Genomic DNA, 57671 nt, shown 5'->3' with positions numbered 1-57671 from the left:
CTGGCGTTTGCCACGCCGGACGGCGAACGCCTGCACTCCTTCGACGCCGTGATTTTGGCGCTCGGTGGCGGCAGCTGGGCGCGCCTGGGATCGGACGGCGCCTGGTTGCCGCTGCTGCAAGGGGAGGGTGTGGCCGTGGAAGCGCTGGCACCGGCCAATTGCGGCTTCGACGTGGACTGGAGCGCGCATTTCAGCAGCCGCCATGCGGGCGAACCGCTGACGACCGTTGCCATCACGGCGCATGACATCGACGGCTTGCGGATCAAGCGCCAGGGCCAGTTCGTCATCACGGCGGGCGGCGTGGAAGGCAGCCTGATTTATGCCTTGTCGGCCGCGCTGCGCGAGCAGATCGCACGCGACGGCAGCGCCACCATCTGGCTTGACCTGGCGCCCGACCACAGCCATGAACGCGTGTTCGAGGAAGTGACGCGCCCCCGTGGCGCCCGTTCCATGTCCAGCCACCTGAATAGCCGGCTGGGCATCAAGGGCGTGAAATCGGGCTTGCTGCGCGAATGCCTGAGCGCCGCCGACTTTGCCGACGAAGCCAAACTGGCTGCAGCCATCAAGCTGCTGCCCGTCACCTTGCAGCGCCCGCGCCCCATCGATGAAGCCATCAGCAGCGCCGGCGGCGTGGTGTTCGACGGCGTCGACGGCAGCATGCTGCGCGCCATGCCGGGCGTCTTCGTGGCGGGGGAAATGCTGGACTGGGAAGCGCCGACGGGCGGCTACCTGCTGACGGCCTGCCTGGCGCAAGGCAAGGCGGCCGGCGAGCAGGCGGTGAGCTGGCTGGAAGAGAAGGTCAATGCCAGGTAATCTCGCCTGAGCCGCTCTTTTGGGTCTCGCGCTGGCGCGGGTTGCCGTGGACGTTAATGTCGCCGCTGCCGCGCAGGGTCAGGTTGGCCGCGTCGCGCACGAAGACGGTGCTCGTCCCCGAGCCTTGCAGGCTGACGCTGGCCTTGTCTGCGGCCAGGTGCTCGGCATCGATGTCGCCTGATCCGCTCAGGTCGGCACGCAGGAATTTCGTGTTGCCGCTGGCGGCGATGCGCCCGGAGCCCACCATTTCCAGCACCACGCTGTCGCTGTTGCCGGCGTTGATGTCGAGGTCGCCGCTGCCGTTGACGGTGGCTTGCACCTGCTTGTAGCGTCCCGTGAAGCTGACGTCGCCCGATCCCGTCAATTCCAGGATAAAACTGTCGCCGGAAAATCCCGTGATCTTGCTGTCGCCATTGCCGTGCACTTCCACGCGCACGAGGGCTGGCAGCACCAGTTCCACCTGCAGCGGCTGGCGATGGTGGAACAGCATGCCTTTCGGGCCGATATGCAGGGTCGTGCCATCCTGTGTCGTGTCGACGTTCGACAGCAAGCGCTGCTCGCCGCTGACCTTCAGCGATGGCGTGGCGCCGCGGCGCAGCACCAGGTCGATGGGGCCGGCCAGGTCGATGCTGTTGATACTGGCGGCAACCGGGCGCGTTTCGCTGCGCACGGCGCGGCCGGCGGCGCTGCTGGGGTTGCTGATTCCCTTGGCGCGCAGCGCCGCATACGACATGGCGATCAGGACCAGTGCCAGCAAGAGCATGGACAGGCCAACTTTGAGCAAGCGTTTCATGGCAGCCTTTCTAGTGACCTTTGAGCAGAGAGACATTCATGGCGACATAGCGCCTGATACCGATCAAGGTATAGCGCGTGACCACCAGACTGAGCAGGAAGATGGCGATGCCGCCGAGCAGCATGCCCACGCCGAAGACGGTTTGCGTGGTGCGCGCATCGCGGTCCATGTCGGTGGAGATGCGGATGCCGCCGCCGGCCAGCGCTTCGGCCCGCTCCATCACGCGCGAGGAAGCGCCCGGCGCCTCGGGCTCGGACTCGGCTTTGACGGGGCCGGGCAGGTGATCGACTTCGATGCCTGCGTCGCCGATGGTGATGCGCGTTTCGCGCCCTTCGCCGCCTTCGCCGCCGTCATGGATGAAGACGTGGCGCAGCGGGCCGTCGAGCACCAGTTCGTTGGCGCCGGACAAGCCGCTGGCCGTGATGGCGATGCCGGCCAGGTAAAAGCTCAGGCCGGCGGCATACAGGGCGGCCAGCAGGGCCGCGTACACGGCGGCAGGCACGACCATGAACAGGTTGAAAATGGCCAGGCCCACGAGCGAGACGAGCAGGCGCAGCAGGTTGACGGGGGTCTTCTTTTGCTCGAACGCCTGGCGGTGGGTGCTGCTGCGCAAGGTGAGGGCGATTTTTTTCGGGTCGCCCAGATCGTCGGCGATTTCGTGCTCGCTGCGGCCGGCCGCGGCGCCTTCGATGAAGGTCTGTTCGTAATAATCGAGGGTCTTGGCCACCAGATCCGGTGGCAAGCCTTCCAGCGCGCGCCGCAGTGCGTCGAGATAATCTTGCTTGTTCATCATATTCTTCCTGTCAGTCCGCTTTGCCGCTTCAGCCCATTGCCGGCAGCAGCATGCTTGCCTGGCTCAGCAGCAATGGCGCATGGGATGCCTGCTGTACGCTGACGACGATCAAGGTGGCCAGCGCCACGCAAGCGAGCAGGGCCACGGCTTTCAAGCTGTTTTTCAAGTGCAAGGTGGTGTGCATGGTATTTCCCGTGGCATGGACGTTGTCGATGATCAGACTGTACCCAAGCGCACGCGAGCGCACCAGCGCGGTGCGACAGAATGCAATTTCGCGGGGGCGAGCGACACCAGGGCAGGATGCACCGTCAAGGCTGTTTTGCCGCCTTGCCCGTGGTCACCATCCTCGCTGCCGCCACGCCGCTGCGCACGGCCGCCTCGATGGTGGCCGGATAATCTTGCGTCCGGTCATCATTTGCCGTGTAGTCGCCGGCCAGCAGCAAGCCCGGCACGCCGCTGGCGTTGCCGGGGCGGGCCAGGTCCGGCGTGCAGGCAAACGTGGCGCGCTTTTCCGTGATCAGCTGGGTACAGGCCGGTTGCGCCAGTTCCGGGCGCTGCAGCACCTGCGCCAGCTGCGCGGCGATCGCTTGCGCCAGCGGTCCATGACCTTGCTCGGCGGCAGCGCTTGACGCGCTGATGACGACGGCCAGCAAGCCCGCCTGGTTGCTGTCGAGCTGGCCCCGATCGAAGACGAACTGGCCCCAATGCTGCTGCTCCGGCGCATCGACGAGGGCGTAGAACGGCAAGTCCAGGCGCACCGAGGCGTCGTATTGCAGGTAGCAGGTGCTGATGGCTTCCGGCGTGAAAGCTTGCATGCGGCCAATAGCCTCGTCGAGGCGCGCATCGTGCAAGCCCTGCAGCAGGTTGATGGCCTGCACGGACGAGGTGGCGACGATGACGGCGTCGTAAGTGCCGGTCTCATCAAGCTGCCAGCAACCATCGGCCAGCGCTTGCAAGGTGTCGACCTTGGCGCCCGTGCGCACTGCGCCGCCATGCCGTTCCACATAGCGGGCGGCCGCGTCGGGCAACAGGCTACTCAAATCCGCTTTCGGGATCAGCATGTCGGATGCCCGTCGGCGCGATGCGCCCAGGCTGTCGCGCAGCACGTTGACGAAGACGCGGGCCGAGGCGCGCTCGGGCGGCGTATTCAACGCGGCCAGGCACAGCGGATACCACATCAGCCGGTTCAAGCGCTCCGTCTGGTCGAAGCGCTGCAGCAATTCGCTGACCGTGCAATCGTTATACAGCTGCCAGCCCATCCAGCGCATGGCCGTGGAAAAACGCATCAGGGCCAGCTTGTCGGCACGCAATAAACCTTTGGCGCGCAGCAGGGCCCACGCCAGGTGCAGCGGTGCGGGCAGGCGGGGCGCGATGAAATCCATGCCGCCCGAGTCCGCCGGATAGCGCATCTGCAGGGGCAGCGTGAGGATCAGTTCGCCAGGGTCTTGCCCCGCGAGCTTGATCAGGCGCAAGGTTTCCGTGTACGCGCCCAGCAGGATGTGCTGGCCGTTGTCGAATAGCGTATTTTCTCGCTCGACGCGGCGTGCGCGCCCGCCCAAGGTGCGCGCCGCCTCGAACACGGTCACCGAATGACCGGCGCGCGCCAGTTCCATGGCCGCCGCGCAGCCGGCCCAGCCGGCGCCGATGACGGCGTAGCGTTGCTTCACGGCCTGATCAGCCACGAACCCAGGTCTTCCAGGCCAGCCACAGTTTGCGGATCGGCGTGAGCGAGATGCGCTGTTTCAGCACGTGGTAGCCGTCGCGCTCGACTTCATTGAGCAAGGTGCGGTAGATGGCGGCCATGATCAGCCCCGGGCGCTGGGCGCGGCGGTCTTCCGCCGGCAGCAGGGCGAATGCCTCGTCGTAGGCCTTTTGCGCGCGCGCCACCTGGAAACGCATGAGGTTTTCAAAGTTTTCGCTATGGCGCGCATTCAGCAGGTCGGCCGCCGTGACATTGAATTGCTGCAATTCGCTGATCGGCAAATAGATGCGCCCCTTGCGCGCATCTTCGCCCACGTCGCGGATGATGTTGGTCAGCTGGAAAGCATGGCCGAGCTTTTCCGCGTACAGCAGAGTTTCCGGGCGGGTCGCACCGAAGATGCTGGCGGACAAGATGCCGACCACGCTGGCCACGTGCCAGCAATAGCGGCTCATGGCCTGGTAATCGAGGTAGCGGGTCTGGTTCAAGTCCATTTCCATGCCGTCGATGATGGCCTGCAAATGCTTTTCTTCCAGTTTATAGATGTCCAGGTGCGGCTGCAGCGCGCGCATCACCGGATGCGTGGGGTTGCCCTCGTACATGGCCTTGACTTCCTTGCGCCACCAGACCAGCTTGGTACGTGCCACGGCTTCGTCCGTGCATTCATCGACCGTGTCATCGACTTCGCGGCAGAACGCGTACAGGGCCGTGATGGCCTTGCGGCGCTCGGCCGGCAGGAACAGGAAGCTGTAGTAGAAGCTGGAGCCGCTCTGGGCGGCCTTTTGTTGGCAGTATTCGTCGGGAGACATAGTCAAAAGAGCAAGGGTTGCAGATCGAAGCCGCTATTCTATCGTCTTACAGAGTGGGCGACGGGGGAAAAGCCGTTTTTACTTGTGTCTCTTGATGCAAGCTTTTGCGCGACATGCGCAGGGCGCGCCAGAAAATGACCAGCCAGTCGCGTTTCTCCAGCTTGGGACGGCGCCGGAACACGTCGTAATTGACGGCTTCGATGCACTCGAGAATGCGCAAGCCCCCTTGCACCACCAGGCGCAGTTCCCAGCCGATGCGCCCGCGCAAACGCAGGGCCAGCGGCGCGCCGGACAGCATCAGTGCGCGCGCGCGGGCCACTTCGAAGCGCATCAGGGCGCTCCACTTGCCGTGCGCCTCGGGCCGCTCGAAGGCGGCGGCGGAGACGGCAAAGCGGCTCAAGTCTTCCATCGGCAGGTAGATGCGCTCTTTTTGCTGGTCGATGGCGACGTCTTGCAAGAAATTAATTAGTTGCAAAGCTGAACATATGGCATCGGAATCGCGTACATTCTGTTCATCGGCCGCGCCATACAGGTGCAGCATCAGCAGCCCCACGGGGTTGGCGGAGCGGGCGCAGTAATCGAGCACGTCGTCGTAGCTGGCGTAGCGCGTCGTTTCCACATCCTGCTTGAAAGCCGACAACAGGTCGTAAAACGGCTTCAGCGGCAGCTGGTGTTTGGCAATGACAGCGGCCAGGCGTTCGAACATGGCGGCGTTCTCGCCGGCATGGCCTTCCTGGCGGTCGATGCGGCCCAGGGCTTCTTCGTAGGCGTGCAGGGCCGCGAGGCGTTCGGCCGGCGTGGCGTCGCCTTCATCGGCCAGGTCGTCCGCGCTGCGGGCGAAGGCATAGATGGCTTCGACGGCGGGCACCAGGCGGCGCGGCAGTAAAAATGATGCAACAGGAAAATTTTCGTAATGGTCTACAGGCATGAACACACTTCTCTAGTCTTGCGTTTGTCCGGCACCCCAAACGCTCGAGTGTGGCCGGACGTTGTACGTCTCAAGATTAATGACGCAAAAGTCACTAAAAACTTTTATGCACGATTATAATTAATAACCAGAAAGTCAGTAGGCGAAGAGTACTCCCCGTCACGACCAAGCTGATATTGTCACAAATTTAAGGATATCGCGTGCGAAAAAGTTTGGCTTGGCCCAAAGGACGAGCAAAAAGTTTCTCCGCATAAAAATATTACAGCCCGCATAGTAAAGGAAAATACCTTGTTTGCCCTGAAAACCCTGCGCCGCGAGACCGGCGCATCCGCACTTCCTGCCCTGCGGCTGACTGCCGCCGCGGCCCTCGCGCTGACTCTGGCGGCCTGTTCCAAGCCTGCCGTCAAAGTGGAAGACGTGCGCCCCGTGCGTGCCATCGTGTTGTCTAGCAGTAATGTTGACGTCAGTGCGGAGCTGTCGGGCGAGGTCGTGCCCCGCGTCGTGTCGCAGCTGGGTTTCCGCGTGGGCGGCAAGATCGTTGCGCGCAAGGTCGACGTGGGCGCCACCGTCAAGAAGGGGCAAGTACTGATGCAGCTCGATCCCGTCGACTTGCAGCTGTCGCAGGCGCAGGCCAAGGCTTCGCTGGTCAGCGCAGAAACGAGCCGCGACCTGGCGCGCGCGGAATTGAAACGTTACCAGGATTTGCGCGAGAAAAATTTCGTCAGCCAGGCCGTGCTTGATGGCAAGGATGCCACCTACAAGGCGGCGCAGGCGAACGTGGAAGCGGCCCAGGCCCTGTACCGTGGCCAGGCCAACCAGTCCGGCTATGCCAGCCTGCTGGCCGACGTCGATGGCGTCGTCACGCGGATCGAGGCTGAAGTGGGGCAGGTGGTGGCGCCCGGCGCGCCTGTCGTGCAAGTGGCCAGGAGCGGCGAGAAGGAAGTCGTGATCGGTATTCCGGAAGACAAGGTCGAGACTTTGCGCGGCGTCAAGGATGTAGTCGTGCGCCTGTGGGCCGATCCGAAGCAGGCGCTGCCGGGCAAGATCCGCGAAGTGTCGCCCGTGGCCGATGCCGCCACGCGCACCTATATCGCCAAGGTCAGCATCCCGGACGCGCCGCAAGTGCGCCTGGGCATGACGGCCGTGGTGCAGTTCGCCTCGCAGACGGCCACGCCGCAGATCAAGGTGCCGTTGACGGCCCTGTTCAATGAAAAGTCGCAAAGTTCCGTGTGGGTGGTGGAAAACGGCGCCGTGAAGCTCGTGCCGGTGACGGTGGGCGGCGTGGCGGGCAATGAGTTGCTGCTGGCTTCGGGCGTGAAAGCGGGCCAGACGGTGGTCACGGCCGGCGTCAACCTGCTCAAGCCGGGCCAGAAAGTGACCATCCTCGGCGCCGACGTGGCCAGCAAGCCGGCTGCCGCCGCTGCCGCCGTCACCGTGGGTGCGGCCAAATGAAGGGCGGCTTCAATCTGTCGCGCTGGGCGCTCGAACACATCCCGCTGACGCGCTACCTGATGGCCGTGCTGCTGATTGGCGGCATGCTCAGCTATGCCAGCCTGGGCCAGGATGAAGATCCGCCGTTTACCTTCCGCGCCATGGTCTTGCAAGCGTACTGGCCCGGCGCCACGGCCTTGCAGATGGCCGAGCAGGTGACGGACAAGCTGGAAAAGAAACTGCAGGAAACGCCGTACATCGACGAGATCACCAGTTATTCGAAGCCGGGCGAAACCTTGATCCTGCTGGAATTGCGCGAATCGGCGCCGCCCAAGGAAACGGCCGCCGCCTGGTACCAGGTGCGCAAGAAGATCGGCGACATCCAGGGCACCTTGCCGTCCGGCGTCGTGGGCCCGTTCTTCAATGACGAGTTCGGCGACACGTACGGCTCCATCTTCGCCCTGTCCGGCGACGGTTTTACCTACGCGGAAATGAAGGATTACGCGGACAAGGTGCGCCAGGAGCTGCTGGCCGTGGGGCAGGTATCGAAGGTGGAACTGTTCGGCGTGCAAGATGAAAAGATCAATATCATCTTTTCGCACAAGAAATTTGCCCAGCTGGGCATCCCTTTCGACGCCATCGTGCAGCAATTGTCCGCGCAAAACAGCATCAACGCCACGGGCGTGCTGGTGACGCCGACCGATAATCTGCAAGTGCGCGTGACGGGTGCCATGGTGACCGTCAAGGATCTGGAAAACCTGGAACTGCGCGCCAACGGCACCACCTTCCGCCTCGGCGACTTTGCCACGGTGAAACGCGAATTCGTCGATCCGCCGAAGGACAAGATGCGTTTTAACGGCAAGGAAGTGATCGGCCTGGGCGTGTCGATGGAAAAGGGCGGCAACATCATCGACATGGGCAAGGCCTTGCAGGCAACGGTTAAGCGCATGAAGAGTGAATTGCCGGTCGGCATAGAATTGCAGCGCGTGTCGAACCAGCCGGAAGCCGTGTCCGCCTCCGTGGGCGAATTCGTGCATACCCTGATCGAAGCCATTCTGATCGTGCTGGCCGTCAGCTTTGTCGCGCTGGGCTTGCATACGAAGCCGCTGCGCATCGACGTCCGGCCGGGCCTGGTGGTGGCGCTGACCATCCCGCTCGTACTGGCCGTCACCTTCCTGTTCATGCGCCTGCTCGACATCGACTTGCACAAGATTTCCCTGGGCGCCCTGATCATCGCGCTGGGCTTGCTGGTCGACGACGCCATCATCGCCGTCGAGATGATGGTGCGCAAGATGGAAGAGGGCATGTCGCGTTTCGACGCGGCCACGTTCGCCTACACGTCGACGGCCATGCCCATGCTGACGGGCACGCTGATCACGGTGGCGGGCTTCTTGCCCATCGGCCTGGCCAAGTCGGCCGCCGGCGAATACACGTTCTCCCTGTTCTCCGTCAATGCGCTGGCCCTGATCATTTCGTGGGTGGTGGCCGTGGTGTTTACGCCGTACATCGGCTACATCTTGCTGAAAGTCAAACCGCACGCGCATAACGACCATGAATTGTTCGATACGCCGAACTTCCGCCGCTTCCGCCGCGCCGTCACCTGGTGCGTGGAATGGCGCAAGACGACGATTGCCGCCACCCTGACCATCTTTGCGCTGGGGATTTACGGCTTTAACTTTATCGAAAAGCAATTCTTCCCCGATTCCAGCCGTCCCGAACTGATGGTGGAACTGTGGTCGCCCGAAGGCACGACGTTTGTCGCGAATGAAAAGCAGGTGAAGAAATTCGAAGCGTTTGTGGGCAAGCTCGACGGCGTGGAAAGCGTGACCAGCTATGTGGGCACGGGCAGTCCCCGTTTCTATTTGCCGCTGGACCAGATTTTCCCGCAGACCAATGTGTCGCAAGTGGTGGTCTTGCCGAAGAACCTGGCGGACCGCGAACGCTTGCGTCAGCAAATCGTCGACGTCTTCAAGAAGGATTTCCCGGAAGTGCGGGGCCGGGTCAAGCTGTTGCCGAATGGGCCGCCGGTGCCGTATCCCGTGCAATTTCGCGTCCTGGGGCCGGAAGTGGCGGGTGTGCGGGCCATCGCCGACCAGGTCAAGGACATCATGCGCGCCAATCCGAACACCTTGGGCGTGAACGACAACTGGAATGAATCGGTGAAAGTGCTGCGCCTGGACCTGGACCAGGACAAGATGCGCGCGCTGGGCGTCACCTCGAAAACGGTGATGCAGGCGGCCAATACGATTCTGTCGGGCACGGTTATCGGCCAGTTCCGCGAGGACAACAAGCTGATCGACATCCAGGTGCGCCAGCCTCTGGAAGAGCGGGCGACGATTTCCGTGTTGAATGACACGAATATCCCGACGGCAACGGGCAAGTCCGTGCCCATTTCGCAGTTGGCCCGCGCGCATTTCGTGTGGGAACCGGGTGTCGTCTGGCGCGACAAGCGCGCATGGGCCATCACCGTCCAGTCCGACGTGATCGATGGCATCCAGGGCGCGACCGTGTCGACGCAGCTGGCGCCGCAGCTGGACGCCTTGCGCGCCAAGTTGCCGTCCGGCTACCGCATCGTGGTGAAAGGCGTGGCGGCCGACAGCGGCGAGGCGGAAGCGTCGATCTCGGCCAACCTGCCGCTGGCCATCTTCATCATCTTCACCTTGCTGATGCTGCAGCTGCACAGTTTCTCGCGTGCCTTGCTGGTCTTCCTGACGGGGCCGCTGGGTGTGGCGGGCGCCGCCTTTGCCTTGCTGGCGCTGGGCCGGCCACTTGGTTTCGTGGCCAACCTGGGCATCATCGCGCTGTTCGGCATGATCATCCGCAATTCGGTGATTCTCGTCGACCAGATCGAGCAAGACATCAAGGATGGCTCCGCCCCGTGGGACGCCATCATCGACTCGGCCGTGCGCCGCTGCCGCCCCATCGTGCTGACGGCCGCCGCTGCGGCGCTGGCCATGATCCCGCTCTCGCGCTCCGTGTTCTGGGGGCCGATGGCGGTGGCCATCATGGGCGGCCTGATCCTGGCGACGGCGTTGACCTTGCTGTTCCTGCCGGCCCTGTATGCGGCCTGGTTCCGGGTCAAGAGGCCGGTGGAGGCAGCCAAGGTCGAAGGTTAAATAGTCACCCCAGGCCACAGGCATAAAAAAGGCGGCATTCCTCTGGGAAATCCAGTAGAATGCCGCCTTTGCTTTACCGAGCGTTTGCTCCGGGCTTGCTCTATAAGTCCACGGTAGCCAGATCGCTCCCGAGTTGTTAAAATCAGGAGCAGGCTGCAACAAGTAGCACAAAGTAGTACCAAATGCGGATGTGGTGGAATTGGTAGACACGCTGGTCTTAGAAGCCAGTGCTTCGGCTTGGGAGTTCGAGTCTCCCCATCCGCACCAATCCGGGTTGTTTCAGCCCGGACGTGCAGCGTCATCAAGATTTTCTCCAAAGCAGGCAATTAAGCGAGTGCGCCCAGTGCGCCCAGTTGCCGGCTCGACTGTTGCACCATCTGCGCAATCAGTGCCTGCGCCTGCGGGTAGCCGCTTCTTTCCATTAACTTGTCATCTTCAGCCAGCGGCCACAGCGCCTGCAAGACGCGTTGCCGTGCCTGTGGCCAGTTGTGCTCGTGCGCCTGCGTTGAGGGCGGCAATTGCTTGTCCAGCAGGTGCAGTGCCTCGCGCGTCAACGCCAGCTCTTGCTGCGCCTGCGCGGCCAGCGTGTCGCTGCGGGGCGGGGGCTGCTGCGCCAAATAAGTGTCGAGCTTGCGGCTCTGGCGCTCGTACAGATCGAGCAGCAAATGCACGGTGGCGCCGCCTGGCCGCCGTTGCGTGTCGAGGGCGTCGAGCACATCGAGCAGCCAGTGCGTCATCTGCCGCCCGGCCAGTCCCAGTTCCGGCCAGGTCGTGCTTTGCAACTGCTCGCCCAGGTAGCGGGCGCGGTCGATGGCGCGCCGGCTGCCGCTCATGTGCTGGCCGATGGGGCCGTATTGGGGCGACAGTGCCGCCTCCTGTTGCTCGGCCAGCAGGCACAGCAGGGCCAGATGCACGTAGACGTGGAAGGCGGCCAGGGTGCGGTGGGCATCCCAATAGTGATTGCCCTCATCATCGGGCGCATTCCATAGCGAGCAAACCTTGGCGCCATCCTCGCGCGCATAGTCGCGCGCCAGCAGGCTGTGGCCGTGGCGGAAGTCGTACAGTTTCTGGTGCAGCGACTCGTGCAGCAAGTGCTCGGCCAGCCACCAGGGATTGCCGATCAGTTCCTGGTTCAGGAACACGCTGCCATTGACGCGAAATTGCGAACTGGACGCCTTGCCGCGCCACGTGCCCAGCTTGGGAAACAGGGCGACCAATTGCACGTGAGAAAGCGCGCTGGCCGTCAGACGGGGCAGCAAGGTTTCCAGCAAGCCTAGCCCGCGGCGCAGCAGGGCCCGTTCCTGTGGCGTGGGCGTGGCCAGTGGCGCGCCGTAGTTATCGTCCATCACGGCAAGGAAGGCGCGTGCATACGGCGTGCCTTCCTGCCAGGCATGCCATAGGTAGGTGTCGTTGTCCTGCGGTGGGGGCTCGCCGTAAAGACGCGCCATGTCGGGCAGGTGCGCCGTCAACGGGCCGCCGGGCAGGCCCGCGTCCAGGTGTGCGCTGGCCGCCTGAAACAATGCCGCGCATTGCGGCAGGGGCAAGCCGTACTCGTCACCGAGGTGCAACTGGCGCATGGCGTGCTGGACGGCGCAGCGCAGCACCGTGTCTCCCAGCAGCTGGCGCTGGCGCGCCGGTGGCGCCGCATCAAGCAGCCTGGCCAGCCGCGCGGCTTCGGGCAGGGTGCTGCCCAGCTTGTGCAGGCGCCGCCGGTAGGCGACGGCCAGCTGGTCGCGGATATAGCCGCTGTCGCCAAAGGCGCGGTGGGTCACCAGCGCCGTTTCCACGGCTGCCAGCACGTCCGCATCCGGTGGCGCGGCGCACGGGGTAAGCGCAGCCACTGCCGGGTCAGACGACGGTGGGGTGGTCGTGGTCGTGGTGGCCATCGCCGCGCATGCGCAATTCCATCTCATCGACTTCCGTCTGGATTTTTTGCAGGTCGTCATCGGATACGCCGTCGAGCAGGCGGCTGAGGACCATTTGCAGCTTGGCTTTGGCGTTGCTGGAACTGCCGGGTGTGCTATCACTCATGATGTTTTCTCCATTAAATTCACTTGGAGAGGGCTTGCGCGACTTAGGTTTGCCTGAAAAATGGCCAAATTGAGGTAAATCAAAGGTTTTTTGCCCGAAATCTTCGCTGTGAGCGCATTTCTTTGTTTCGGACGGGGCGCCAGTTCGCATATACTAATGCACGAAGCAGGCTGGAAAGCCTGTCTCTGGCGAAATAAAGAATGCCGGGGCAAGAGTAAAGACAGGGCACCCCCAGGCTGTGGCGACTCGTTCGCCGCCGCTGGTATCCTCTGTGGCCGGGCTGCAAAGCCAGCCACTTTCCCGAAGTCCTTTGTTATAATGCCACGCTTTACCGAATGATGGCCGGCCCTGCATTGACTTAGAAGCATGGCTGGACGCTCGGAGCCCTGTCGCAGTACTGGAAGCGGCGGATTGTTTGGTGCCTGGTGCGGGTTTTTCCTCAGCCGGGTAGACCAGGTCCATCGTCCTGTTTTCAGTACTTTTACAGATGAATATGCGAGCGAGTGAAGCTGGACCCATGTCTTGCCGCCAGTGATGGCGCAAGGGGTCGGGTCTTCTTTTCTCGCACCAACAGTGTTTATTTTTTGGACGATTTTTTACATGGCAACTGCAGTCGAAACCTTGGGCAAACTCGAACGTCGTATCACGATCTCCTTCCCGCTGACGGACGTCCGCACGGAAGTTGAGAAGCGCCTGAAAGTGCAAGCCCGTACGGCTAAGGCACCGGGCTTCCGTCCGGGCAAAGTGCCGTTGAAAATGGTCGCAGCACAATACGGCTACCAAATTGAATCCGAAGTGCTGAATGACAAAGTCGGCCGCGCATTCAACGACGCCGCCAACGAAAACAATCTGCGCGTGGCCGGTTTCCCGAACATCGTGCCGAAAGAAGAAGCAGCCGAAGGCCAGCTGGCTTTCGACGCAACGTTCGAAGTGTATCCGGAAGTCGCCATCGGCGACCTGACGGCCGTTGAAATCGAAACCGTGCAAGCCGACGTGTCGGAAGCCGAAATCGACAAGACCATCGACATCCTGCGCAAGCAGCGCGTGCACTTCCACACCAAGGGCGAAGCTGGCGAACACGGCGACGGCGGTGAGGCTATCGCTGCCAACGGCGACCGCGTGACCGTCGATTTCGTCGGCTCGATCGACGGCGTTGAATTCCCAGGCGGCAAAGCTGAAGGCTACGCTTTCGTGCTGGGCGAAGGCCGCATGCTGCCAGAATTCGAAGCAGCGACCCTGGGCCTGAAAGTGGGCGAAGCCAAGACGTTCCCATTGTCGTTCCCAGAGGACTACCATGGTAAAGACGTTGCCGGCAAAACCGCTTCGTTCACCATCACCTTGCAAAAGCTGGAATGGGCGCACTTGCCGGAAGTCGATGCGGAATTCGCCAAGTCCCTGGGCGTTGCCGATGGCGACTTGGCCAAAATGCGCGAAGACATCAAAGTCAACCTGCAGCGCGAAGTCGCTGGCCGCGTGAAAGCACGCAACAAGGAAGCCGTCATGGACGCGCTGATCAAAGTTGCTGAGCTGGAAGTGCCAAAAACGCTGATCGCTCAGGATTCCGAGCGCCTGGCCGAAATGACCCGTCAAGACATGGCGCAGCGCGGCATGAACGTCAAGGACGTGCCTTTCCCAGCAGAACTGTTCGCAGAAAAAGCCGAGCGTCGCGTACGCCTGGGCCTGATCCTGTCGCAACTGGTGGGCGACAACAACCTGCAGGCAACGCCTGAGCAAGTCAAGGCGCAAATCGAAGATTTCGCCCAAAGCTACGAAGATCCACGCGAAGTGCTGAAGTACTACTACAGCGACCGTCGTCGTCTGGGTGAGATCGAAGCCCTTGTATTGGAAGAAAACGTCGTCACTTACGTGTTGGGCCTGTCGAAAGTCACGACGAAAGCAGTTGCTTTCGACGAACTGATGGGAAGCAACGCACAAGCGTAAACCAGTTGGTATTGGGATGCAGGCTCTTGCCGAAAGGCGAGGGCGGTATCCCCTAACTGCTTCACAAGGAAATGAAATGACAGGTATGAACCGTAATCCGGCGCTGGACACAGAGATGCTCGGCCTGGTGCCGATGGTGGTGGAACAAAGCGGTCGCGGCGAGCGCTCGTATGATATTTACTCGCGCCTGCTGAAGGAACGCTTGATTTTCATGGTTGGCCCGGTCAATGACCAGATGGCCAACCTGGTTGTCGCCCAGCTGCTGTTCCTGGAAAGCGAAAATCCGGAAAAGGAAATCTCGCTCTACATCAACTCGCCAGGTGGTTCGGTCTCGGCCGGTATGGCCATCTACGACACCATGCAGTTCATCAAGCCGGACGTCTCGACCCTGTGCACGGGCATGGCTGCTTCGATGGGCGCTTTCCTGCTGGCCGCTGGCGCCAAGGGCAAGCGTTTCTCGCTGCCGAACTCGCGCATCATGATTCACCAGCCGTCCGGTGGTTCGCAAGGCATGGCGTCCGACATCGAGATCCAGGCGAAGGAAATCCTTTACCTGCGCACCCGTTTGAACGGCATCATGGCCGAGCGCACGGGCCAGTCGATCGAACAGATCGCCAAGGACACCGACCGCGACCGTTTCATGTCCGCCGACGAGGCCGTTGAGTATGGTTTGATCGACAAAGTGTTGACCAGCCGCGCTTGATGAGTCCCTACCGGTATTGCTAAGCATGTAAGTAAACGCCCGGGCGATCAAACGTTCGGGCGTTTCGCTTTTATTTCGGGTAGCATGGAGCTTGTGCACGTTGTTGACTTGCGCCATGGGTAATAGCCTTTGCGGGCAACTACCGCACTCCGGCTTGCGATTTTGCAATATTGTTAATGCAGTTCCAACCAAAATGCCTTATGTCAGACAAAAAATCCTCTAGCGGCGAAAAATTACTGTATTGCTCGTTCTGCGGCAAAAGCCAGCACGAGGTGAAGAAACTCATCGCCGGCCCGTCCGTATTCATTTGCGACGAGTGCATCGACTTGTGCAACGACATCATCCGTGATGAAACGTCGAGCATCGAGACGGTGACCGGTACCAAATCCGACCTGCCGACGCCGCAAGAAATCGCCGCCTTGCTCGATCAGTACGTGATCGGCCAGCAGACTGCCAAGCGCATCCTGTCGGTGGCGGTGTACAACCATTACAAGCGCCTCAAGCACCTGGGCAAGAAAGACGACATCGAACTGGCCAAGAGCAACATCTTGCTGGTCGGTCCTACCGGCTCGGGCAAGACCCTGCTGGCACAGACCCTGGCGCGCATGCTCAACGTGCCGTTCGTGATCGCCGACGCCACCACCCTGACCGAAGCCGGTTATGTGGGTGAAGACGTGGAAAACATTATCCAGAAGCTGCTGCAAAGCTGCAACTATGACGTCGAGAAAGCCCAGCGCGGCATCGTCTACATCGATGAGATCGACAAGATTTCGCGCAAGTCCGACAATCCGTCCATCACGCGCGACGTGTCGGGCGAGGGCGTGCAGCAAGCCTTGTTGAAATTGATCGAAGGCACGATGGCTTCCGTGCCGCCACAAGGCGGGCGCAAGCACCCGAACCAGGATTTCGTGCAGATCGACACGACCAACATCATGTTCATCTGCGGCGGTGCCTTTGACGGCCTGTCGAAAGTGATCGCCAACCGTTCCGAAAAGAGCGGTATCGGCTTCTCGGCCACGGTGCGCAGCAAGTCGCAAAGCACGGCCAGCGAACTGATGCTGCAAGCGGAGCCGGAAGACCTGGTCAAGTTCGGCCTGATCCCGGAACTGGTTGGCCGTCTGCCCGTCATCGCCACTCTGGCGGAATTGACGGAAGAGGCGCTGATCCAGATCCTCGTCGAGCCGAAGAATGCGCTGATCAAGCAGTATTCGAAGCTGCTCGAGATGGAAGGCGCGGAACTGGAGATTCGTCCGGCCGCCCTGCATGCGATCGCCAAGAAGGCGCTGGCGCGCAAGACCGGCGCCCGTGGTCTGCGTTCTATCCTGGAACATGCTTTGCTGGACGTGATGTACGAACTGCCGAGCGAACAAAACGTGGTGAAGGTCGTCATCGACGAAAATACCATCACCAGTGGCGCCAAACCTTTGTTGATTTATCAAGAGACTGCAAAGGCTTCCGGAGAAAATTGAATACTGCTGAGACAAATGCATAAAAAGGGTTTTGATTCCTTAATGCATGGCAGTACAATTTAAATCAATGAGTGCAGGCTTCAATCGTAAAGCCACTCGCGGCGCTTAGCTGCGCGTGGCTTTTTTACTGTGAAAACTGCATTTGTTACAGTCATGCGGGTGTGTTTTGCGAAATAGACTTTATGTTTGTTTCACAGAATTATTTATTCTCGCCGGTCTTGTGTTTTGGCAGCGAGCGCCAACATCGTAAACACGCTTTCTATAAGGTACGCCATGACAACTTCCAAATTAACTGAGCAAACTCAACTGCCGTTATTGCCGTTGCGGGATGTCGTCGTTTTCCCGCATATGGTGATACCGCTGTTCGTTGGCCGTCCAAAGTCGATCAAGGCGCTGGAAGCTGCGATGGAGCAGGGCAAGAGCATCATGCTTGCCGCTCAAAAAGCAGCCGCGAAGGACGAGCCATCGCCTTCGGACATCTATGAAATTGGCTGCGTCGCCAATATTCTGCAAATGCTGAAGCTGCCCGATGGCACCGTCAAGGTGCTGGTCGAAGGCGCGCAGCGTGCCCGTATCAACCACATCAGCGATGCGCCGACGCACTTCATCGCCGACCTGACGCCGCTCGAGTCCGAGCCGGGCGACGAGTCGGAAGTCGAAGCCATGCGCCGCGCGATCGTGCAGCAGTTCGACCAGTACGTCAAACTGAACAAAAAGATTCCACCAGAAATTCTCGCTTCGTTGTCCGGTATCGACGATGCCGGCCGCCTGGCCGACACGGTGGCCGCGCATCTGCCGCTGAAACTTGAGCAAAAACAAGTCATCCTGGAAATTTTCAGCGTGGCCAAGCGTCTCGAGCACCTGCTGGGCCAGCTCGAAGGCGAGCTCGATATCCTGCAGGTGGAAAAGCGCATCCGTGGCCGTGTGAAGCGCCAGATGGAAAAGTCGCAGCGCGAGTACTACCTGAACGAGCAAGTCAAGGCGATCCAGAAAGAACTGGGCGAGGGCGAAGATGGTGCCGACCTCGACGAGCTGGAGAAAAAAGTCGCTTCGGCAAAAATGCCGAAGGAAGCGCTCGACAAGGCCACCAACGAGCTGAAAAAACTCAAGCTGATGTCGCCGATGTCGGCCGAAGCCACCGTTGTGCGCAACTACATTGACACTTTGGTCAATTTGCCCTGGAAAAAGAAATCCAAGGTCAACAACGACCTGTCGAATGCGGAAAAAGTGCTCGAAGGCGACCACTACGGCCTCGACAAGGTCAAGGAACGCATCCTGGAGTACCTCGCGGTGCAACAGCGCGTCGACAAGCTCAAAGCGCCTATCCTGTGCTTCGTCGGTCCTCCGGGCGTGGGTAAAACCTCGCTGGGCCAGTCCATCGCCCGCGCGACGAACCGCAAGTTCGTGCGCATGGCCCTGGGCGGCGTGCGCGACGAAGCCGAGATCCGCGGCCACCGCCGCACCTACATCGGCTCGATGCCGGGCAAGATATTGCAATCGCTGTCGAAGGTCGGCGTGCGCAATCCCCTGTTCCTGCTCGATGAAGTCGACAAGATGGGCGCCGATTTCCGTGGCGATCCATCGTCGGCCCTGCTGGAAGTGCTGGACCCGGAGCAGAACCACACGTTCTCCGACCATTACATCGAAGTCGATTTCGACTTGTCCGATGTGATGTTCGTGGCCACGTCGAACTCGTACAACATTCCGCCAGCCTTGCTTGACCGCATGGAAGTGATCCGTCTGTCCGGTTACACGGAAGACGAAAAGACCAGCATCGCGCAGCGCTACTTGCTGCCGAAGCAGATCAAGAACAATGGCTTGAAGGAAGAGGAAATCTCGGTGGCCGAGTCGGCCCTGCGCGACATCATCCGCTACTACACGCGGGAAGCCGGTGTGCGTTCGCTCGAGCGTGAAGTGTCGAAGATTTGCCGCAAGGTGGTCAAGATGCTGCTGCTGAAGAAATCCGACAAGAAAGTCATCGTCAACTCGAAGAACCTGGACAAATTCCTCGGTGTGCGCCGCTATGATTTCGGTGTCGCAGAGAAAGAAAACCAGGTGGGCCAGGTGGTCGGTCTGGCATGGACGGAAGTGGGCGGCGATCTGCTGACCATCGAAGCCGTGTCGATGCCGGGCAAGGGCGGCGTGATCCGCACGGGCACCCTGGGCGACGTCATGAAAGAGTCGATCGAGGCAGCCCGCACGGTGGTGCGTAGCCGGGCACAGCGCCTGGGCATCAAGGCGGACGTGTTCGAGAAGAGCGACATCCACATCCACGTGCCGGAAGGCGCGACACCGAAAGATGGTCCTTCCGCTGGCGCGGCCATGACGGTGGCGATGGTGTCGGTCTTCACGGGCATCCCCGTGCGCGCCGACGTGGCGATGACGGGCGAGATCACCTTGCGCGGCGAAGTGTTGCCGATTGGCGGCCTGAAAGAAAAGCTGCTGGCGGCCCATCGCGGCGGCATCAAGACGGTCCTGATTCCAGAGCAGAACGTGAAAGACCTGGCCGACATTCCGGACAACGTCAAGAACAAGCTCGAGATCGTCCCGGTGCGCTGGATCGACAAAGTGCTGGAAATCGCCCTCGAACGCATGCCTGAAGCGTTGGCGGACGTCGCTGCGGTGGAGGCTGTCACGGCCGCCGCGGCCAAGCCTGACGCGGCCGGCGAGGTGGTAAAACACTAACGTTTTACCCCTGTTTTCCCCAAACAAGCGCTTTTAGAGCGCTTGTTTTATATTGAAACGTGAATTGCGCCCCCAAAGCGCTTGACACATATACAGTGTGGCTTGTTTAATACGCCTGCACATTTTTTTCGCCGGACAGCTGTGGTGCCAAAAGTGCCGCAACGATACGGTAAAACGTTTTATACCTTTGTAATTGGGGATGCTAGTGAACAAGACTGAATTGATCGACCACATTGCTGAAAAAGCTGACATTTCCAAAGCCGCCGCTGCGCGCGCACTCGACGCTGTTATCGGCGGCGTGACGGAAACTTTGAAAAACAACGACAGCGTGACGCTGGTTGGTTTTGGCACTTTCTCGGTCAGCGAACGCGCTGAGCGTACCGGCCGCAATCCGCGTACCAAAGAAGCGATCACGATCGAAGCTGCAAAAGTTCCAAAATTTAAAGCTGGTAAAGCTTTGAAGGATGCTGTAAACTAACGGACTTCGGTGAGGTGACAATCACCGGAAACATTTGGCGGCGCCTCCGGGTGCCGCGATTTCAGGGTTGAAGTTCTTCGAATCGCAACCCTGAATGCAAATGCAAGTAGTACTGTGTATTTTTCGGAGTGGTAGTTCAGTTGGTTAGAATGCCGGCCTGTCACGTCGGAGGTCGCGGGTTCGAGTCCCGTCCGCTCCGCCAAAAAAATACGCTCTTAAGGAGTGGTAGTTCAGTTGGTTAGAATACCGGCCTGTCACGTCGGGGGTCGCGGGTTCGAGTCCCGTCCGCTCCGCCAGAATATAGAAGCCCGCGCTGCTGAATAAGTAGCGCGGGTTTTTCTTTTTCAGCGCCAGATTATCTCGGTACGCCTGCTTTTAAAATCCCATCCTGCCATTTTGAATAAAAACGCCTGCGTTTAAATCCGCTTTAAGCTGCGCCGGGTTAAATGCTTGAGCTCGGCGCCTTGCCCGCCATGCGGTGCCAGGGCAGGGCGCAGGCCCTGATTTACTCTTGCTATAGCGCTATGGGCATTGTAGAATCAGGAGATAATGGCTTGGGCGTCAGAATCCTGCTTTAGTTCCAGCGCCAAGTTGTTGAATCTAAAGGGGAAGTGGACATCTGTCCCGTCCATTCCGCCGAAGAAATCAAGGCGAACGCATGTTCGCCTTTTTTTATAGTGATCCACTCATCCCGAATTGGCTGACCATGTTTGAATTTATTCGTACCCATCGACGCTTGATGCAGTTTCTCCTGATGCTGGTCATCGTCCCGTCTTTTGCACTGGTCGGTATCAGCGGCTACCAAAGCTTCGGCGATGGCGCGAACACCATCGCCAAGGTCGGCGACCAGGTCGTTACGCAGCAGCAATATGAAGAAGCGCAACGCCAGCAGATCGACCGCTACCGCCAGATGATGGGCGAGCAGTTCGACCAGAAAATGTTCGACACGCCGGAAGCGCGCCAGAGCATCCTCGACAACCTGATCGCCGAGCGCGCCGTGGCCGCCGAAGTGGGCCGCAGCCACCTGGTCATCAGCGATGCCGTGCTGCAAAAGGAAGTGCTGGAAATCCCAGGCTTGACTTTGCCGGATGGTAAATTCGACCTGGAACGCTACAAGGCCATGCTGGCCGCCCAAGGCATGACGCCGCAGATGTACGATGCGCGCCGCCGCAGCGACCTGGCCCTGCAGCAACTGGCCGGCGCCGTGCAAGGTACCGCCTTCGCGCCGAGCACCGTCTCCAAGCGCCTGTCCGACATTACCTCGGAAGAGCGTGAAGTGCAGGAACTGCTGCTGCCGATCGCCCAGTATGTGTCGGAAGTCAAAGTGACGGACGCCATGATCAAGGCTTTCTATGACAAGAACAGCAAGTTCTTCGAAATCCCGGAACAAGCGAAGGTCGAGTACGTCGTGCTGGATGACAGCGCCGCCAGCGAACAGGTCGACGTCACCGACGCCGACGTGACCGGCTACTATGCGAAGAACCAGAAAGCCTACACGACGGAAGAAGCGCGCCAGGCCAGCCACATCCTGGTAGCCGTCAAGAAAGATGCATCGGCCGCCGACAAGGCTGCCGCCAAGGCCAAGGCCGAAGCCATCCTGGCGGAAGTCCGCAAGGCGCCAGCCAGTTTTGCCGCTGTGGCGAAAGCCAAGTCGGAAGACCCGGCGTCCGCGGAACAAGGCGGCGACCTGGGCGTGATTGGCAAGGATGGTTTGCCAGCACCGCTGCTGAGCGCTGTCGCTAAACTCAAGCAAGGCGAAATCAGCGATGTCGTCGCTTCCGATTTCGGCTTCCACATCCTGACCGTCACCTCGCTCAAGCCACAGCACGTTCGTGCGCTGGACGAAGTGCGCGGCGAAATCACGGCCGACCTGCGCAAGCAATTTGCTGCCAAGAAATACTCGGAAATGGCCGAAACGTTCACCAACACGGTCTACGAGCAATCGGACAGCCTGAAGCCGGTGGCCGACAAGCTGAAGCTGAAAGTGGAAACCGTCGCCAACCTGTCGCGCACGCCATCGCCAGCACTGGGCAAGGCGCCGTTCAACAACGCCAAGTTCCTGACCGCCATCTTCTCGAACGACTCGCTGAAAGACAAGCGCAACACGGAAGCCGTCACTGTCGCACCGAACGTGCTGATCGCCGGCCGCGTGGTGGAATTCAAGCCTGCCTCGAAGCGTCCGCTGGCCGAAGTCGAAGCGATGATCCGTCAGCGCGTGACGATGGAAGAAGCGGAAAAGCTGGCCAAGAAAGCGGGCGAGACCAAGCTGGCCGCCTTGAAGGCTTCCGGTGACGCCACCGGTTTCGGCGCGGCGCAATGGGTATCGCGTAGCAAGCTCGACGGCATCAACCGTGCCGCCATCGCGCAAGTCATGAAAGCGGACACGAGCAAGTTGCCAGCCTATGTGGGCGTGGACCTGCCAGCCCTGGGCTACGGCATCTACCGCATCGCCAAGGTGCAGCAGCCGGCACAAGTGGACGCAGCGCGCCGCCAGCAAGAGAAAGACCAGATCAGCGGTATCCTGGCACAACAGGAAATGTTCGATTACGTCGAATATCTGAAAGCCAAGGCCAAGGTGAAGATCGTCAAGCCGGTGACCGCACCGGTAGCAGCAGCGCCGGAAGCTCCGTAATCAGTTTTAGCCCATAAAAATAGCCGCTCTTGAGCGGCTATTTTTTTGTCTGCGGAATGTGCTGCTTTACTTCGCGTTCAGCAACGGCGCCAGCCGCGGCCAGATATTCCTCAAAATCGTCGGATGCGCATTCGCATTCGGGTGCAGGCGGTCGGCCTGGAACAGCTGTGGCTGGTCGGCGATGCCTTCGAACATGAAGGGCACCAGTGGCGCCGTCCATTCCTTGGCCAGCTTGCCGTACACGCCGTAAAACTGCTCGCCGTAGGCGCGGCCATAGTTGGGTGGCATGCGCATGCCCACCAGCACCACCTGCGCGCCCGTTTTCCTGGCCGCTTCACCCATGGCGCGCAGATTCGCCTCGGCGGCCGCCACGGGCAAGCCGCGCAAGCCGTCGTTGGCGCCCAGTTCGATCAGCACGACGTCGGGCTGGTGTTTGGCCAGCAGGGCAGGCAGGCGCGCGCGTCCGCCGCTGGTGGTCTCGCCGCTGATGCTGGCGTTGACGATGCGCGTATCGTTTTTCTGTGCGGCCAGCCGCTGTTCCAGCAGCGCCACCCAGCCCGTGCCCCGTGCCAGCCCATATTCGGCAGACAAACTGTCGCCGAGCACCAGCAGCGTTTTTGGTGCAGAATAGGCGTTCGTCATGCCTGACACCAGCAGCAGGGCTGCCGCAGGAAGCAAGGACAGCGTACGCCGCCGCATGCGGCCGCTGCCCTCGACACTTATTTGTTCACGAAATTTTTTAAGATAGATCAGCATGCCCGAATTCCCTAAAGCGACTTCCACCAGTTTTCTCCCATCAGACGCAGCGGCCCAGCGGCCCGCCGCACCCAACAGCCAAAATGCCCAGCCGGCCATCGAAGTGGTCCAGCTGGCCAAGCGCGTACCCGATGCCGATGGTGAGCTGACCATTCTGCATCAAGTCGATTTTACCGTGCAAACGGCGGAGACGCTGGCCATCGTCGGCGCCTCCGGTTCCGGCAAGTCCACCTTGCTGGGTTTGCTGGCGGGACTGGATACACCGAGCGAAGGCAAGGTCATCCTCGACGGCACCGATATCTTCGCCCTCGACGAAGACGGCCGCGCCGGCTTTCGCAAGGAAAAGCTCGGTTTCGTGTTCCAGTCCTTTCAGCTGCTGGCCCATTTGACGGCGCTGGAAAACGTCATGCTGCCGCTGGAATTGCGCGGCGACCCGGACGCGAAGGAAAAGGCGCAAGCCATGCTGGGCAGGGTCAACCTGGGCAGCCGCCTGAAGCATTATCCGAAATACCTGTCCGGCGGCGAGCAGCAGCGCGTGGCCCTGGCCCGCGCCTTTGTAACGGAGCCGCCGCTGCTGTTTGCCGATGAACCGACGGGCAGCCTCGATGCCGCCACCGGCGAAGCCGTGATCCAGCTGATGTTCGAGCTGAACCGCGAACGCGGGTCGACCCTGGTGCTCGTCACCCACGACAGTTCGATCGCGGCCCGTTGCGGGCGGACGATTACGATTGCTGCTGGTCGATTGGTGTGATTGCTGATGGTGTTTGTCGGATTACGCGCTTGCGCGCCTCGGCGGCCCCGCTAATCCGACCTACCCGACCTCGGGGCCGTAGCTTGGATTAGCGCAGCGTAATCCAACACAAGCGTGCCCAATGCTTATGCCGACAAGGCATTGATCAACCGGCGTATCGCCGGTATCAACTCCCCCGCCGTCAGGCCAATGGGGCCGCTGCCTGCGGCCACCAGCGCATCGGCCGCCGCGCCATGCAGCCACACGGCGCCTATCGCCGCCTCCCATTCCGGCCAGCCTTGCGCCAGCAGGCTGCCGCACAGGCCGGACAATACGTCGCCCGTGCCGGCCGTCGCCAGCGCGGGGCCGCCCGTGTTGTTGACGACGACCTGGCCGTCGGGCGCGGCGATCACCGTGCCCGAACCTTTCAATACGACGATGACGCCCAGCTGCGTGGCCAGCTGGCGCGCCGCACCCAGGCGGTCGGCCTGCACCTCGGCCGCCGTCAGGTCGAGCAAACGCGCCGCTTCCAGCGGATGCGGCGTCAATATCGTCGCCCCCGCGCCTGTGCGCACGGCCAGCGCCGATTGCAGTTCCGGCTCGGCCGCCATCAGGTTCAGCGCGTCCGCGTCCAGCAGCAGCGGGCTGTCGCTGTCAATGGCACGCTGCAGCAGTTCCACCGTGCCGGCCTTGTCGCCGAGGCCGGGACCGGCCACCAGCGCGGCGAAGTGCAGGCCCGAGAAATCCACGTCCCTGGCGTGCCGGCACATCAACTCCGGCTGGCCGCTGTCGAAGGCGGGCGGTGCGTCGGGAAAGGCGACGTACACTCGTCCCGCGCCCGCATGCAGGGCCGTGCGGGCCGCCAGGATGGGTGCGCCGGCCATGCCTTGCGCGCCGCCGATGATGGCCACGCTGCCGTAGCTGCCCTTGTGCGTGTTCTGCCGGCGCGGCTGCAGCTGGCGCGCAAACAGGTGCAAGCCGCCCAGCTGGGCCCTGGCGGGCGGCAGCAGGGAAGGGGGGATGGCCAGCGCCGCCACTTCCACGTCCCCCGCATGGTCGCGGCCATTTGCCGTGTGCAGGCCCGGCTTGTCGCCGATGAAGGTGAGCGTATGCGTGGCGCGGATGGCGACGCCGTCGATGGCGCCCGTGTCCGCGTGCAGGCCGCTGGGCACGTCGAGGGCCAGCACGGGGCAATCGAGATTGTTGACCAGCTGCGCCATGTCGCGGTATTCGCCGTCCAGGGGGCGCGACGCGCCGATGCCGAACAGGCCATCGATGACGAGGTGCCATGGCGCCGCGCCCACGGCGGCCGACGCCATCGACGTTGCCGCATCCATGAAGCGCGCGGCGCTGTTGCGCGCGCGGCTCAGCGCCTGTTCGCGCTCGGGCGACGTGGCTTGCGCTTCGGGCGCCAGCCAGACGAGTACCTCGGTGCCGCTGCCGGCCAGGTGCGCGGCCGCTTCCAGCGCGTCGCCGCCGTTGTCGCCGGGGCCGGCCAGCACCAGGACGCGCCGGTGGCCCGCGTCTTCGCCATCGTCCTGGGCATGCAGCAGCTTCAGGGCGGCACTGGCGGCAGCCTGGCCCGCGCGCTGCATCAGCAGCCCTTGCGGCAGGTCGCGCATGGCCGCCTGTTCGATGGCGCGCAGTTCGGCGATGGAATACAAGGGGGCGGCAGAGTCGATCAGGTTCATGGAGCGTGTTCCGTTAGTCAGCATATCTTCAACATAAGGCCGAAGCGGGCGAAAGGCAAGCCGCGCACGCCTGCGGTGCGCCGTAATTGTGCGGCTACAATAGCCATCTCACATAAGTACGGGGGCAAGGCGATGGACTGGCAATTCTGGATCGACCGGGGCGGCACCTTTACGGACATCGTGGCGCGCCGCCCTGACGGCAGCCTGGCCACGCATAAACTGCTGTCGGAGAACCCGGGCCAGTACCGCGACGCGGCGCTGGCAGGCATGCGCCAGATGATGGACCTCGCACCTGGTGCGCCGCTGCCCGTCGAACTGGTGGGCGCCATCAAGATGGGCACGACGGTGGCGACCAATGCGCTGCTCGAACGCAAGGGCGAACCGACCGTGCTGGCCATCACGCGCGGTTTTCGCGACGCCTTGCGCATCGCCTACCAGAACCGCCCGCAGCTGTTCGCGCGCCAGATCATTCTGCCCGAACTGCTGTATGGCGACGTGATCGAGATCGATGAAAGAGTGGGTGCCCATGGCGACGTCGTGACCCCGCTCGACGAGACTGCCGCGCGCACGGCGCTGGAACAGGCTTATGGACGCGGCGTGCGCGCCATCGCGGTCGTGCTGATGCACGGCTACCGCCATCACGCGCACGAGGCGCGGGTGGCGCAGCTGGCGCGCGAGGCCGGTTTTACGCAGGTGTCCGTGTCGCACGAAGTGAGCCCCATGATGAAACTGGTGGCGCGCGGCGACACGACGGTGGTCGACGCCTATCTGTCGCCGATTTTGCGCCGCTACGTTGACCAGCTGGCGGCCGAACTGCCCGGCGTGCACCTGCAATTCATGCAGTCGAACGGTGGCTTGGCGGATGCGCGCGCCTTCCAGGGCAAGGACAGCATTCTGTCCGGCCCCGCCGGCGGCATCGTCGGCATGGTGCGCGCCAGCGCGCTGGCCGGTTTCGATAAAGTCATCGGCTTCGACATGGGTGGCACGTCCACCGACGTGTCGCATTACGCGGGCGAGTTCGAACGCGTGTTCGAGACGCAGATCGCCGGCGTGCGCATGCGCGCGCCCATGATGAGCATCCACACGGTGGCCGCGGGCGGTGGCTCCATCCTGCATTTCGACGGCGCCCGCTACAAGGTGGGGCCGGACAGCGCGGGTGCCAATCCCGGCCCCGCCAGCTACCGGCGCGGCGGCCCGCTGGCCGTCACCGACTGCAACGTCATGCTGGGCAAGCTGCAGCCCGCGTTCTTTCCCCGCGTCTTCGGCCCCGACGCCAATGAAGCGCTGGATGCGGCCACGGTGCGCGCCCAGTTCGAAGCGCTGGCGCGCACGGTGAACTCGACGCCGGAGCAGGTGGCCGAAGGCTATGTCGCCATCGCGGTCGGCAACATGGCCAACGCCATCAAGCAGATATCCGTGCAGCGCGGCCACGACGTCACCGAGTACACCCTGACCAGCTTTGGCGGCGCGGGCGGCCAGCATGCCTGCCTGGTGGCCGATGCGCTGGGCATGCGCACGGTGTTCATCCACAGCCTGGCGGGCGTGATGTCGGCCTACGGCATGGGCCTGGCCGACCAGAGCGCCATGCGCGAGCGCGCCATCGAAGCGGCCCTGGGCAAGGACCTGGCCGGCGATTTCGCGCAACTGGGCGAACAGGCGCGTGGCGACTTGCTGCGCCAGGGCGTGGAAGGGAAGCGCATCGCCCTGGTGTCGCGCGTGCACCTGCGCTACGAAGGCACGGATTCGGCCCTCGTCGTGCTGTTCGATACGGCCGCCAGCATGCAGGCGCAGTTCGAAACGGCGTACAAAAAACGCTTTTCCTTTCTGATGCCGGCGCGGGCCTTGATCGTCGAAGCGATCTCCGTGGAAGCCATCGGCGCATCCGATGCGCCGCAAGTGGCCACGCCGGCCCATGCGGCGCGCGCGGGTGGGCTGGCGCCCCTGCAGGCGGTGGACATGTACTGCGCCGGTGCTTGGCGGCCAAGCGGCCTGTATGCGGCGGACAGCTTGCGTCCAGGTGATACTATCGATGGCCCGGCCATCGTCAGCGATGCCAATGCCACCACGGTCATCGAACCGGGCTGGCGCGCGGAAGTGACGGCGCACGGCCATCTGGTCTTGCGCAGGGTCGTCGCCTTGCCTGAACGCCGCGCCATCGGGACCAATGCCGACCCCGTGATGCTGGAAATTTTCAATAACCTGTTCATGTCGATCGCCGAGCAGATGGGGCTGCGCCTGCAAAATACGGCCCATTCCGTCAACATCAAGGAGCGGCTCGATTTCAGCTGCGCCATCTTCGACGCGCAAGGCCATTTGATCGCCAACGCGCCGCACATGCCCGTGCACCTGGGTTCCATGGGCGAGAGCATCCGCACGGTCATGACGCGCAACGCGGGCGCCATGCGGCCGGGCGACGTCTACATGCTGAATGACCCGTACCACGGCGGCACGCATCTGCCCGACGTGACGGTGATCTCGCCCGTGTTCGACGAAGCGGGCGGTGCCATCCTGTTCTATGTGGGCTCGCGCGGCCACCATGCCGATATCGGCGGCACCACGCCAGGCTCCATGCCGCCCGACTCCACGCGCATCGAGGAAGAGGGCGTGTTGATCGACAATTTCAAGCTGGTCGACGGCGCCACGGGTTTGCTGCGCGAGGCGGAAACGCTGGCCCTGCTGGCGGGCGCCAGCTGGCCGGCCCGCAATCCCCGGCAAAACCTGGCCGACCTGCGCGCCCAGGTGGCGGCCAACCAGAAGGGGGCCGAAGAACTGCACAAGATGGTTGCGCATTTCGGTTTGCCGGTCGTGCAAGCCTACATGGGCCACGTGCAGGACAATGCCGAGGAAGCCGTGCGCAGGGTCATCACGACCTTGAAGGACGGCAGCTACGCGCTGGACCTCGACAATGGCGCACAGATCAAAGTGGCGATCAGGGTCGACGCAGCTGCACGCAGCGCCGTCATCGACTTTACGGGTACGTCTGGCCAGCTGGCGAACAATTTCAATGCGCCGTCCGCCGTCTGCATGGCGGCCGTGCTGTACGTGTTCCGCACCCTCGTCGACGACGATATACCGCTGAACGCGGGTTGCCTGAAGCCGCTCACGGTGATCATTCCGCCCGGCTCCATGCTCAACCCGCAGTACCCTGCCTCTGTTGTGTCGGGCAACGTGGAAACCTCGACCTGCATCACCAACGCCCTGTATGGCGCGCTGGGGGCGATGGCCGCGTCGCAAGGGACGATGAACAATTTCACGTTCGGCAGCGCCAAATACCAGTATTACGAAACGATATCGGGTGGCTCGGGCGCCGGTCCCGGTTTTGACGGCACGGACGTGGTGCAGACGAACATGACCAATTCGCGCCTGACGGACCCGGAAATCCTCGAGTGGCGTTTTCCCGTGCGGCTGGACAGCTACAGCATTCGCGCAGGTTCGGGCGGGGCGGGGCGCTGGCACGGCGGCAATGGCGGCGTGCGCCGGGTGCGCTTTTTGGAACCGATGACGGCGGCGATCTTGTCGAACAACCGTCTCCATCCGCCTTTCGGCATGGCTGGCGGTGCGCCTGGCGCGCTGGGGCGCAATTACGTGGAGCGGGTTGACGGCACGGTGGAGCACTTGCCCCATATCGGCAAGACGGACATGTGCGCCGGCGACGTGTTCGTGATCGAGACGCCGGGTGGCGGCGCTTACGGCAAGACGGAATAGGCCGTGCCGCCATTGGCACCGCTGAGCTGCGCACGTACCTGGCCCACGTCGCGCATGGGCGCGCGGCCGAACTGGCGGCTGTATTCGCGGCTGAACTGCGATTCGCTGGCGTAGCCGACCCGGTAGCCGGCCGTGCCCGCGTCGATCTGCTCGACCAGCATCAATCGCCGCGCTTCCTGCAGCCGCAGCAGTTTCTGGTACTGCATCGGCGTCATGGCCGTAATCGCCTTGAAGTGGTGATGCAGCGACGACATGCTCATGTTCGCCATGCCGGCCAGGTGTTCGATGCGCAGCGGCTCGCAATAATTGTGCTTGATCCAGTCGATGGCTTGCCCCACCTGATGCGACTGGCTGCTGGCCAGCGCCATGTGGCGCAGGCGCGCGCCGACGGGGCCATTGAGCAGGCGGTAGGTCAGCTCGCGGCGGATCAAGGGCGCCAAGGTGGCGATTTCCCCCGGTTTGTCGAGCAGGCGCACGAGGCGCAGCATGGCGTCGAGCAGCTCGGCCGACACGTCGCTGACGGAAATGCCGCGCGTGGCGGGCAGGATTTTCTGCTGCGCCGCGCTGTCGCTGTCGCTGCCGCTTTCGCTGTCGAGCAGCGCGGCCACGTCGGCGATGTCGATGCCCAGCACCACGCACAGGTGCGGCTTGTCCACGCTCGCTTCTACCACGCGCACCTGCACCGGGAGGTCGACGGACGTCAGCAGATACTGCATGCGGCTGTAGTGGAAGGTTTCCGTGCCCAGAGTGACGTCTTTCGCACCCTGCGCGATGATGGCCACGCTGGGGCGCGCCGCATGGAACAGCGATTCCGTGACCGAGGACTGGCGGTGGAAGGTGAGGTTGCCGATGGCCGTCGTGTAGTCGCCCGTGCGCGGCGCGTGGCGGCTGATCAGGGTGGCGATTTCATCTTGCGGAGTAAGTGGCGTGGACATGGCGTTCAGTATGCGTGAGGCGAAGAAGGGCAGGGCTGATCTTACGCAGATTTGGAGGATCGTGCAAAGGTCTTGCAGGATCGCGGTAACGGCGGCCGGGCATCTCGGGCACACTTGTGCAATCGCATGCATGGCACGCGTCACCCCTCGCCACACACATCTAGATACAGGAGTTTTCATGACCACCATCGCCAAAGGCTACGCCGCACTGGGCCCGACTTCCGCACTGCAACCGTTCACGTTCGAGCGCCGCGCCCCGCGCGAAGACGACGTGGCCATCTCGATCAAATACTGTGGCGTGTGCCATTCCGACATCCACCAGGCGCGCGACGAATGGGGCGGCGCCGCCTTCCCGATGGTGCCCGGCCATGAAATCGCCGGCGTCGTCACGGCCGTCGGCGCCAACGTCAGCAAGTTCAAGGTGGGCGACCACGTGGGCGTGGGCTGCTTCGTCGACTCGTGCACCACTTGCAAGACGCGCAACGTGGACCTGGAACAGTACATGCCAGGCCTGATCCAGACCTACAACGGCGTCGAAGCGGACGGCAAGACGGCCACGCAGGGCGGCTACTCGGACAGCATCGTCGTCAAGGAAGGCTATGTGCTGTCGATTCCCGACAACCTGCCGCTGGACGCCGCGGCGCCGCTGCTGTGCGCCGGCATCACCCTGTATTCGCCGCTGAACCACTGGAAAGCCGGCCCTGGCAAGCAGGTCGCCATCCTAGGCATGGGTGGCCTGGGCCACATGGGCGTGAAAATCGCCCACGCCATGGGCGCCGAAGTGACGGTGCTGAGCCAGACCCTGTCGAAGCGCGAAGACGGCCTGCGCCTGGGCGCCGACCATTACTACGCCACCAACGACGCGGAAACGTTCAGCAAACTGGCCGGCACGTTTGATTTGATCATCTGCACCGTGGGCGCGGCGATCGACTGGAACCAGTACATCAACCTGCTGAAAGTCGACGGCAACATGGTCATCGTCGGCATCCCCGACGGTGCCGTGCCGCCCGTGAGCGCCTTCGGCCTGGTGGGTGCGCGCCGCAGCCTGTCCGGCTCCATGATCGGCTCGATCAAGGAAACCCAGGAAATGCTGGATTTTTGCGGCAAGCACAATATTGTGTCGGACATCGAGATCATCCGCATCCAGGATATCAATGAGGCGTTCGAGCGGGTAGTGAAGAGCGATGTGCGCTATCGCTTTGTGATTGACATGTCATCGCTGTAACACCCGGCGCACCTGTGTTTGTTGGATTACGCGCCTTGCGCTAATCCAACCTACGCATTAAACCCGGCCAAGTCCGGTAGGTCGGATTAGCGCGCCAGCGCGTAATCCGACACCCCCGCCAACTCCCCATCCCCGCCAAAAATCAAGCTCCCGCGTCAATTTTTCTTTCCTTGGATCAAAAATCGGCATAAAATGAAACCGTACAGTACAGTTTCACTACGTAGATTTGAAAAAACCAGCCATCCCCGGCGTATTTGCCTGGGCAGGGGAGGCGTCATGGATAAAAAATGGACACTTCAGTAAATAAAGGAGCGCCGGCGATCCCGGCGGTCTTCAGGGGCAAGCGGCTTGCCTTGACGGTTTTCGGCATTTTTCTCGGATTTTCCGGCCTGGCCCTGGCCGCCGGCGGCATCGAACTTATTACCTTCGGCGGTTCCTGGTACTACCTGCTGGCCGGTCTCGGCCTGCTCCTCGCCGGCGTGCTGTATCTGCGCCGCAAACCGCTGGCGAGCGGCATCGTCGCCGCGCTGGTCATCGCCACCCTGGTCTGGGCCGTGTGGGAAATCGGCTTCGCCTTCTGGCCCATGGTGCCGCGCCTGGCGCCGTTCCTCGTCATCGGCCTGGTGGCCGCCTTGCTGCATCCGTGGCTGGCGGGGCGCAAGCACACTGGCCAGTCGCGCAGTTTCGCGGCCCTGGTTGCCGTCGTGCTGGTGGCCGGTTTCGCCGCCATGTTCAAGCCGCACGGCGTGCTGGACGCCACCGTGCAGCCGCAGCAGGATGCGGTCGCGGCGGTGAACGGCGGCAGCGCCAACTGGGCGCATTACGGCTATGGCCCGAAGGGCACGCGCTTCGCGCCGTACACGCAGATCGACAAACAGAATATCGACAAGCTGCAAGTGGCGTGGACCTACCGCTCGGGCGAACTGGCCGAAGGCGCGTCCGAATCGCAAAACACGCCGCTGCAGATCGGCGACACCATCTATACGTGCACGCCGACGAGCAAGGTCATCGCGCTCGATGCGGACACGGGCAAGGAGCGCTGGACCTTCGACCCGAAGCCGGCCAACATCAAAACGTGGAACCGCTGCCGCGGCGTCGGCTATTACGAGCCGGCGAAGGTGACGAATCCGTTCCGTTTTGACGGCATGCAGGCGGCCAGCGCGCCGGTGGCGGGCGCGTGCGCCAAGCGCATCGTGCAAGTGACCATGGATGCGCGCCTGATCCAGATCGACGCGCAGACGGGCAAGCAGTGCGAAGGCTTCGGCGACAAGGGTTCCGTCGACCTGACCGTCGGCCTGGGCAAGGTCAAGATGAACGTGCCGTACTACGCCTACACATCCGCGCCCACGGTGGCGCGCAACCTGATCATCCTCGGCGGCTGGGTGTTCGATGGCCGCTCCACCGATGAACCGTCGGGCGTCGTGCGCGCCTACAGCGCCGACACGGGGGAACTGGTGTGGGCCTGGGACCTGGGCAATCCGGCCATTACCAAGCTGCCGCCGGAAGGGCAGACCTATACGCGCAGCACGCCGAACATGTGGTCGGCGCCCGCGTTCGACGATGCACTGGGCCTGGTCTACCTGCCGACGGGGAACGAGCAGCCGGACTTCTGGGGCGGCAAGCGTCCGCCGCTGACGGAAAAGTACGCGTCGGCCATCGTTGCCCTCGACATGGCCACGGGCCGCGAGCGCTGGACGTATCAAACCGTCCACCACGATATCTGGGATTACGACGTGGCCGCGCAGCCGGCGCTGTACGACGTCCCGGACGGCAAGGGCGGCAAAATCCCCGCGCTGGTGCAGCTGACCAAGCGTGGCCAGATCTTCATGCTGGACCGCCGCACGGGCAAACCGATTGCGGAAGTCGTGGAAAAACCCGTGCCGCAAGAGCACGCGGTCGGCGACTGGGTGGCAAAGACGCAGCCATACTCCACCGGCATGCCGGCCCTCGGCGCGGAAACGCTCACGGAGCGCGACATGTGGGGCGCCACCTTCTTCGACCAGCTGGCCTGCCGCATCAGCTTCCGCAAGCTCAATTACCAGGGCGAGTTCACGGCGCCAAGCACGAAAGAAACGCTGATCTACCCGGGCTACTATGGCGGCTTCAACTGGGGCGGCGCGGCCGTCGATGAAAGCAAAGGCTATATGTTCGTCAACGATATCCGCATGCCGCAGGTAGTCAGGCTGGTGCCGCGCGAAACGGTGGACGTGGCCAAGCTGACGTCGGGCCACGGCGTGGGCAGCACCTATCCGATGGATGGCACGCCGTTCGTCATCGACCACAAGGCCTTCAACTCGCCGCTGGGCATACCGTGCCAAAGCCCGCCGTGGGGCGTGTTTGCCGCCATCGACCTCAAGACGAAGAAAAAAGTGTGGGAGCGTCCGGCCGGCACGGTGCAGGATGCGGTGGTCAATGGCGTCAAGGCGAGGCTGCCGATCCCGCTGGGCATGCCGACCCTGGGCGGCGGCATGAGCACGGCGTCCGGCCTCGTGTTTTATGCGGGCACGCAGGATTATTATTTGCGCGCCATGGATATCGCCACCGGCCATGAAGTGTGGAAGGCGCGCATGCCCGTCGGCTCGCAAGGCACGCCGATGACCTATGTGTCGCCCAAGTCGGGCCGCCAGTACGTCGTGGTGGTCGCGGGCGGCGCCCGCCAGAGCCCGGACCGTGGGGATTACGTGATAGCATACGCGCTTCCCAAGACACAGTAAGAGTTTGCTTCATGCCCCAGTTGCGCACCGTTCCAGCTTCCCCGAGTACCCGAAGCGAGGAGCGGCGGCGCAAGCTGCTGGCGGCGGCATCGAGACTCTTTCTCGACTCCGGCTACGACGGCGTCAGCATGGACGCCATCGTGGCCGAGGCGGGCGGCTCGAAAGCCACCGCCTACCGCTACTTCGGCAGCAAGCAGGAACTGCTGGTGGCCGTGGTCGAATACCTGTGCGCCGACTTCATCATCGCGCTGCGCCAGCTCGATACCTCGCAAGCGGGCCTGGAACAGGGCTTGCAGCTGATCCTCGATGAACTGGTGGCCGTCGTCACCAGCCCCCGCCACGTGGATTTCTACCGCCTCGTCGTCACGGGCGCCGCCGCCGTGCCAGCCGTGGGCCAGACCTGGTACGAGCACGGCCCGCAAGTGTGGCACGCGCTCATCCTGCGCCTGCTGGAACAGCAGCGCACCCAGGGCCGCATCGCGCCCGATACCTCATTTTCCAACCTACCGCAAATCCTGTTCGACGCCGTCTTCTCGCACCTGACCACGCGCACCGTCATGCTGGGGCAGGGCGGTAATGCGGCCACGTTCCGGCCGCTGATTGCGGAGTTGATTGAGCTGGTGGTGGCGCGGGTGGAGCGTGGGGCGGACTAGCGGGGCCGTAATCCTACTGTGCTGAAAGGTGAGCAGCTGAAGCCATCGGGCAACATTGCTTTAGCCATAGCATCAGTCCTGCCAGGAACACGTTCGCCATCTTATCCCTGGCCGTCGTGTTCGTCTGCTTTCGCCCCAAACCGGACATTCACGCACCAGCTAACAGATCGTATTACGGCAGTGACTATAGCTCCGACCGCGTCTCATTCTTCACTATAACGATCGGCCACATGCAAAGAGTGGAATGAGACGAGGTCGCCGCATCTGGCCGCTTCATGATACGGGGCGTTGTCGATCCTGCCGATATAACCCCCGTTTTGCTCATCGACTGCGGTAATTTCTACCCACAATCTTTCACACTGGCCATCATATCGATCAGAGTCTTCATGAGCGAATCGAAAAACGATTTTCACGTGTGATGCAATGTCAAGATTTTCCCGCATTTCGGCAGGTGGCGGCTTTATGTCCGTCAAATACTCAGAAAGCCAAACGGCATCTTCCAAGTAATAGCCATTCTCTGCAAATGAGGGAAACGGATTGTCCTTAAATCGATCCCAATTTCGCGTGCGTTCGTTCCACTCCGCTCGCCATCCGTATGGCAAGTCATGCAAGACTGTAAGCAAGTCGTTATATTTGATTATCTCTGCTAGACAGGCTATTTGGAATGAACTCACCGTTGTTACATCGGATGCTCCATGAAATTGCCAGTCCCCATCGTAATCATGGTACACATGCTTGACCGGCGAACCGTTTAATACATCCGTAGTCGTGTAGCATGCAGTATTGGGAGCGTCACGAAATTTCCAGGCAGTTGTCATCTTATCTTCGGATTACGTCGATTTGGTAATTTTTTTGGGTAATGCAAAACTTACGGCTGCTTCTGGCCGGTTGCCGACGTTCATGTGAGACAGCTTCCGCCCCACAGCCGACCTTTCTTAACCAATGCTAGCTTGGAAAATGCGATCGCTGGAAGCGAGAAATGCGTTTGGATCCTTGACGAATCTGGATGCAGACGATGCTTTCAGGGCTTCTGTCACTTGTTCCACTATGGGAGCGATAACCCGCCCCCCTTCGCACAGTACTATGTAGTACCCACAGTCATCAGCAATAGCAACGATGCTTTCGAGCAGCCTGATGTTCAGATTTGAACAATCCAGACGAACGTCAACGGAATCGTCCCAAACCTGTATATCGTCTGTTTTAGTATTGCCATACATAGTCGCCTCAGCGCTCCAAGAATCAGCTACGGGCAAAACACTCTTCGCGAGGGCATGTATGGGAGATTTGTCTACGCCTTCCCAATAATTGGGCCAAACCATTTCATCATCGAAACTTGCGTCTGGCACAACAGCAGCAAACTGAAGCAGGAAATCAGGCACTTTGCCATGTACTTCGACAATCCTTCCTGCGGGAATCAAGGTGAACTTGAATTGCCATACAGCCATTGAAATTCTCCAGTATTCAAAAAAGCTCGACCGTTCTGTCCCCGAACGCTTTGTCGAACGACCGCTTCTGGCCGAAGGCCGCCGTAATCCCCACTGCAATTATTTGCATCGTAGCCATTAGTCCCAAATTTGAGAAGCGAGGTCACGATAATCGGTTATCGGCCCGGCAGTCTCGCTGTCGAACCATCTACAAAATTCTTCGTGAACTATAAGTTGTACATCGACTTCAGATTTGGCATGCCTCAGTCGGGGAATAATTGTCCCGACCTCTGGTTCGTATTCGTCAGTGTTCGTTTCAAAATTAATACCAATTGGGTCAGCTGTGAACAGTAGCGTTGAGAGCGCATCGAAGAGCTCACGATACTGTAGTCGAACAGCTTTCCTCTTCTCTATCTCGATGCTAACCATCAATACTATCCTGTTTTCCGGCTACAAAAATAACCGTCTGCTTCTGGCCGATTGCCGTCGTCGGCAGGCTCCTCCCCTATCCGGACGTCGGAGGCAAGTGTGCTGCTGGCCAAGGCCGGCCCAGCATCGGCCATGTGCAGAAGCTCACCGGGCGGCGGCATAGAGCGCGTCAACGTCCCCGCCTCGGATCAGGTCGAGGTGCCGGCCAATCCATTCTGCTGGGCGATCCCACCAGGCGATTTCCAATAGCCGTTGCACAGAAGCGGAATCGAAGCGCTCCCGGACGACACGTCCCGGATTGCCGCCTACGATGGCGTAGGGGGGAATGTCGGCGGTGACAACCGAGCGCGCGGCGATGATAGCGCCATCGCCGATCCGCACCCCAGACATGATGAGCGTGTCGTAGCCGATCCAAACGTCGTTGCCGATAATCGTATCGCCCTTATATGGCAATTCGCCCTCGATAGGGCGTGCAGTTTCCCAGCCATTGCTAAAAATGAAGAAGGGATAGCTTGAAATTCCGTTCATTTGATGGTTGGCGCCGTTCATGATGAACTTCACCCCACGCGCGAGCGCGCAGAATTTGCCGATTCTTAGGCGATCGCCGATGAACGGGAAATGGTACAGGACATTGTCTTCGAACTGGCTGACGCCGTCGGGATCGTCGTAATAGGTGTAATCGCCGATTTCAATGTTGGGACGGGTGATAATATTCTTTAGAAAACAGATTTGCGGGAATCCAGGCATCGGGTATGTGGTGTTTGGATCAGGACCTTCCATGCTCTCTCCGTTTTAATACTCCGGGTGAAGTATGCTACAGCGTTCCCGGAATTACATTAACTCATGCACTTCACAGGGTGCTCGACAGTCCGTTCCTGGCCGGCTACCGCCGTTGGCAATTCAGCCCGGCGGCTCAATCCGCTAGATGCAACACTCTATCCTAATTGGGTAGTCGCCACATTACTTAGAGCACGCTAAAGTTAAGCAGCCAGCGCAAGCTTCTGCTTTGATGTCGTGCCGATAGTGGTTTGGATGTGATTGATTCCCGTCCCCCCTGGTCGCATTGCCCCAAGGGCGAATGATATAGTGGCGGAAATGTATACACTGAAAGAAACTGCCATGAAAAACGACGCAACCACTCGCCCGCAAGCAAATCAGGCGCCTGCCAGGCTCAGCAAAGGGGACTTCGTCACCGTATTGCGCAAGCTGCTGCAAGAAGAAGCAAAGGCCGGCAAGTCCAGCGTGGACGTACGCGCTGCGAACCTGCACACCGAGGTTGGCGTTTATCCGGCGCGCGGCCACTCGATGCCGACCTGTTGCACGGTGATGTATGAAGAGATGCAGCCGGGTGACGAGATACTGCTGACGCCACCTGGCGGCAAGGGAGCTACGCTGCTGGTACGGTATAAATTCCCACGCTGATGCAGGCGCTGCTGTGGCAGCGAACCTATTGCCAAGAAAATCACGTCCTCTGATACGTCAATGCGCTGCGCGCAATCACGCACCAATCGTCGGTAACTTGTAGCGCGCCGAAGCAGGCGCTTTGCTGAGGCTGCCTCGCTTGGATGGCAGCCCGCTTCAAGAATTTTTCAATATTTATATAAGCTCTTATATAAACGGTGCTACCATGGTTGCATGAAACCTGGACTGGGCACGCAATTACGACATCTCATCGAACTGCTCGACGGCGCGGTCGAGCAGGCCTACGTGGAAGCGGGGCTCGATTACCGGCCGCGCTACACGCCGGTGATGCGGGTGCTGGCCGAGCAGCCGAGCGCGACCATTGGGGAGCTGGCTGCCCTGGGCGGCCTCACGCAGCCCGCCGCGACCCAGACAGTGGCCTTGATGGTGAAGAAGGGTCTGTTGACGGTAGCCGCCGGCGGCGAAGACGGCAGGCAGCGCGTGGTGCGCCTCAGCGCCGCAGGCGCAGCGCTGCTGCCGCGCCTGCGGTTGTGCTGGCAGGCGACCAAGTCCGCGGCCGACAGCCTCGATGCGGAACTGGCGTTTCCCTTGTCCGACTGCCTCGCACAGGCGATCGCCGTACTCGAGACGCGTTCCTTCGGCGCGCGCATCCGCGATGGCAGGCTGCGCCTGGATGCCCGCTCTGACGCAGGCACGACAATACCTGACGAGTAACCCCAATGATGCAGCCTCGCGCACTTTTTCACACAACGATCAAACGTTTCGTAGTCCAACTTGGAGGAATGTATGTCAGGTAGAAAGAAGTTTGTCGCGGCAGTCGTATTGGGCACGCTGCTGTCGTTGCACGCCTTTGCGGCGGAGGACACCGCCTTGAGCGCGGCCGATCGCACGGCGATCGTGCAGACACTGGCAGTGAAAATGAACGCGAATTACATCGAGCCAGCGGTGGCCGAACGGGTTGGCATTGCGATTGCCAGGAAAAATGCCGAAGGAGGCTATGCGACCGCCGCCAGCGTGAAGGCGTTCAGTGCGGCGCTGGCGAAGGATTTGCGGGAATTGAGCGGTGACTTGCATTTCGGCGCCGCGTTTTATGAAGGTCTTCGTGAACGCAGCGGTGCCGCCGAACTGCCCAGCCGCGCCAAGATTGACGAATGGCGCGACCAGACCACCCGGCGCGGCTATGACATCGAGAAGATCGAACGCCTTCCCGGCAACGTCGGCTATATCGAGCTGCGCGGCTTCGGCGGTCCGGAATTCGTCGCCGCGGCGTACACGGCGGCGATGTCGCTCATGGCGGGGACGGATGCGCTGATCCTCGACCTGCGCCGCAACGGCGGCGGCAGCCCGGCCAGCGTGGCTTACCTGATGAGTCATTTCTTCCCGTTCGGCGACGAGCGTCACCTGATCGACATGTACGATCGCCCGACCGGTACGACGCGGCAGTTCTGGACCGTGAAGACGGTCGCACAGCGTTACGACAAGCCCGTGTACGTGCTGACCTCGGCCCGCACGTTTTCCGGCGGGGAGGATTTCTCCTATGGCATTCAGGCGCAGAAACGGGGGACGGTGGTTGGAGAAACCACCGGCGGCGGTTCCAATCCCGTGAGCTGGTACAACGTAGGGCAGGACATCATTGTCGCGATTCCAACCGCGCGCACGACCAATGCCGTCACCAAAACCAACTGGGAGCATGTCGGCGTGAAACCGGACATCGCCGTGCCGGCGGCACAGGCGCTGCAGACGGCGCATGTCGCCATCCTGCGCAACCTGGTGTCATCGGCCAAGGAGGGTAACGAGCGCAAGGAACTGCAGCGCGTGCTGGCGATGGCGGAGAAGGGGGAGTCCGAGAAGCCGGTCTATACGCTCAGGGGCGAGCGTTAATATCGCGAAGCTGATCAAGCTTCTGGCGGCGCGGGGGGCGTAGGTCGGATTAGCGGCGGCACGCCGCGTAATCCGACACTACGGAGCCAACAATGGTGTCGGATTACGCTTCGCCTCGGCGGCTCCGCTAATCCGGCCTACGTGAATGATCGGAAATGGGCTGTGCATTTTTGACGTCAACGCACGCCACGACGCCTCTGAAAACCGTCGCGAGCAAGCCCAATGTCGGGTTGAGTAGCGCAGCCGTACTTTAGTAGGGCGAGCATTTAGTACGGCGAGCAACGCCGACCCGAGAGTGGGCTGCGCAGCAGGTTTGCAGGGGCGTCCCTCAGCTCAAGTCGCAATACCATACTTGTGTTGCGTCGCCTCGTACTGCTGCTTGAGCGACTCCAGCTTTGGATGCTTGGGGTCGATCTTGCGGATCACCTGCATCTGGTGCTGCGCCTGTTCGGCCAGCGGGGCTTCCCAGCCCAGCATGTTGAGCTGGCGCAGGATGGCGTCGACGGAGGCGAACAGCACGGGCAGGTTGCCTGGGGTTTTGCGCAAGGCTTGGCGCAGCACGAATACGGCTCCCTTGAACTCTCCGCTTTCCGACTTGCTGGCCGCATCCTGCATCAGTTCCTGCACCTGGTGCGTGATCTGCTGGCCCATGCCTTGCGCCAGGTCGTGGCGGCCCGCTTTTTCAAAGACATCGACGGCCGCTTCCATCGTCACGTCGCTGTCGGCTTCGTTGACGAGTTTCATCATGACGTCGGACGCCGCCTGTTCCAGGTTGTTTTTCAGGCAGCTTTGCACGAGGCTCACCTTCAGCTGCGTCGACAGGCCTCGCGCCGTGTCCAGCGCGGCGGCGGCCAGTTGCAGTTCGGTGGCGGCGGCGATGTCGTTGCCCGACAATTCATGCAGCATGGCGGCCGAGATGGCCCGGCAGGCTTCCACGTTGGCGCCGCCGCGCAGCGAGCGCTCCATGTCGCGCAGCACGCCGCTGGCCTGCGGCGCGTCGCCTTTCTTGACCAGCGTTTTCACCAGGTTCACGTGGTCTTCCGGATCGCGGAATTCCGAGTATTTTGCCTTCGCCACCACCTGCTTGTAGGCCCGTTCGGCCGCGCCGATGTCGCCCGTGTCGAAGGCGATGCCGCCCAGGTGGCGCAAGCGGCGTACCATGTGCGGCGAGATGGCCACCGCGTCTTCCAGGATTTTCTTCGCCTGCAGCTGCTGGCCCATGGCTTCATGGTTTTGCGCCAGCAGGTCGTAGGCGGCCATGAAGCGGGGATAGACCTCCACCAGTTCCAGCAGCGCGTCCTGCGCTTCCTCGTGGCGCTGTTGTTCGAACAGGGTGCGCGCCAGTCCCAGGTGGGCCCAGGCCATGGGGCGCGTGGCCAGCATGTCGGCGTACAGCTGTTCCGCTTCCTTCCATTCGTCCAGGGCGATGTGCAGCTCGGCGCGCAGGCGGGCGAAATCGGCCGCCAGGCGCGGGTGCTGCAGTTCGGCCGTGCGGCAGCTTTTCACGGCTTCGCGCAAGTCGCCTTTGTCGATCAGCTGATACGTGGGCAAAAAAATGGCACGCCGCTCAATGGCGCGCGCGATGCGTCCGCTCAGCACGTCGACGGTGAACGGTTTTAATATGTAGTCGGACGGGGTCAGCTCGGCCGCGCTGATCACCTTGCTGTGGATGGCTTCCGAAGTCAGCATGATGAAGATCGTCCACAGGCCGATCAGCTTATGGTGGCGCAAGTCTTCCAGCAATTGCTGGCCATCCTGGCCGTCGGTGCCGCTGCCAAGATCGTATTCGCACAGGATGATGTCGAACGGTTTTTTCGTCAGCAAGCGGATGGCCGTGCCGGCATTGACGGCATATTCCACCTTGGTGATGGCCGCCTGGTTCAGCATATTGTGCAGATTGCCCCGCATGCTGGGGTTCGGGTCGACGATCAGGACAGATAAGGCGCTAGTTTCTGGCATTGTTCAGCTCTCGTTCATCTGTTCGGTCATTTGCGGGAACTCTTCTTATATATGTCTCGGCCCTGCAGCATTATTTCTTATCAGCATACTGCAAAGCTGGCCGGCACTGCCAGCAAAATGCGTGCAATCGGGCGTAGGGCAGGGTGCAAGGCACATCCGGTGGCGCGCAGCGTTGTATTTCATGGTGCCGTTGTGCTGTGCGCCAGTGCCGGTGCCGCAAATTCCAGCACATAGTTGACTAGCATGATAGTATCCTAATTACAACTAATGTTGGATGCCGCACAATCTTGCGGCCAGGCATGCGCAAGGCTGTACCGGGCGCTTTTCTTCTTTCTGGTGTCGATACCCGTATGCGTGTTCCTGATCTTTCTTCCCTGCGGCGCGTTGCCGTTCCCCTCGCATTTGGCGGCAACAGCGAACAGCAGCATACCTATTTTGCGGAATTGCACCGGGTCGGCATGGTCACGCAGTTGCTGGGCATCATCGCCTACAGCATGACGTGGCTGCTGATGCCCGATCCCTTTCATCCGAACCTGTCGCATGCCGTGCTGGCGCTGCTGGGCATGTTGATCAGCCTGGTCGTGCGCTACCGCTGCACCACCTTGCCCGTGCTGACCGTTACGGGTGCCTGCGCCGTGCTGGCCCTGACTTTTGGCTTGCGCACCATGGCTGACGCGGTCCATCACGCCAGCTTCTGGGTCTTGCCGGTGGGCGTCTTCATGACCCTGGCGATTGCCTCCATCTTCAATGGCGGCCTGAGCTATCTGGCCGTGGTGGCCGGCGTGTGGTGGAACGTGGGCCATGGCCTGTATCCCGTCAACGCGGGCCTGCCCGACCAATCCTGGGCGCCGCTGATGATCGCCGTCAGCGTGCTGTTCGGGCTGGCGCTCAATGTCAGCTTCAGTTTATTGCGCTTGCGCAACTATCACTCCAAGGTGGAATTGACGCGGCTGGCCTTCCAGGACAGCCTGACGGGCCTGAACAACCGCCGCATGTTCACGCAGCGCGCCCAGCAGATGCATGGCGCAACTCACGGCGGCAAGCTGCATTTCCTGATGATCGACATCGACAATTTCAAGATCATCAACGACCAGCAGGGCCACGATGCGGGCGACGCGGTGCTCGTGCGTACGGCCGCCGTCATCGCGGACAAGGCGCAGGGTCATTTGTGCGGCCGTCTGGGAGGCGAGGAATTCGGCATCGTCTACGCGGGCGACCGGGAAGACGCGCGCGCCTTTGCCGGCGCCCTGGTCGAGGCCGTCAGCCAGGCTTTCCTGGCGGCACAGTTCGTGTCGATCAGCGTGGGCGTGGCCGAGCTGGACCGGAGCAAGGAGCTGGGCCACAGCTACCGGCTGGCCGACGAGGCCCTGTACCTTGCCAAACGGCAAGGCAAGAACCGCTATGTGATCGCCTGATGACCGGCTGAGGGTGTTGTTGCAGTGTCAAAAACTGCCGCTGTGCGGGGCAAAACGGTGGCAAAGGGCCAAGTTCCGGTCATAAGGCAGGGGTAAAACGGGTATAATGCGCGCAAAGGAAATTTGCCGTACGAAAGATATTGTCATACCTACCTTTAACCCGCAGCCACGCTGCATCAACCACCTTCCAATCATGTTGATACTGCCGGGTTCCAATGCCCTGTCCGTTTTCCGTAGCCACCGTCTGTTAAGCCAACTGCAAACCGTCTCGCCTGCGATTGTTGCTGTACAAGCACGCTATGTCCATTTTATCGATGCCAGCGCGCCTCTCACCGACGACGACAGCACGCGCCTTGGCGCCTTGCTGACGTACGGAGAGCCGGCCCAGGCTGACAATACGGAAGGCGCTGCCGAAGAATTCTTCGTCATCCCCCGTTTCGGCACGATTTCGCCGTGGGCTTCGAAAGCCACCGACATCGCGCACAACTGCGGCATGGCGCACATCAAGCGCGTCGAACGCGGCATCGCTTTCCGCATCAACCTGAAATCGGGCATCCTGGGCAGCGCCATCGGCGCCGGCAAATTGACGGACGAGCAGGTACAAGCCGTGGCCGACCTGCTGCACGACCGCATGACGGAATCCGTGCTGCGCAGCGCAGACGACGCCAAGGACCTGTTCCGCACCCTGGAAGCGCGCCCGCTCGAATCGATCGATTTGCTGGGGCAGGGCAAGGCCGCGCTGGAAACGGCGAACACGGAACTGGGCCTGGCGATGTCGGAAGACGAAATCGACTACCTGGACGCGGCCTTCACCAAGGCCGGCCGCAACCCGACGGACGTGGAACTGATGATGTTCGCGCAGGCGAACAGCGAGCATTGCCGCCACAAGATATTCAACGCCGACTGGACCATCGACGGCGTGGCGCAACCGAAGTCGCTGTTCGGCATGATCAAGAACACGCACGAACTGCAGCCGAAGGGCACCGTCGTCGCCTACAGCGACAATTCCTCGATCATGGAAGGCGCGACGGTGTCGCGCTTCTACCCGCGCGGCGACAAGCACGAATACGCGGCGTCGACCGAACTGACGCACACCCTGATGAAGGTGGAAACGCATAACCACCCGACGGCAATCTCTCCATTTCCAGGCGCCTCCACGGGCGCGGGCGGCGAGATCCGCGACGAAGGCGCAACGGGTCGCGGCGCCAAGCCAAAGGCTGGCCTGACCGGTTTCACCGTGTCGAACCTGTCGTTGCCGGACGCCGTGCGCAGCTGGGAAACGGCGGCTTCCGTGACGGCGCCGCTGGCTGGCCGCGCGGATGCGGACCAATACGGCAAACCGGAGCGCATCGCTTCGCCGCTGCAGATCATGATCGAAGGCCCGCTGGGCGGCGCCGCATTCTCGAACGAATTCGGCCGTCCGGTCCTGGGCGGCTACTTCCGCACGTATGAACAGAACGTCGGTACAGACAAAGACGCTGTATTCGGCTACCACAAGCCGATCATGATCGCGGGCGGTATCGGCAATATCTCGGCGCAGCACACGCACAAGAACGACATCCCCGTCGGCAGCCTGCTGGTGCAGCTCGGTGGCCCGGGCATGCGCATCGGCATGGGCGGCAGCGCCGCTTCGTCGATGACCACCGGCAGCAACACGGCCGACCTGGACTTCGACTCCGTCCAGCGCGGTAACCCTGAAATGGAACGCCGCGCCCAGGAAGTCATCAACGCCTGCTGGCAAATGGGGCTTGATAATCCGATCATCTCGATTCACGACGTGGGTGCGGGCGGCTTGTCGAACGCTTTCCCGGAAATCACCAACGATGCCAAGCGCGGCGCGATTTTCGACCTGCGCAAAGTGCCGCTGGAAGAATCGGGCATGGCGCCGAAGGAAATCTGGAGCAATGAGTCGCAGGAACGCTACGTTCTCGCCATCGCGCCGGAAAGCCTGCCCTTATTTAAAGCCATGTGCGAACGCGAACGCTGTCTGTTCGCCGCCGTGGGTGTGGCCACCGAAGAGCGTCAACTGAAACTGATCGACACGGAACTCGGTAACGAGCCGGTCGACATGCCGATGGACGTCTTGCTGGGCAAGCCGCCGAAGATGCAGCGCGACGTGGTCCACGTGGCCAACGATTTCCCTGCAATCGACCTGACGGGCATGGAATTGAAGAACGTGGCGCAAAAAGTGCTGCTGCTGCCGACCGTGGCCGACAAATCCTTCCTGATCACCATTGGCGACCGCAGCGTGGGCGGCATGACCGTGCGCGACCAGATGGTGGGACCATGGCAAGTGCCTGTGGCCGATTGCGCCGTCACCACCATGAGCTTCGAAGGTTATCTGGGCGAAGCGATGGCCATGGGCGAACGCACGCCGCTGGCCGTCATCGACGCCGCCGCCTCGGGCCGCATGGCCGTGGGCGAAGCCGTTACCAACATCGCCGCCGCGGCGATTGCCGACATCTCCGACATCAAATTGTCCGCCAACTGGATGGCCGCCTGCGGCCAGCCTGGCCAGGACGCAGCCTTGTACGACACGGTAAAAGCCGTCGGCATGGAACTGTGCCCGGCGCTGGGCATCAGCATCCCCGTCGGCAAGGATTCGCTGTCGATGCGCACGACGTGGAAAGACGAAAGCACGGGCGCGGCGAAATCCGTCACGTCGCCGGTGTCGCTGATCGTGTCCTCGTTCGCGCCAGTGACGGACGTGCGCAAGTCGCTCACGCCGCAACTGAAAACGGACAAGGGCGACACGTCCCTGATCCTGATCGACCTGGGCCGCGGCAAGAACCGCCTGGGCGCCTCGGCGCTGGCGCAAGTCATGGGCCAGCTGGGCAACGCCACGCCGGACGTCGACAGCGCGGAAGACCTGAAAGGCTTCTTCGCCGCCATCCAGAAATTGAACAGCGACGACAAGCTGCTGGCCTACCATGACCGTTCGGACGGCGGCCTGTACGCCACCCTGACGGAAATGGCCTTCGCCGGCCACACGGGCATGTCCGTCAACCTGGACATGCTGACGATGGAAGGCGAGCATTCTAGCGACTGGGGCGACGCCAAGAACTGGGCCGGCCAGGTAGCGGAACGCCGCAACGAACTGACCCTGCGCGCCTTGTTCAGCGAAGAGCTGGGCGCCGTGATCCAGGTGCGCGCGGAAGAAAAGTCGCTCGTCATGGACGTGCTGCGCACCTTCAACCTGGGCGCCTGCAGCCATATCATCGGCAAATTGAACGACCGCGACGTGATCGAATTCACGCGCGACGCCAAGCTGATTTACACCCAGCCGCGCGCCGAACTGCATCGCCTGTGGAGCGAAACGAGCTGGCGCATCGCCCGCCTGCGCGACAATCCTGCGTGCGCGGACGCCGAATACGACCGCCTGCTGGACGTGCAAGATCCGGGCATGTCGCCTATCGTCACCTTCGACCAGAACGACAACATCGCCGCGCCATTCATCGCCACCGGCGTGCGTCCGCGTGTCGCCATCCTGCGCGAGCAGGGCGTCAACTCGCACATCGAGACAGCCTACGTGATGCATCAGGCAGGCTTCACGGCTGTCGACGTGCACATGAGCGACCTGATTGCGGGCCGCGTCAAACTGGATGACTTCCAGGGCGTCATCGCCGTGGGCGGCTTCTCGTACGGCGACGTGCTGGGCGCGGGCGAAGGCTGGGCGAAAACCATCCTGTTCAACGCCAGCCTGGCGGAACAGTTCGCGCGCTTCTTCAACCGCACGGACAGCTTCGGCCTCGGTATCTGCAACGGCTGCCAGATGATGAGCAACCTGAAATCCATCATCCCCGGCGCCCACGCCTGGCCTAAATTCACGCGCAACAAGTCGGAGAAATTCGAAGGCCGCTTTGCCATGGTCGAAGTGATGGATTCCCCATCGATCTTCTTCAACGGTATGGCCGGCACCCAAGCCGGCATCGCCATCGCCCACGGCGAAGGCTACGCCGACTTCTCGCAAACGGGCGACATCACCCAGGTCACCAAAGCCATGCGCTTCGTCGACAACAAGGGCGCCGCCACCGAAGCGTACCCGTACAACCCGAACGGCTCGCCGGAAGGCATTACCTCGGTGACCACACCGGACGGCCGCTTCACGGTGCTGATGCCACATGCGGAGCGGGTGTTCCGTTCGGTGCAGCAGTCGTATCATCCTGAAGCTTGGGGTGAGGATTCTCCTTGGATGAGGATGTTCAGGAATGCGCGGAAGTTTGTGGGGTGATTAGCTAAGTAATCCTCAGGAAATTATTGTAAAGTTATGACGAACAGAACCGGATGCTGTGCAAGGCGCTCGCTGCTAGCAGCGGGCAACGCAGCAGAGCGCCGGTTATGGAAGTCAGAAATCACAAGAATTTATTGGGGGTTACTTAGCTTGCATGGTGGCGCTTGAATTTAAGGCGCTGCTATTGGGAAGAATGAGAAAACCGCTATCGGAAGACAGCGGCTTTTTATATTTGCAGATTCATTTTTTTAATTCTGCAAACTAATCAATAAGTGCTCGGCCAAAAAGGAGAGTTGTGTAATTATTGATGTCGCAATGAGTATTTTCTTTAGATGTACCTCTAAGGTCTTTAAGGTAGACATTTCTCTGGACTAGTGTTTCTATGTTGGCTTGCTCAATTGTTCGCGGCCCACCTGGGCGGCCAAGCATTATGGATAAAATATTTAATATTATATCTAGATAGTAGTGAGCGCATTGTACTATTTCACCCAATCCGTCGGTGCTCTTTCCATTATGAACAATTTGGTTTCTTGTTCTGTAAATTCTGTTTATGTCATATTTTATTCTGTTTGAAATATTTTCATTATGGGTTAATATTTTTTCTGCGGATTGACACCATTTTATGCAAGAAAATATTCTCTGCCTAAGTAGTGGGTTGCAGTCCAGTTTTTTTTAGAAAATCCGTCATCGGAATTTCGTATTTTTTTATAGATATTGCGGCAGAAAATCCATAATGATTTTCTCCAGTTTTTAACTCAGGAAATTTTTCAACAGTTTCATTCCATTGAGCTAAATGTGATGCCACTATTTCTGACCAAAGTTCAGCAAATTCATATGATATCCATCGTCCACTTATATATGGATCAACAGCATTCAATATTTCTTTTATCTTTGAGGTATCACCTCTTCTAACAAATAGGGTTTCGAAAGCAATCCAAATATTTAATAATTGAGATTCATCCTCAGGTGCGGAAAGGGCTGTACCATGTAATTCAAGTGCACGGATAAACCTATTTACACTACCTGCCTCGGACATGCGAAAAATAGAAGAAAACTGTAAAAGTGTGTCTTTTTCAATCCCGGTTGGATCATGAGGAACTCGCAATACTGGTGGTCTAGGCCGATTAGAGTGAACGGGAGAACCATCTTTTCCTTCAATTGACACCACAGCTGGATTTTCAATAAAAAAACGTTGGCTGTGAATTGAGAATTTTAACAAATCATCTAATAAACGTAGTCTGCGTTCCGACAGTTGTCTTGCTGATTGAGGATCAAGTGCTTGAACTTTTTCGAAGCATACAATTGACTCCCAGTCATGTTCATTAAAGAATCGTTTCGTTGTTGCAGGAAATTTCTCCAATATATTTTCAGCATCAATCGATGCTCTTTTGTAAATCGCACTACCTATTGATGCGAAAGTTTCTGATACCCCGCTGGCAATTCCTGATATTCCAAAATACACTGTGTATGAATGTTTTTTTAAGTCAAAATTTGAAAAAAATTTATCCAGTCGACTTTTTGCATCCATTGGGGTTCTTGTTTTGTCAAGAAATGATACGTTTAGTAGATGATATATTGTTTGGGCTGGATACCCGGCATCTCGTATTCCTGCTATAAAGCCTTCCGTGAGCTTTATTAATTTTTCTTTTTCTCTTCCTCCTGATATTATTATTTTTATTATTTCTTCCGATGATTGGTCAAAATATCGTTTCTGTGCAAGCCTATTTTTAAGAATTTGAGCAGCTTCTAATTGATTGTTTATATCATTTTCCGATATTAGTGATTCGCTGATGTATGTTAACCTATCGCCAATTAATTCTGTTGCAATTATGTCCCCGCGCAGCGATTCTCTCAATTCATCTAAAAGAAGTCGGATATTGGCGCTAGTTGAGCTGTGAGGAGTCTCTTTTTGTTGCCTAACTAAGTAATTTATCTCTCTGCAAATTGTAAATGGCGCTGCTCTGTCTGATCGGCATAGAAGACTGCTTGTGTGAAGAAGTAGTTGTCGGGCTCTCTGAACAAACAATAGTAAAGGCATCGTCTCATTTTCTTCACAGCCCCACGTCTTTGCATGTGTAGATAAAACTCTATTAATAGCCATTTCCGTCTCCAAGTTATTTTATTTATTAAAGTGCATTTGCAAAGTTTACAATCACCACCGCCGACGGCACCAGCAAAAACTGTGCAATCAGCGTCCCCGCCAATCTGTTCCCCACCAGCCACACCACCGCTCGCCGAAATTGAGATTCTTCGATCTTGCCTTCGATGACGTCATCCGTCATGCCCGACACCACGGGTCGATGAAGACGGCCATCATGATGGTGGCGCCGCCGTTGATGATCGATGACAGGGTGCTGGAGGTGACGCGCACGCTGGGGTCCAGCACGCCTGCGTACAACGCGGCGAAGACGCCTACCGTCCACAGGGCCGTGGCGATGACGTTCATGGCTGTCATGGAGACGGAGACGCCGGATTTTTCGCGCAGGCCCGTGACGTTGGCGGGCTTGGGCAGGCTGGCGGAAGTCTTGAGGTAGGACAAGCCGCCCTTGAAGACGGCGTGTAGCAGCAGTTTTGGTACCGACCGGTGCACCTGGAAGTGCTCGACGGCGCGGCAGAAGGCGCGCTGGAAGGTGGGGATCAGGATGGTCGCCAGGCTGGCGGAGAATAGCAGCCCGCGGAAGTCTATCAATAGCGTGCTGGCGGCGATGTGCTGGTCGATGCCCGTTTCCGCCCGCTTGGCGAGGAATGGTCCCAGGAAGGAATTCGACGTCCGCGACAGCAGCATCAGAATGCTGAACAGGGCCAGCGAGACGGCGATGCGCCGCGTGCGGATGCCGGCGATGCGCACGAAGTAGGCGAGGGTACCGATGATGTGGATGATGAACGTCAGTGCGCAAATCAGCAGCAATTGCTTGTCCATCACAACCTTGCAGTAAAGAAAATGTAATTCCATGCTGCCATGAAGTTACTTATTTTTCAACTGCATATAAGATAATCACGTGATCTAGCTTTTGTGGTGTTTTATGTGCGTTAGTGTGGCGTTGGCTGAATTTTCCCCCAAGGCAGAAACTGGGGTCAGACCCTGCAGGGGAAATGTCCCCCAATGGGGGACATTTCGATCACGAAGTGACTGACCCCGGCATTTGCGCGTGGGTTTGGCCATGCCGTCATCGGGGGCATAGCGCGCTCCCAGTGCTTGCATTCCAGCCCCGCGCCCTCAGCTAGGTGGGAGTGGTAGCCTGTAGCGCTGCCTCATCCGAACCAACCAGGAGAACCGCCATGAGTTTCGATTCCTTTCTGTCCAAACTGAAGACCAAAGCCAGCGAACTGAAAACCGAAGCGCTGAAGTACAAGAACAAGGATTTCCTGAATGCCGCGATGGCGGGATCGGCCCTGATCGCCATGGCGGACGGCAGCGTCAGTGCGGAAGAGAAGCAGAAGATGGTCAAATTCATTGAAAGCAATGATGCGCTGTCGGTGTTTACCACCACGGACGTGATCAAGGCTTTCCAGGACTATGTCGGCCAGCTCGAGTTCGACAAGGATATCGGTGAAGCCAAGGCGTATCAGGCGCTGGGCAAGATGAAGTCGAATGTGGAGGCGTCGCGCCTGCTGGTTCGCATGATCATCGCCGTCGCTTCGTCGGACGGCAATTTCGACGCCAACGAGCAGCGCGTGGCCAGCAAGATCGCGCGCGAGCTGGGCTTGACTCCTGCGGAGTTCGAGCTGCAGTAACTGCCAGGCCAGCCGGCTCTGGCTTGCTGGCTAGCTTAGCTCTTGTCCCACCACGGCGGCGTGCCCGACGACCAGGGGCACGTCATTTCCACTTCGCGTATCCTGTAGCGGATCTCGATCACCTGGCCTGGGCTGAAGGGACCGCGTTTCCAGTCGCCGGAATCAAAGACGTAGCCTTTGCCCTTGATGCAAAGGCTGGTCGGATTGTTGCCGATGGGGCCGGTCGAGTGCAGGGTGACGCGCACTTCGCCGTTGGCGTCCAGCGGGGCGTCGCCGCCCATGAAGAGTGGATCCGAGCCGATGTCGCAGACAGTGGTGCTGCCTATCTTGCTGCAGTGCTTGATATACGTTTGCTGGCGCGCATTGGCCAGGTAATCGTCATGCCGCATCGGCTTGCCGTTGTCATAGGTAAAGCGCAGGACGACTTGCGTGGGCTCGCTGGCCGGATGGCGCGTGGTGCTGGTGCACGCGGCGCTGATCAGGGCCAGCAGGGGCCAGGCCAGCAGGCGCAGGCCGCCGCGCAGCACGGTGAGTATCGGATTAGTGCGAGGTGTCTGCATTGCGCTCCATGGGCCGTTGCCATTCGTTTAAGGAATTTGGCGGCGATGATAGCACGCGATGGCAGCGCCTGGCCTGCCGCCCCTGTGCGCCGCCTCAACGCGACGCCAGGCCGATGTTTTGCACGTGGGAGGGCACGATGTCGCCGCCCGACACCTTCTGCGACGGCACCACCATCACCAGTTCGCCATCCACGCTGCCGTCATCGTTGTGGTTGATGCGCACCTTCATCTGGCGGTCCAGCGCGACGAAGGCGTTGCGGTCGGTGGCGACGATGCGGTGCTCTTCCTGCTTGCCGATACGCGCATACTTTTCAGCGCCGGCGAGGCGCAGTTCCAGGGTGTCGCCATTCGACAGATCATAGACGCCGACGAATTTCTTGAAATCCTGGCGCATCATGTAGCGCGGGTGTTCGGGCACATCGATGCGCAGCGTGTTGCCCGGCACGGTGACGGTGTGCTCGGGCGGCAGGGTTTGCGCGATGGCTGCCGTGCTGGCGGCAGCGAGGCACAGCAGTGTGCCCAGGATGATGGTTTTCATGTTGTTGTCCTCGTTGGTTGATGGCCTCTGGCGCGGGATGCGGGCGGGCATGGGGCAGGAACCAGTCTAGGCACAGGTTTGGCGCTGCGCATCGTTCATTCGGTGGAGAACTGCAAGGCATGCGGTGCCAATATTCGGCGCAACGATGCTACGGCGCACCGTGATTCATTTCTTGCAGCACTTTCTTGCATAGCTCGCCGTACCCCACGCCCGTGCCCCGTTTGTGTGCGGCCAGATCGTAGCGGGCGCTGACGTCGTCCCACGCCACGCTGCCGGGCAAGGGGCGCAAGGCGTCGTCGAGGTCCATCTCGAAATGGATGAAGTGCCCGTCGGCGCTCAGCAGCCTGCCGTACACGGCGGGCATGCCGGGGTAGGCCAGTCGCAGGTCGAGCATGAGGGCCGCGCCCAGCGCCACGCCATGGCTGGCCGCGTACTGGCGCAGGGCGTCGGGCAGGGGACGGGCGCGCCACCAGGCCGCCGTCTGTTTGATGGCGGCCAGGGTCAGCGCGTTTTGCTGTTGGACAGAATATTGTCTGCTCATGGCTGCCACCCATGCAAAAGGCCGCTTGCAGCCTCAGCGCGATGCCAGGCCCATGCTTTGCACGTGGGCCGGCACGATGTCGCCGCTGGCCAGTTTTTCGGCCGGCATCTGCATCAGCACTTCGCCGGCCACGCTGCCATCGTCGCGCAAGTCGATGCGCATGGCCAACTGCCGGTCCAGCGCCACGAAGCTGTTGTTGTCGGTGGCGACGATGCGGTGTTCTTCCTGGTCATCGATGCGCGCATACGTGATGGCGCCGATGCTGCTTGCATTGCGCAGGTAGAGCACCTGGCCGTTCGACAGCTCATAGCCGCCGCGGAACGGGGCAAACCTTTCCGCAGTCATGAAATGTTTGTGTGCCGGCAGTTCGATCGTTTGCAGGCGTCCGCCTGGAACGACGACGGTCTGGCTGTCGGGAAGCGATTGCGCATTTGCCAGCAGGGCGCAGACGCCCAGAGTGCCGGCCAGTATCCATGTTTTCATTTTTCTACCCATCCTTGAACTTTGGTGCCGTCCGCTGCCGGCGCGGCGATATTGTTGTCGATACCAGGGAAACCGAAGCGGCAGTCCGCACGCGCCGTGGTGACACTGGCAAGGAGCGGGCGACCGGTCTTGCCAGTGTAGGCAGGCAAGTTGTCCTGTACATCATCCGAGCGGATGAGACAGCCTCATGCGTCGAGCACGGCCAAGTGCGCCGTCGCGCCATGGATCAGCGCGATCAGCTCGCCCTGGCGCCGCGTATCCGTCTTTAAATAGGTGTGGTGCAGATGCGTCTTGACGGTATTGACGCTGATGCCGCCGCGCGCGGCGATTTCCTCGATGGTGGCCCCCTGCGCCAGCTCCTTGCCCACCAGCGCTTCGGCTTGCGTCAAGTCGAACAGCTGGCGCAAGGCGGGGACGGACGTGCTCGCCTGTGCAGGATCGCGCGCAATCAGCAGCGCACATGGAGGCTGGCAGGCGGCGAACAGGGTGACGGACAGGGCCAGCGGCGTTTGCTGCTTGCGCATCAGGCGCAGCGACTGGCATTGCGGTGGGCCGCCTGCACCGGCGCTGGCGATGACGAGGCGCACGGCACGCACGAGGGCGGGCGGTACAGCGTGCGCCAGTTGCGCCGCATGCAGGGCGTGGCCGGCGGGCGTGGCGAAGCGCAGCCCGAGGTCCGCGTCGAGCACCAGCACGGCGGCCCCCATGGCGTCGAGCGCGGCCAGCGCGCAGCGGCTGGCCAGTTGCGCCTCGCGCAGGCGCTGCTGCAAGCACAGGACGCGTTGCAGATGCGGTAAAAGTTCCTGCCATTGCCGGCTGTTCAGGGCGGCGCTGTCGAGCTGCGGCCAGTCTTCCATGCCGCAAGCCGTCTCGTGCAAGGCGGCGATCAGTTTGCCCACCTCCGCGTTTACTGTAGCTGTGCCCATGCTTGTCCCCATTGCCTGATTGCATCAGTGTGCCGCAGGCATGCAGGTGCGGAACTGGGTAAGGGCGGTGTTGCGCAGCGATCCGCCCCGCCTTTGTGAGGAGGGGCGGCCGCTGCCATCTGGCCTGGGCAACTATCAAGATAGTACAAAGACATCATTGCTGCAATGGTTTGCAATAATATGGTGGGATAGTGTTCTGTAGGAAACTTGCACGGGAAAAACACGTCCATGATGTAAGATTCGCACTATGACCGATTTCACATTTACCGATTGCCCATGAGTTCAATAATAATCCCCGATGTCGCCCTCGTCGACAACACTGAACAACGCACGCCATTGGTGCTCGTGCTGGACTGCTCCGGCAGCATGGATGGCGAGCCCGTTTCGCTGCTGAACGAAGGCCTGGCCTTGCTGGAGCAGGAACTCAAGTCCGATGTGATCGCCGCCAAGCGCGTGCGCATCCTGGTGATTCAATATGGCGCCCACGATGAAGCGGTGGTGGCCAGCAACTGGTGCGACGCCATGGATTTTACGGCGCCCCATCTGGAAGCGAACGGCACCACGCCGACCGGCGCGGCCGTCGAATTGGCGCTGGCCGAGATCGAGCAGGAAAAGCAGCGCTTCCGCCAGGCGGGCGTGGCGTACACGCGGCCATGGCTGTTCCTGATGTCGGACGGCGAACCGACGGACCGCTGGCAGCATGGCGCCGAACAGGCGCGCGCGGCCGAGCAGGCCAATAAGGTGGCGATCTTCCCCATCGCCGTGGGCGACAACGCGAACATCGATTCCCTGGGGCAATTTTCCAGCCGTGGCGAGCGGGGCGTGAAGCAGCTGAAAGGCTTGCAGTTCCGCGAACTGTTCCTGTGGCTGAGCGCCAGCATGCAAGTGGTGTCGCAATCGCGTCCCGGCGCGCAGGCGCAACTGGCCTCGACGGACGGCTGGTCTGTCGTGAGCACCTGATCGATGGCAGCAGTGCAAGCAACACAGGATTCCTGGCGCACGTTCGGCGCCTCCGTCACGGGCAAGGCGCATCTGGATAAAGAAATTCCTTGCCAGGATGCGCACGCGCATGCCGTCGTGAACGGCGTCCTGGTGGCCATCGTCTGCGATGGCGCCGGTTCGGCCAGGCTCAGCGAGCAGGGAGCGCAGTTTGTCGCAACGCAGACCGTGCAGGCGCTGGCCGGGCGGCTGGAGCAGGGCGCCACCGTGCAGGATTTACATGACGGCGCGCTGGCAGGCACCCTGGCGCAGATCCGCACCGCGCTGGACGACATCGCCCGCGCCGCCAACGCCACCCTCGACGACCACGCTGCCACTGTCGTCGGCGTGGTCATGGGGCAAGATACCGGCTTCTTCTTCCACCTGGGCGATGGCCTGGGCGTGGCGCAACTGCTTGATGGCGGCGAACTCATCTCGCTGCCCGCCAACGGCGAATACGCCAACGAAACATACTTTATCAGCGGCGAGCGCTGGCGCGAACAGCTGCGTCTGTTGCCGATTCCCCGGTCCGTGCGCGGCGTCGTGTTGATGTCGGACGGTTGCATGCCCTTTGCCATGAGCAAGAACAATACGGCCTTGTACGCGCCGTTCATGGATGCCGTGCAAGGCTATCTGCGCACGGTCGACAGCATCGAGCTGGGCAATGAAGCACTGGCGTCCACCCTGGCCGACCCGCGCACGCACCAGATCACGGGCGACGACAAGACCCTATTGCTGGCCTTGCGCGCATGAGCCAGAAGCAGGGCGTGACACCGGGTCTGAGTCCGGGCGCAAAAATATGGCTCGATAAAGTCCGTAGCCTGGTCTTGGGCAAACTCATCAAGAGCGGCGGCGCGGGCAGCGTGTATCTGCTGCCGGGTGCGCCCGCACAGGTTGCCAAGCTGTACCACCCGCACCTGGATCGGGCCGCCAACCGGCGCAAGCTCGAAGCGATGCTGGAACTGACGCCCGAACTGCCCGACCAGTTGGAAAACGGCAAGCGCTACGTGCAGATCGCCTGGCCGCAAGCGGCCGTGTTCGATGGCCAGGGCGGCTTTGCCGGTTTCGTCATGCCCCTGCTGGACATGGCGCAGACGGCCGAGCTGGAACAGATCATGCAGGAGCGGCAGGCGCGCGCGGCCGGCTTGCCCACGGGACTCGGACCCAAGCTGACCCTGGCCGCCAACCTGGCCGCCGTCATCGATGCGCTGCACCAGCAGCAGCATTACGTGGTCGATCTGAAGCCCGTAAACCTGCGCTTTTACCGCGATTCGCTGTACATCGCCATGCTCGATTGCGACGGCTTCAGCATCCAGGGCCATGCGGAGCGATTTCCTGCCGAGCAATTCACGGCCGACTACCTGGCGCCGGAATTCCAGCGCAAGGGCATGCCGGCGGGCACGGAAATGGCGCAAGACCGTTTCGCCCTGGCCGTCGTCATCTTTCAATTGCTGAATTTTGGCATTCATCCGTACAGCGGGCGGCCCGGCAATGCGCAAGTGGCGACCGATATTCCCGGGCGCATCCGCGACGGCTGCTATGCGTATGGCGTCAAACGCCACAAGCAGCTGGCGCCGAATGCCACCAGCGGCCATGCGCTGATGCCGCCCGAGCTGCGCGCCATGTTCGACCGCGCCTTTTCGCCTTCACCAAAGCCCCAGCGGCCATCGGCGGCCGACTGGGCGCTGTTGCTGCGCGGCTATGCCCAGCGCAGCGGCGGCAAGTTGCTCATTTGCACCGTGAATCCCGAACACCAGCATTTTGCGGGCCAGGGTTGCGCGGCTTGCGCACGCGACAAGGTCATCAGCGCGGCCGCGCAGGCCTCCGTGCAGGCGCAGCAGATGCAACCGCAACAGCAATCGCTGCCGCAGCAGCGCAGCGCGCGCCGCACGGCGCCTGGGCTGGCGCCGGTCATCATCCCAATGGCGGGCAACACGGGCGGTGGTATCACAGGCAAGGGCTGGGCCGTGGTGGTAGTGCTGATCGTGCTGTTCCTGATCGGCTTTACGGCCTGGACCTCGTCGCCAGACGAAGTCAAGAACAAGGCCAGCCTGCAGGCGCAAGCCGACCAGGCGGCTGGTTTGGAAGTATTCAGCTGGCGCCAGCGCAAGACGGGCGGTTTCCAGCAGTCGGACGCGCGCAAGGCCTTGCACAGCCTGTCGCAAGCGGTCAGCAAGGGCGATGACGACGCCGTCACGCGCGGCTTGCAAATGCTGTACCGGGCGGGCGAGGACAAGTCGTCGCGCTACGAGGGTGACAAGGTGCGCGCCCGCCTGCGTACCACCTTGATGGAAGGCCTGGGCGCGATGCCCGGCTACGCCCCCGAATTGGCGAAAACCTATCTTGACCAGTTGCAAGCCGACCCGCGCGACCACCTGGCAGCGGCGGCCATGGGCCGCATGCACCTGAGTTTGAATGA

General features: G+C 61.0%; 44 protein-coding genes, 3 tRNA genes and 1 pseudogene (2 of these 48 running past the window's edge). 26 read left to right on the top strand and 22 right to left on the bottom strand.

Going from position 1 to position 57671, the window contains the following annotated elements:
• Window positions 1–813, top strand: partial view of a TIGR03862 family flavoprotein gene (locus ACQ4WO_RS07455; protein WP_436480858.1) — the 3' portion only. Its footprint begins 438 nt before the window's first position; only the last 813 of its 1251 coding nucleotides appear in the window; its start codon lies beyond the left edge, outside the window; its stop codon occupies window positions 811–813.
• Here ACQ4WO_RS07455 and ACQ4WO_RS07450 read toward each other — a convergent pair.
• The 6 genes from ACQ4WO_RS07450 to hpnC form a co-directional block, all read right to left on the bottom strand.
• Window positions 800–1606, bottom strand: a complete 807-nt coding sequence (locus tag ACQ4WO_RS07450) for a head GIN domain-containing protein (RefSeq protein ID WP_436480857.1) — start codon at window positions 1604–1606, stop codon at window positions 800–802. The two genes, ACQ4WO_RS07455 and ACQ4WO_RS07450, sit on opposite strands and share 14 nt — an antisense overlap.
• A gap of 10 nt (window positions 1607–1616) precedes the next feature.
• A complete protein-coding gene (locus ACQ4WO_RS07445) occupies window positions 1617–2399 on the bottom strand; it encodes a DUF1700 domain-containing protein (protein WP_436480856.1) in 783 nt (260 codons plus the stop codon).
• Window positions 2400–2427: 28 nt separating this feature from the next.
• Window positions 2428–2583, bottom strand: coding sequence for a hypothetical protein (locus ACQ4WO_RS07440; protein WP_161781480.1), 156 nt, complete (start codon window positions 2581–2583; stop codon window positions 2428–2430).
• A 124-nt stretch (window positions 2584–2707) separates the two neighbouring features.
• On the bottom strand, window positions 2708–4066 hold the full coding sequence (gene hpnE / locus ACQ4WO_RS07435; protein ID WP_436480855.1) for a hydroxysqualene dehydroxylase HpnE: 1359 nt from the start codon (window positions 4064–4066) through the stop codon (window positions 2708–2710).
• Between the two features lie 7 nt (window positions 4067–4073).
• The gene (hpnD, locus tag ACQ4WO_RS07430) at window positions 4074–4907 is read right to left on the bottom strand and encodes a presqualene diphosphate synthase HpnD (protein ID WP_139092815.1); all 834 of its coding nucleotides are present in this window, start codon (window positions 4905–4907) and stop codon (window positions 4074–4076) included.
• Window positions 4908–4953: 46 nt separating this feature from the next.
• Window positions 4954–5835, bottom strand: coding sequence for a squalene synthase HpnC (gene hpnC / locus ACQ4WO_RS07425; RefSeq protein ID WP_436480854.1), 882 nt, complete (start codon window positions 5833–5835; stop codon window positions 4954–4956).
• A gap of 288 nt (window positions 5836–6123) precedes the next feature.
• Here hpnC and ACQ4WO_RS07420 point away from each other — a divergent pair, with 288 nt between their 5' ends.
• The 3 genes from ACQ4WO_RS07420 (at window position 6124) to ACQ4WO_RS07410 (ending at window position 10649) form a co-directional block, all read left to right on the top strand.
• On the top strand, window positions 6124–7287 hold the full coding sequence (locus ACQ4WO_RS07420) for an efflux RND transporter periplasmic adaptor subunit (protein WP_081368049.1): 1164 nt from the start codon (window positions 6124–6126) through the stop codon (window positions 7285–7287).
• Window positions 7284–10382 (top strand): efflux RND transporter permease subunit, encoded by a 3099-nt coding sequence (locus ACQ4WO_RS07415; RefSeq protein WP_436480853.1) that lies wholly within the window; start codon window positions 7284–7286, stop codon window positions 10380–10382. Before ACQ4WO_RS07420 ends, ACQ4WO_RS07415 begins: the two co-directional genes overlap by 4 nt.
• Before the next feature lie 184 nt (window positions 10383–10566).
• A tRNA-Leu gene (locus ACQ4WO_RS07410) sits at window positions 10567–10649 on the top strand.
• 59 nt (window positions 10650–10708) lie between these two features.
• Here ACQ4WO_RS07410 and ACQ4WO_RS07405 read toward each other — a convergent pair.
• A complete protein-coding gene (locus tag ACQ4WO_RS07405) occupies window positions 10709–12268 on the bottom strand; it encodes a hypothetical protein (protein WP_436480852.1) in 1560 nt (519 codons plus the stop codon).
• Complete coding sequence (locus tag ACQ4WO_RS07400) at window positions 12231–12413, bottom strand: hypothetical protein (protein WP_436480851.1); 183 nt, start codon at window positions 12411–12413, stop codon at window positions 12231–12233. The genes ACQ4WO_RS07405 and ACQ4WO_RS07400 overlap by 38 nt, the downstream gene beginning before the upstream one ends.
• Before the next feature lie 600 nt (window positions 12414–13013).
• Here ACQ4WO_RS07400 and tig point away from each other — a divergent pair.
• The 8 genes from tig (at window position 13014) to ACQ4WO_RS07360 (ending at window position 22321) form a co-directional block, all read left to right on the top strand.
• Entirely contained in the window at window positions 13014–14354 is a 1341-nt protein-coding gene (tig, locus tag ACQ4WO_RS07395) for a trigger factor (RefSeq protein WP_139092814.1), read from the top strand.
• A gap of 85 nt (window positions 14355–14439) precedes the next feature.
• The gene (gene clpP / locus ACQ4WO_RS07390) at window positions 14440–15057 is read left to right on the top strand and encodes an ATP-dependent Clp endopeptidase proteolytic subunit ClpP (RefSeq protein ID WP_374106865.1); all 618 of its coding nucleotides are present in this window, start codon (window positions 14440–14442) and stop codon (window positions 15055–15057) included.
• Between the two features lie 200 nt (window positions 15058–15257).
• The gene (clpX, locus tag ACQ4WO_RS07385) at window positions 15258–16526 is read left to right on the top strand and encodes an ATP-dependent Clp protease ATP-binding subunit ClpX (protein WP_034787303.1); all 1269 of its coding nucleotides are present in this window, start codon (window positions 15258–15260) and stop codon (window positions 16524–16526) included.
• 273 nt (window positions 16527–16799) lie between these two features.
• A complete protein-coding gene (lon, locus tag ACQ4WO_RS07380) occupies window positions 16800–19211 on the top strand; it encodes an endopeptidase La (protein ID WP_086138046.1) in 2412 nt (803 codons plus the stop codon).
• A gap of 205 nt (window positions 19212–19416) precedes the next feature.
• The gene (locus ACQ4WO_RS07375) at window positions 19417–19689 is read left to right on the top strand and encodes a non-specific DNA-binding protein Hbs (RefSeq protein WP_010398442.1); all 273 of its coding nucleotides are present in this window, start codon (window positions 19417–19419) and stop codon (window positions 19687–19689) included.
• A 125-nt stretch (window positions 19690–19814) separates the two neighbouring features.
• Window positions 19815–19891, top strand: a tRNA-Asp gene (locus ACQ4WO_RS07370).
• A 17-nt stretch (window positions 19892–19908) separates the two neighbouring features.
• Window positions 19909–19985, top strand: a tRNA-Asp gene (locus ACQ4WO_RS07365).
• 410 nt (window positions 19986–20395) lie between these two features.
• On the top strand, window positions 20396–22321 hold the full coding sequence (locus ACQ4WO_RS07360) for a SurA N-terminal domain-containing protein (RefSeq protein ID WP_436480850.1): 1926 nt from the start codon (window positions 20396–20398) through the stop codon (window positions 22319–22321).
• Between the two features lie 66 nt (window positions 22322–22387).
• Here ACQ4WO_RS07360 and ACQ4WO_RS07355 read toward each other — a convergent pair whose 3' ends face one another.
• Window positions 22388–23077, bottom strand: a complete 690-nt coding sequence (locus ACQ4WO_RS07355; RefSeq protein ID WP_436480849.1) for an arylesterase — start codon at window positions 23075–23077, stop codon at window positions 22388–22390.
• Between ACQ4WO_RS07355 and ACQ4WO_RS07350 the strand changes: the two genes are divergently transcribed.
• Window positions 23076–23828, top strand: coding sequence for an ABC transporter ATP-binding protein (locus ACQ4WO_RS07350; protein WP_046685128.1), 753 nt, complete (start codon window positions 23076–23078; stop codon window positions 23826–23828). The genes ACQ4WO_RS07355 and ACQ4WO_RS07350 overlap by 2 nt on opposite strands.
• 125 nt (window positions 23829–23953) lie before the next feature.
• Here the strand turns inward: ACQ4WO_RS07350 and ACQ4WO_RS07345 are convergent, their stop codons facing one another.
• On the bottom strand, window positions 23954–25498 hold the full coding sequence (locus ACQ4WO_RS07345; RefSeq protein ID WP_436480848.1) for an NAD(P)H-hydrate dehydratase: 1545 nt from the start codon (window positions 25496–25498) through the stop codon (window positions 23954–23956).
• A gap of 132 nt (window positions 25499–25630) precedes the next feature.
• Between ACQ4WO_RS07345 and ACQ4WO_RS07340 the strand changes: the two genes are divergently transcribed.
• Window positions 25631–29203, top strand: a complete 3573-nt coding sequence (locus tag ACQ4WO_RS07340; protein ID WP_436480847.1) for a hydantoinase B/oxoprolinase family protein — start codon at window positions 25631–25633, stop codon at window positions 29201–29203.
• Here the strand turns inward: ACQ4WO_RS07340 and ACQ4WO_RS07335 are convergent.
• Window positions 29185–30138 carry an AraC family transcriptional regulator gene (locus ACQ4WO_RS07335; RefSeq protein ID WP_436480846.1) on the bottom strand — a complete coding sequence of 318 codons (954 nt, stop codon included), beginning with the start codon at window positions 30136–30138 and terminating at the stop codon, window positions 29185–29187. The genes ACQ4WO_RS07340 and ACQ4WO_RS07335 overlap by 19 nt on opposite strands.
• A gap of 178 nt (window positions 30139–30316) precedes the next feature.
• On the opposite strand from ACQ4WO_RS07335, the gene ACQ4WO_RS07330 reads away from it, so the two are divergent.
• The 3 genes from ACQ4WO_RS07330 (at window position 30317) to ACQ4WO_RS07320 (ending at window position 34730) form a co-directional block, all read left to right on the top strand.
• Window positions 30317–31363 carry an NAD(P)-dependent alcohol dehydrogenase gene (locus ACQ4WO_RS07330; protein ID WP_436480845.1) on the top strand — a complete coding sequence of 349 codons (1047 nt, stop codon included), beginning with the start codon at window positions 30317–30319 and terminating at the stop codon, window positions 31361–31363.
• Window positions 31364–31650: 287 nt separating this feature from the next.
• Window positions 31651–34077, top strand: a complete 2427-nt coding sequence (locus ACQ4WO_RS07325) for a membrane-bound PQQ-dependent dehydrogenase, glucose/quinate/shikimate family (RefSeq protein WP_436480844.1) — start codon at window positions 31651–31653, stop codon at window positions 34075–34077.
• Window positions 34078–34088: 11 nt separating this feature from the next.
• Window positions 34089–34730 carry a TetR/AcrR family transcriptional regulator gene (locus ACQ4WO_RS07320; protein WP_436480843.1) on the top strand — a complete coding sequence of 214 codons (642 nt, stop codon included), beginning with the start codon at window positions 34089–34091 and terminating at the stop codon, window positions 34728–34730.
• A gap of 203 nt (window positions 34731–34933) precedes the next feature.
• On the opposite strand, the gene ACQ4WO_RS07315 is transcribed toward ACQ4WO_RS07320, so the two are convergent.
• The 3 genes from ACQ4WO_RS07315 to ACQ4WO_RS07305 form a co-directional block, all read right to left on the bottom strand.
• Window positions 34934–35548 (bottom strand): hypothetical protein, encoded by a 615-nt coding sequence (locus tag ACQ4WO_RS07315; protein ID WP_436480842.1) that lies wholly within the window; start codon window positions 35546–35548, stop codon window positions 34934–34936.
• 117 nt (window positions 35549–35665) lie between these two features.
• On the bottom strand, window positions 35666–36175 hold the full coding sequence (locus ACQ4WO_RS07310; protein WP_436480841.1) for a hypothetical protein: 510 nt from the start codon (window positions 36173–36175) through the stop codon (window positions 35666–35668).
• 552 nt (window positions 36176–36727) lie between these two features.
• Window positions 36728–37363 (bottom strand): CatB-related O-acetyltransferase, encoded by a 636-nt coding sequence (locus ACQ4WO_RS07305; protein WP_436480840.1) that lies wholly within the window; start codon window positions 37361–37363, stop codon window positions 36728–36730.
• A 339-nt stretch (window positions 37364–37702) separates the two neighbouring features.
• On the opposite strand from ACQ4WO_RS07305, the gene ACQ4WO_RS07300 reads away from it, so the two are divergent.
• The 3 genes from ACQ4WO_RS07300 to ACQ4WO_RS07290 all read left to right on the top strand — a co-directional run bounded on the left by ACQ4WO_RS07300 (window position 37703) and on the right by ACQ4WO_RS07290 (window position 39886).
• Window positions 37703–38005 (top strand): HNH endonuclease, encoded by a 303-nt coding sequence (locus tag ACQ4WO_RS07300; protein WP_436480839.1) that lies wholly within the window; start codon window positions 37703–37705, stop codon window positions 38003–38005.
• 213 nt (window positions 38006–38218) lie between these two features.
• Entirely contained in the window at window positions 38219–38719 is a 501-nt protein-coding gene (locus tag ACQ4WO_RS07295) for a MarR family winged helix-turn-helix transcriptional regulator (protein WP_436480838.1), read from the top strand.
• Window positions 38720–38791: 72 nt separating this feature from the next.
• Entirely contained in the window at window positions 38792–39886 is a 1095-nt protein-coding gene (locus tag ACQ4WO_RS07290; RefSeq protein ID WP_436480837.1) for a S41 family peptidase, read from the top strand.
• A gap of 333 nt (window positions 39887–40219) precedes the next feature.
• Here the strand turns inward: ACQ4WO_RS07290 and ACQ4WO_RS07285 are convergent, their stop codons facing one another.
• Window positions 40220–41845 carry a response regulator gene (locus tag ACQ4WO_RS07285; RefSeq protein ID WP_436480836.1) on the bottom strand — a complete coding sequence of 542 codons (1626 nt, stop codon included), beginning with the start codon at window positions 41843–41845 and terminating at the stop codon, window positions 40220–40222.
• A 350-nt stretch (window positions 41846–42195) separates the two neighbouring features.
• Between ACQ4WO_RS07285 and ACQ4WO_RS07280 the strand changes: the two genes are divergently transcribed.
• The gene (locus tag ACQ4WO_RS07280; protein ID WP_436480835.1) at window positions 42196–43260 is read left to right on the top strand and encodes a GGDEF domain-containing protein; all 1065 of its coding nucleotides are present in this window, start codon (window positions 42196–42198) and stop codon (window positions 43258–43260) included.
• 193 nt (window positions 43261–43453) lie between these two features.
• Window positions 43454–47491 carry a phosphoribosylformylglycinamidine synthase gene (gene purL / locus ACQ4WO_RS07275; RefSeq protein ID WP_436480834.1) on the top strand — a complete coding sequence of 1346 codons (4038 nt, stop codon included), beginning with the start codon at window positions 43454–43456 and terminating at the stop codon, window positions 47489–47491.
• Between the two features lie 643 nt (window positions 47492–48134).
• Here the strand turns inward: purL and ACQ4WO_RS07270 are convergent.
• Window positions 48135–49592: a hypothetical protein gene (locus ACQ4WO_RS07270; RefSeq protein ID WP_436480833.1), complete on the bottom strand. Its 1458-nt coding sequence runs from the start codon at window positions 49590–49592 to the stop codon at window positions 48135–48137.
• Window positions 49593–49617: 25 nt separating this feature from the next.
• Window positions 49618–50411 (bottom strand): annotated as a pseudogene (locus ACQ4WO_RS07265) (lipid II flippase Amj family protein).
• Between the two features lie 359 nt (window positions 50412–50770).
• Here ACQ4WO_RS07265 and ACQ4WO_RS07260 point away from each other — a divergent pair.
• On the top strand, window positions 50771–51226 hold the full coding sequence (locus tag ACQ4WO_RS07260) for a tellurite resistance TerB family protein (RefSeq protein WP_096235317.1): 456 nt from the start codon (window positions 50771–50773) through the stop codon (window positions 51224–51226).
• A 35-nt stretch (window positions 51227–51261) separates the two neighbouring features.
• Here the strand turns inward: ACQ4WO_RS07260 and ACQ4WO_RS07255 are convergent, their stop codons facing one another.
• The 5 genes from ACQ4WO_RS07255 to ACQ4WO_RS07235 form a co-directional block, all read right to left on the bottom strand.
• On the bottom strand, window positions 51262–51786 hold the full coding sequence (locus ACQ4WO_RS07255; RefSeq protein ID WP_436480832.1) for a hypothetical protein: 525 nt from the start codon (window positions 51784–51786) through the stop codon (window positions 51262–51264).
• 94 nt (window positions 51787–51880) lie between these two features.
• A complete protein-coding gene (locus tag ACQ4WO_RS07250) occupies window positions 51881–52324 on the bottom strand; it encodes a hypothetical protein (RefSeq protein WP_436480831.1) in 444 nt (147 codons plus the stop codon).
• Window positions 52325–52472: 148 nt separating this feature from the next.
• Window positions 52473–52865, bottom strand: a complete 393-nt coding sequence (locus tag ACQ4WO_RS07245; protein WP_436480830.1) for a hypothetical protein — start codon at window positions 52863–52865, stop codon at window positions 52473–52475.
• Between the two features lie 33 nt (window positions 52866–52898).
• Complete coding sequence (locus tag ACQ4WO_RS07240; RefSeq protein ID WP_436480829.1) at window positions 52899–53348, bottom strand: hypothetical protein; 450 nt, start codon at window positions 53346–53348, stop codon at window positions 52899–52901.
• Between the two features lie 185 nt (window positions 53349–53533).
• Complete coding sequence (locus ACQ4WO_RS07235; RefSeq protein WP_436480828.1) at window positions 53534–54274, bottom strand: helix-turn-helix transcriptional regulator; 741 nt, start codon at window positions 54272–54274, stop codon at window positions 53534–53536.
• 276 nt (window positions 54275–54550) lie between these two features.
• Between ACQ4WO_RS07235 and ACQ4WO_RS07230 the strand changes: the two genes are divergently transcribed.
• The 3 genes in view from ACQ4WO_RS07230 to ACQ4WO_RS07220 are tightly spaced (at most 3 nt apart) and all read left to right on the top strand, a layout consistent with a single transcriptional unit that may run on beyond the window.
• Entirely contained in the window at window positions 54551–55234 is a 684-nt protein-coding gene (locus tag ACQ4WO_RS07230; RefSeq protein ID WP_436480827.1) for a vWA domain-containing protein, read from the top strand.
• A 3-nt stretch (window positions 55235–55237) separates the two neighbouring features.
• Window positions 55238–56005, top strand: coding sequence for a PP2C family serine/threonine-protein phosphatase (locus ACQ4WO_RS07225; RefSeq protein WP_436480826.1), 768 nt, complete (start codon window positions 55238–55240; stop codon window positions 56003–56005).
• On the top strand, window positions 56002–57671 hold the 5' portion of the coding sequence (locus ACQ4WO_RS07220; protein WP_436480825.1) for a hypothetical protein. The gene runs 670 nt beyond the window's last position; 1670 of the gene's 2340 nt are visible here — the first part of the coding sequence; it begins with the start codon at window positions 56002–56004; its stop codon lies beyond the right edge, outside the window. The genes ACQ4WO_RS07225 and ACQ4WO_RS07220 overlap by 4 nt, the downstream gene beginning before the upstream one ends.

The sequence above is a fragment of the Janthinobacterium aestuarii genome, from assembly GCF_051380835.1.
GTDB classification, from domain to species: Bacteria; Pseudomonadota; Gammaproteobacteria; order Burkholderiales; family Burkholderiaceae_D; genus Janthinobacterium; species Janthinobacterium aestuarii.
The sequence above is the reverse complement of the archived record's forward strand: the minus strand, read 5'-3'. Positions and strand labels throughout refer to the sequence as shown.

What these genes read in the sequence shown, in the direction of transcription:
- ACQ4WO_RS07330 (WP_436480845.1), top strand. Translation starts at nt 30,317, where the DNA reads ATGACCACCATCGCCAAAGGCTACGCCGCACTGGGCCCGACTTCCGCA.
- clpP (WP_374106865.1), top strand. Translation starts at nt 14,440, where the DNA reads ATGAACCGTAATCCGGCGCTGGACACAGAGATGCTCGGCCTGGTGCCG.
- ACQ4WO_RS07225 (WP_436480826.1), top strand. Translation starts at nt 55,238, where the DNA reads ATGGCAGCAGTGCAAGCAACACAGGATTCCTGGCGCACGTTCGGCGCC.
- ACQ4WO_RS07295 (WP_436480838.1), top strand. Translation starts at nt 38,219, where the DNA reads ATGAAACCTGGACTGGGCACGCAATTACGACATCTCATCGAACTGCTC.
- hpnD (WP_139092815.1), bottom strand. Translation starts at nt 4,907, where the DNA reads ATGTCTCCCGACGAATACTGCCAACAAAAGGCCGCCCAGAGCGGCTCC.
- ACQ4WO_RS07415 (WP_436480853.1), top strand. Translation starts at nt 7,284, where the DNA reads ATGAAGGGCGGCTTCAATCTGTCGCGCTGGGCGCTCGAACACATCCCG.
- ACQ4WO_RS07335 (WP_436480846.1), bottom strand. Translation starts at nt 30,138, where the DNA reads ATGTCCACGCCACTTACTCCGCAAGATGAAATCGCCACCCTGATCAGC.
- ACQ4WO_RS07405 (WP_436480852.1), bottom strand. Translation starts at nt 12,268, where the DNA reads ATGGCCACCACGACCACGACCACCCCACCGTCGTCTGACCCGGCAGTG.
- ACQ4WO_RS07400 (WP_436480851.1), bottom strand. Translation starts at nt 12,413, where the DNA reads ATGAGTGATAGCACACCCGGCAGTTCCAGCAACGCCAAAGCCAAGCTG.
- ACQ4WO_RS07285 (WP_436480836.1), bottom strand. Translation starts at nt 41,845, where the DNA reads ATGCCAGAAACTAGCGCCTTATCTGTCCTGATCGTCGACCCGAACCCC.
- ACQ4WO_RS07355 (WP_436480849.1), bottom strand. Translation starts at nt 23,077, where the DNA reads ATGCTGATCTATCTTAAAAAATTTCGTGAACAAATAAGTGTCGAGGGC.
- ACQ4WO_RS07320 (WP_436480843.1), top strand. Translation starts at nt 34,089, where the DNA reads ATGCCCCAGTTGCGCACCGTTCCAGCTTCCCCGAGTACCCGAAGCGAG.
- ACQ4WO_RS07440 (WP_161781480.1), bottom strand. Translation starts at nt 2,583, where the DNA reads ATGCACACCACCTTGCACTTGAAAAACAGCTTGAAAGCCGTGGCCCTG.
- ACQ4WO_RS07345 (WP_436480848.1), bottom strand. Translation starts at nt 25,498, where the DNA reads ATGAACCTGATCGACTCTGCCGCCCCCTTGTATTCCATCGCCGAACTG.
- ACQ4WO_RS07240 (WP_436480829.1), bottom strand. Translation starts at nt 53,348, where the DNA reads ATGAAAACATGGATACTGGCCGGCACTCTGGGCGTCTGCGCCCTGCTG.
- ACQ4WO_RS07250 (WP_436480831.1), bottom strand. Translation starts at nt 52,324, where the DNA reads ATGAAAACCATCATCCTGGGCACACTGCTGTGCCTCGCTGCCGCCAGC.
- ACQ4WO_RS07280 (WP_436480835.1), top strand. Translation starts at nt 42,196, where the DNA reads ATGCGTGTTCCTGATCTTTCTTCCCTGCGGCGCGTTGCCGTTCCCCTC.
- ACQ4WO_RS07300 (WP_436480839.1), top strand. Translation starts at nt 37,703, where the DNA reads ATGAAAAACGACGCAACCACTCGCCCGCAAGCAAATCAGGCGCCTGCC.
- ACQ4WO_RS07360 (WP_436480850.1), top strand. Translation starts at nt 20,396, where the DNA reads ATGTTTGAATTTATTCGTACCCATCGACGCTTGATGCAGTTTCTCCTG.
- ACQ4WO_RS07310 (WP_436480841.1), bottom strand. Translation starts at nt 36,175, where the DNA reads ATGGCTGTATGGCAATTCAAGTTCACCTTGATTCCCGCAGGAAGGATT.
- ACQ4WO_RS07290 (WP_436480837.1), top strand. Translation starts at nt 38,792, where the DNA reads ATGTCAGGTAGAAAGAAGTTTGTCGCGGCAGTCGTATTGGGCACGCTG.
- ACQ4WO_RS07260 (WP_096235317.1), top strand. Translation starts at nt 50,771, where the DNA reads ATGAGTTTCGATTCCTTTCTGTCCAAACTGAAGACCAAAGCCAGCGAA.
- ACQ4WO_RS07325 (WP_436480844.1), top strand. Translation starts at nt 31,651, where the DNA reads ATGGACACTTCAGTAAATAAAGGAGCGCCGGCGATCCCGGCGGTCTTC.
- ACQ4WO_RS07255 (WP_436480832.1), bottom strand. Translation starts at nt 51,786, where the DNA reads ATGCAGACACCTCGCACTAATCCGATACTCACCGTGCTGCGCGGCGGC.
- ACQ4WO_RS07245 (WP_436480830.1), bottom strand. Translation starts at nt 52,865, where the DNA reads ATGAGCAGACAATATTCTGTCCAACAGCAAAACGCGCTGACCCTGGCC.
- clpX (WP_034787303.1), top strand. Translation starts at nt 15,258, where the DNA reads ATGTCAGACAAAAAATCCTCTAGCGGCGAAAAATTACTGTATTGCTCG.
- hpnC (WP_436480854.1), bottom strand. Translation starts at nt 5,835, where the DNA reads ATGCCTGTAGACCATTACGAAAATTTTCCTGTTGCATCATTTTTACTG.
- ACQ4WO_RS07315 (WP_436480842.1), bottom strand. Translation starts at nt 35,548, where the DNA reads ATGACAACTGCCTGGAAATTTCGTGACGCTCCCAATACTGCATGCTAC.
- ACQ4WO_RS07270 (WP_436480833.1), bottom strand. Translation starts at nt 49,592, where the DNA reads ATGGCTATTAATAGAGTTTTATCTACACATGCAAAGACGTGGGGCTGT.
- lon (WP_086138046.1), top strand. Translation starts at nt 16,800, where the DNA reads ATGACAACTTCCAAATTAACTGAGCAAACTCAACTGCCGTTATTGCCG.
- purL (WP_436480834.1), top strand. Translation starts at nt 43,454, where the DNA reads ATGTTGATACTGCCGGGTTCCAATGCCCTGTCCGTTTTCCGTAGCCAC.
- ACQ4WO_RS07350 (WP_046685128.1), top strand. Translation starts at nt 23,076, where the DNA reads ATGCCCGAATTCCCTAAAGCGACTTCCACCAGTTTTCTCCCATCAGAC.
- ACQ4WO_RS07235 (WP_436480828.1), bottom strand. Translation starts at nt 54,274, where the DNA reads ATGGGCACAGCTACAGTAAACGCGGAGGTGGGCAAACTGATCGCCGCC.
- ACQ4WO_RS07340 (WP_436480847.1), top strand. Translation starts at nt 25,631, where the DNA reads ATGGACTGGCAATTCTGGATCGACCGGGGCGGCACCTTTACGGACATC.
- ACQ4WO_RS07305 (WP_436480840.1), bottom strand. Translation starts at nt 37,363, where the DNA reads ATGGAAGGTCCTGATCCAAACACCACATACCCGATGCCTGGATTCCCG.
- tig (WP_139092814.1), top strand. Translation starts at nt 13,014, where the DNA reads ATGGCAACTGCAGTCGAAACCTTGGGCAAACTCGAACGTCGTATCACG.
- ACQ4WO_RS07445 (WP_436480856.1), bottom strand. Translation starts at nt 2,399, where the DNA reads ATGATGAACAAGCAAGATTATCTCGACGCACTGCGGCGCGCGCTGGAA.
- ACQ4WO_RS07450 (WP_436480857.1), bottom strand. Translation starts at nt 1,606, where the DNA reads ATGAAACGCTTGCTCAAAGTTGGCCTGTCCATGCTCTTGCTGGCACTG.
- ACQ4WO_RS07230 (WP_436480827.1), top strand. Translation starts at nt 54,551, where the DNA reads ATGAGTTCAATAATAATCCCCGATGTCGCCCTCGTCGACAACACTGAA.